This window comes from Segatella copri (assembly GCF_026015465.1).
Lineage (GTDB): Bacteria > Bacteroidota > Bacteroidia > Bacteroidales > Bacteroidaceae > Prevotella > Prevotella copri_E.
The window spans coordinates 901,715-959,385 of the sequence record NZ_JAPDUQ010000002.1 but is presented as its reverse complement, the minus strand read 5'-3'; the positions used below and the strand labels follow the sequence as shown (position 1 = coordinate 959,385).

Sequence of the window (57,671 nt, the reverse complement as noted above, 5' to 3'; positions counted from 1 at the left end):
CTGCGGCGACTCTCATACTTCTACCCATGGTGCCATGGGTGCCGTAGCTTTCGGTATCGGTACTTCTGAGGTCGAGATGGTGATGGCTTCACAATGTATTCTCCAGAGCAAGCCAAAGTCTATGCGTATCAGCATCAACGGCAAGCTCGGCAAGGGTGTTACTGCCAAGGACGTTGCTCTCTATCTGATGAGCCAGCTTACTACTTCAGGTGCTACCGGTTACTTCGTTGAGTACAGTGGCGATGTAGTGAAGGATATGTCTATGGAAGGTCGTCTTACCCTCTGTAACCTCTCTATCGAGATGGGTGCCCGTGGTGGTTTCGTAGCTCCTGATGAGACAACATTCGAGTACATCAAGGGTCGTGAATATGCACCTAAGGGTGAAGAGTGGGACAAGGCTGTGGCTTACTGGAAGACCTTGAAGAGTGGCGATGATGCTGTATTCGACAAAGAGTTGACTTTCGAGGCAAAGGATATCGAACCACGTATCACCTATGGTACCAACCCAGGTATGGGTATCGGCATTACCGGGAATATCCCAACTCTCGATGAGATTCCTGAGGAAGAGCAGGCTGGTTTCAAGAAGAGCCTCAACTACATGGGCTTCCAGCCAGGCGAGAAACTCGAGGGTCATCCTATCGATTATGTATTCTTGGGCGCATGTACCAATGGTCGTATTGAAGACTTCCGTGCTTTCGCTTCTCTTGTTAAAGGAAAAAAGAAGGCAGATGGCGTAACTGCTTGGCTTGTACCAGGTTCATGGTTGGTTGATAAACAAATACGTGAAGAGGGAATTGATAAGATTGTTGAGGCTGCCGGCTTCGAAATCCGTCAGCCTGGATGCTCTGCCTGCCTGGCAATGAACGATGATAAGATTCCTGCAGGCAAGTACTCTGTAAGTACATCCAACCGTAACTTCGAGGGTCGTCAGGGACCAGGTTCCCGCACCATCCTTGCCAGTCCATACGTAGCAGCAGCTGCCGCTATTACAGGTAAGATTACCGACCCAAGAGAGTTTATGTAAATAGTGATTAATGATTAGTGATTAGTGATTAGTTGGGCTTCGCCTTATAACTGTCAGTCACGATCCAATCAAGTAAACACTAAACATTAAAAATTAAACATTACAACAACGATGAAACAGAAATTCAATGTAATTACATCAAGCTGCATTCCTCTTCCTTTGGAGAATGTAGATACAGACCAGATCATCCCAGCCCGTTTCCTCAAGGCCATCGACAAGGAGGGTATGGGCGACAACCTCTTCCGCGACTGGCGTTATAATGCCGACGGAACTCCAAAGCCAGACTTCGTGATGAACGACCCATCTTACAGTGGTGTCATTCTCGTAGCTGGCAAGAACTTCGGCTCCGGTTCTTCCCGTGAGCACGCTGCCTGGGCTATCGCTGGTGCAGGCTTCCGTGTTGTTATCAGCTCTTTCTTTGCTGATATCCACAAGAACAACGAGTTGAACAACCTCGTATTGCCAGTAGTAGTAAGCGAGGAATTCCTGAAGGAACTCTTCGAGAGCATCGACAAGGATCACAAGACAGAGGTGAAGGTAGATCTTCCTAACCAGACCGTGACCAATCTTGCTACCGGCAAGAGCGAGCACTTCGAAATCAACGGCTACAAGAAACACTGTTTGGAGAATGGTTTGGACGATGTAGACTTCCTCGTTCAGAACCGCGACAAGGTTGAGGCTTGGGAAGCTAAAAACAAGTAATTATGAACGTTAACGCAAAGAGAGATAATTCCCGCATCAAGGAGATTGAGATCATGGACTGCACGCTGCGCGACGGCGAGCAGACCAATGGTGTCAGTTTCCTTCCTCACGAGAAGTTGATGATAGCAAGAATGCTGTTGCACGACATCAATGTAGATCGCATTGAGGTGGCTTCAGCGCGTGTGTCAGAAGGTGAAAAGGATGCTGTCGCTCGAATTTGCCGTTATGCTAAGACTATAGGTAAACTGGATTCCGTTGAGGTATTGGGATTCGTGGATAACAACAAGAGTGTGGATTGGATTGCTGAATGCGGCGGTCATGTCATCAACCTCTTGGCTAAGGGTAGCTACAAGCACTGCACCCAGCAACTCAAGATGTCGCCAGAGGAGCATCTCGCTCATATCAAGCAGACTATCGACTATGCTTTGAGCAAGGGATTCACCGTGAATCTCTACTTGGAGGACTGGTCGAGCGGTATGCGTGACAGTCGTGACTATCTCTTCATGATGATGGATGAGTTGGTAAAACTGCCTATCAAGCGCTTCCTTCTTCCTGATACGTTGGGTATTCTGAACCCATTGCAGTGTGTGGAGTATATGCGTCAGATGGTGCGCCGTTATCCGAATTCTCACTTCGATTTCCATGCCCATAACGACTACGATCTGGCTGTGAGCAACTCGCTGGCTGCCGTATTGAGCGGCGCCAAGGGTCTTCACGTTACCGTGAATGGTCTGGGTGAGCGTTGTGGCAATGCACCATTGGCAAGTGTTCAGGTGATTCTGAAAGACATGTTCGAGGCAAAGACCAATATTAAGGAAGACCGTCTGAACGATATTTCCCGATTGGTTGAAGGATATAGTGGCATTGCCGTGGCTCCGAATACTCCGGTAGTAGGAGACAACGTCTTTACCCAGGTAGCTGGTGTGCATGCCGATGGTGACAACAAGGACAAGCTTTATTGCAACGACCTGGTACCTGAGCGTTTCGGCAGACATCGTGAGTATGCGTTGGGTAAGAACTCTGGTAAGGCGAATATCGTTCAGAACCTCAATGAACTGGGATTGGAACTGACGCCTGAGCAGACCAAGGCGGTGACCAAGCGAATCACAGAACTCGGCGACCGCAAGGAACTGGTAACCCAGGACGACCTGCCATACATCGTGAGTGATGTATTGAAGCATGGAGCTCCAGAGGATAAGGTGAAACTAGTAAGTTACATGGTATCAACCTCATACGGTTTGAAGCCTATAGCCAGCGTGAAGGTAGAAATCGATGGCAAGGAGTATGAAGACCAGAGCTCCGGTGATGGTCAGTATGATGCTTTCGTGAAAGCCCTCCGCAATATCTACAAGGTGAAGCTCGGCAAGACCTTCCCTAAGCTCGACAACTATCAGGTAACCATCCCACCTGGTGGTCGTACCGATGCCCTCGTTCAGACCGTCATTACCTGGCGTGAAGGTGACCGTATCTGGCGCACCCGAGGCTTGGATGCTGACCAGACAGAAGCAGCTATCAAGGCAACGCTGAAGATGATTAATATGTATGAGGCAGATAAGAGCGATGATCAGGCTGTATCGCCTCGAAATCTGGATATGGAATAATATCTCCGAAGATTACGAAATTATCTCCGAAGATTATGAAAATATCTCCGAAGGTTACAGAATTATCTCCGAAGGTTATAAACAATAAAACAATTAAAAAATCAAATAAGATGAAATTAAACATTGCAGTTCTCGCCGGTGATGGTATCGGACCAGAGATTATGAAGCAGGGCGTAGCAGTTATGCAGGCCATTGCAGAGAAGTTCAACCACGAGTTTACTTACAATGAGGCTATCTGCGGCGCTCACGCTATTGACGAGGTAGGTGATCCATTCCCAGAGGAGACCTTCAAGACTTGTATGGATGCTGATGCTGTACTCTTCGCAGCCGTTGGTGACCCACGTTTCGACAACAACCCTACAGCCAAGGTTCGTCCTGAGCAGGGCTTGCTCGCTATGCGTAAGAAGTTGGGCCTCTTCGCCAATGTCCGCCCAGTGGCTACATTCGATTGCCTGCTCCACAAGTCACCATTGAAGGATGAACTCCTGAAAGGTGCTGACTTTGTAGTTATCCGCGAGTTGACTGGCGGTATGTACTTCGGTGAGAAGTATCAGGATAACGATAAGGCATACGATACAGATATCTATACCCGTCCTGAGATTGAGCGCATCTTGAAGGTAGCTTTCGAGTTTGCCATGAAGCGCAACAAGCACCTCACCGTGGTAGATAAGGCAAATGTATTGGCATCTTCTCGTCTCTGGCGCCAGATTGCCAAGGAGATGGAGCCACAGTATCCTGAGGTAAACACCGATTATATGTTCATCGACAACGCTTCTATGCGCGTATTGACTGAGCCTACATTCTTCGATGTTATCGTTACAGAGAATACCTTCGGCGATATCCTGACCGATGAGACTTCTTGCATCACCGGTTCTATGGGCTTGCAGCCATCTAGCTCTCTCGGTGAGCACACACCATTGTTCGAGCCTGTTCATGGTTCATGGCCACAGGCAGCTGGCAAGAACCTGGCTAACCCAGTAGCTCAGATTCTTTCTGCAGCTATGTTGTTGGAGCACTTCGGCTTGAACGAGGAGGGTGCCTTGATCCGCAAGGCAGTAGATGCTTCTCTCGATGCCAATGTCCGCACACCTGAAATTCAGGTTGAGGGTGGTGCTCACTATGGCACAACTGAGGTTGGCGCATGGATTGTTAACTGGATTAAGAATGCTTAATCTGTAAATGGATTTTTCGGCGCTGGGTGAATTTTCTATCCAGATGCTTTATAGATAAAAGCCTTAAGAGGAGTGTTTCTTTCTCTTAAGGCTTTTCTTGTTTATTGTCCTGTCTTTCTGAAATTTAGTTCTTTTTGTAAACTCAAATAAGTTTTATAGTTTTTTATTTGGCAGTTTGCAAAAGTCTTCTTAACTTTGCACCATGAAAAGTTTTTATACATTATTATTGGCATCGATCGTTTCTTTGTCTGTATCTGCGCAGAACGTAGATGCCGACAAAGCACGTGCTGCTCAGAATAAAGCCTTGCGCGATTCACTCTCCAAGGCTACAGAAGTGCTTGCATATCATCCCGACAGCATCGATCTGCGACTGAAAAAGGCTGCTTGGAATATACAGCTGGAGCAGTGGCAATATGCCAAGGATGATCTTGATAAGGTACTCTTTCTGAACAATACCAGTATCGCCGGTTTGTTCTATCGTGCCTTTGTCAATGAGAAGTTGCTCCGTTATAACTTTGCACGTCTCGATTATCAGAATCTTCTGGTACTTGTTCCTGGCAATTTCCAGGCGCAACTCGGTCTGGCTTTGCTCAATGAGAAAGATAAGCATTATACCGAGGCATACGACGGCATCAATAGCTTGATAGAGCAATACCCTGATAGTGCGATGGCTTATGCTGCAAGAGGTGGCATGGAGAAGGAGAGGGGAATGCTTGAATTGGCTGAGTTTGATTACGCTAAGGCAATGGAACTGGATGCAGGTAACGAGGATTTTGCTTTCAATCATGTTGACATTCTGATTCAGCTAGGAAGAAAAGACGAAGCCTATCGTGATTTGAAGAAACTGCTCGATGCCGGTTGTCAGCCTGGTCGTTTGCAAGGTTTCTATGCAAGGTTGAAAAAGAAGAAAAAGTAGTATTTAAGAGTTATAAAAAAGAGTTTTTAAAGATAATAAGACAAGAATGCATAAAATTATTCCCTATATCCTGGCTGCCTGTTGTCTCTTTATGGTGGCATCCTGCGATACCGTCTTCGATGTTCATCCGTATGATGTGCAAATCGATGGGGCAAGAAATCTGAATGTTACCAATATTCAGAAGATTGAGGCTGCTGTAAAGTCGAAAGATACCATCCGTTTTGCTATGATCAGCGATTCACACCAGTGGTTGGATGATTTGAAGAGTGAGGTTAATGATATCAATCGCCGCAGTGATTCCCTCGATTTCGTGATTCATTGTGGAGACCTTACCGACTTTGGTGCTACCCGTGAGTTTCAGTGGACCCGTGACCATCTTCAGAAACTGAAGATTCCATACGTGGCTCTGCTGGGTAATCATGACTGTTTGGGAACAGGTAACCAGGCTTATGAGAAAATCTTTGGTAATCCGGATTTCAGTTTCATCGCCGGTAAGGTAAAGTTTGTCTGTCTCAATACCAATGCCATAGAGTTTGACTATTCCCGCCCTGTACCTAATTTCGATTTCATGGAAGAGCAGGTTAAGGCAGATGCAGATGACTTTTCGCGTACCATTGTCTGTATGCATGCTGCCCCTTATTCAGAGCAGTTTAATAATAATGTGGCTAAGGTCTTCAATTTTTATACGCATCAGTTCCCAGGTTTGATGTGCTGTCTTTACGGTCATGGTCATCATACCAAGCAAGAAGATATTTATGGCGATGGCATCATCTATTATCAGGTGGCTAATGCCGCTAAGCATCAATACTATATATTCACCATTACTCCAACAGATTATCGTTATGAAATTATTGAGTTTTAAGCATATATTCATTCTGGGAGCTTTGCTTGCTGCAGGTTCTGTACAGGTTCATGCTGCCGATGAGGTTACCGGGAAAAGTGAGGAGTTGGAACTGAAGGATAGTATCGTTCATGATACTCTGGTGTTGGCGGATGGCAAACTGACCCGATATGACCGCCGCATTATGCGTTACCGTAAGCATTGGGATTTGCTGATACCTACTAGTGGCATCATTCAGACCTGTGGTAATATGGGTATTGTTTCGCTGGGTATCGGATGGGAATATGGTAAGCATCGCCAATGGGAAACGCAGCTCTTGTTTGGCTACGTCCCAAAGTTTAGTTCTAACGATGAAAAGTATACCATGACGCTCAAGGAAAATTTCATTCCTTGGCGTCGTAATATCGGTAAGGGCTGGTGGTTTGAACCGCTGGAGTGCAGCCTGTATTTCAATACGGTGTTCGGACATGATTTCTGGACTAAGCAGCCTACCAAGTATGAAAGCGGCTACTATCCGTTTTCTACCCGCATCCGTCCTAATATAGCCTTGGGTGAGCGGTTTAAGTATGATATTCCGCACAATAAACGTAAGCGTATCAAGAGTATCACGTTTTTCTATGAGTTGGGTACAACAGATATCTACTTTATGTGTTTCTACCGTAATGGCAATGCCAGTTTCTGGGATGTCTTCGGCCTCTCTATCGGTGCCAAGGTGCAGTACCTTTAAACCAAGAACTGGTTGATGAGTTTGCTTACTCTGATGATATCTTCATCGTTGAGCGATGAGTTGCAAGGCAGACTCAGTTCTTCGTCAGCTATTCTCTTGGCTACCGGAAATTCCAGATGATTCATTTCCGGATAACATGGCTGTAGATAGGGTGGGCGGAAGTAATGAATCTTTGTGCCGACCCCATTCTCTGCCAGGAAAGCTTTCAGTTGGTCTCGTTTCCGGGTAAGGAAAGGGAAGACGTGGAAAACATTTTCATGAGCAGGAGAGAGGAGTTTCGCAGCGATGCATCTGTCCTTGATATCGTCATCCAGATGCTCCAGGTATAGCTGTATCTGTCTGTATCTCGCTTTCTGTTCGTTCTCAGGATATTGCAGTTTCACATTCAGTACCGCAGCCTGAATCTCATCCATGCGCGAGTTTACGCCCTGGTATCTGAAGACGCCGTCTTCTATCTTTCCATATTCGTGTAGTGACATGATGGCTTCCGCCAATTCCCTGTTATTGGTAGTTACAGCTCCCGCATCTCCCAATGCTCCCAGATTCTTGCTAGGATAAAAACTGTGGGCGGCAGCATCCGAAAGATTTCCGGTATATCTTCTTTTCGATGGTTTTTCAGAAGAATCAGATAGAGTAGTGGAGCATCCGAATCCCTGCGCATTGTCTTCGAAAAGCAAGAGATGATGCTTCTTGCAGATTTCAGCAATCTTCGGAGTCCATGCCAGTTTGCCATAGAGATGAACAATCATGATGGCTTTGGTCTTCGGTGTGATTCGGGCTTCTATCAGTTGGTCATCTATCTGTAATGTATCGATATTGGCATCCACCAATACAGGTGTCAGTCCTACGCTGCTGATGGCAAGTACGGTAGCGAAATAAGTGTTGGCAGGCACAATCACTTCATCACCTTTCTGCATCTTTCCGATAGCCAGTTCGCCCATCAGCATCAGTTTGAGCGCATCCGTCCCATTAGCGCAGCTGATGCAGTATTCAGTACCGATAAACTGTGCATACGATTTCTCAAACCTTTTTACGGCTTCACCTTGCAGATACCATCCGCTGTTGACCACCTTGTTGATAGCATCCTTTATCTCCTTCTCGTATGGTTTATTGATAGCCTTCAGGTCGAGATAAGATATCTTCTTTACTTCTGTTTCCATTGTTTCTTATGTGATGATTTATACCAAGTGATAAAACTTGTTTCTATAAATAAAAACGGATGTTTTGCGGTATTTATTATATGGGGAGCTATAAAAAAGACAAGAGCAGCTATCTTCTCAGACAACTGCTCTACATTCAATAGGTATTAGTTTTCTTTAAGGTAAAAAGATTGTATTCAGGATAACGTTTGCAAAGGTACTAAAAAAAACTGAAACAAAAAAATAAAATGGCAACAAAATTACCATCAACTTAAAAAAAAGTTTTAAAAACCATTACGGAGTCTTTTCTATTTGTACGAGAAAACAGAGTTTTATATAAATATTGCCAAATAAAAAGCTGTGAAATGGAAAAACTGTCACGAAACCGTCTTTTTCCCTTTCACAGCGTTCGATGTCAAAAATCTTTTGCCAAACAGGATGTTCATCATTGTTTTGATTCGATTTGCTCTCTATACAAATGGTTACCATCAATATATAGTCAATATGCTATGTTGGGTATGATTCTTCCCAACAGTTAGATAAGGTGTCTTCCAACTCCAAATTCTTCTGCAACTTGCGAGAATCGGATATATTTTTCAGTCCTTATCATTTAAAAGATTTTAAAAAGCAGTAATTATCGTTTACGAGTTCCCACTGTGGGAACTCTCATTTATTTTATTTTATGTATCTTTGCACCGTGTGACACAGATTAGAACCTTATTACCTACTTTGGAGGCGTCGCGACAAAAACAGTAATTTGTGGATCTCTACTTCCGAAAGCCAACGGAGGCGGAGACAGGAGAGATTATGCCCATAGCAAGAGAGCTATACAGAGCATTCTTTGCTCAGTGTTCACGGTGACACGGTGACACGAGTTTTTCTACATTTCGCCTCGCACGCGGGCAGGCAGGAAAAATCAGGCCGAAAGTTCCTGCCTGCCCGCGCGAGAGTAAATCTTCAGAATTCCCTGTCACCTCTGTCACCCTGTCACCCAGAAGTCGGTTGTTTCCGAGACGGAAATCAAAGACTTACGATGCAAAAGTCAGTTACTTGCGATATGAAAGTCAGGGACTTATGATGCAAAAGTCAGTAGCTTGCGAAGCGAATTACAGCGATACCTGTAACCACGCTAACATGGTGGTATCATTTGGGTGCTCTAATCACTATATGGCTGTGGTAATTAAGAAAAGTTGAAAATGTTTGGCTGTTTCATATAAAAGGCGTATATTTGCAGAAAAAAGAGACAAGATGACGCAACTGAATAGAAAATTGCCTTTAGGCATACAGGAGTTTGAAGTGATGCGTAGAGATCATTATATCTATGCTGATAAGACCGATATGGTCTGGAAACTGGCTAATGGTACTAAATACAATTACCTGAGCCGTCCACGCCGTTTCGGTAAGTCTCTTTTGTGTTCTACACTTAAGTGTTATTTTGAGGGTAGAAAGGAACTCTTTGAAGGTCTCAAAATGATGGAACTTGAAACGGAGTGGGTTAAACGTCCTGTTATCTATTTCAGTATGAGTTTGGGTGGTTCTTCTGCACAGGCGCTTACAGAATATTTGAACAATGTATTGTCTTCATACGAGAAGATATATGGCAGAAATCCGGATGAGCAGTCTTTAGGTAATCGTTTAAATGGTATCATTCAGAGAGCATACGAACAGGCAGGAGTACAGATAGCCATTATAGTAGATGAGTATGATGCTCCTTTGCTGCATACCTATGAAACCGTTCATCATGATGCGTGTCGTGAGATATACCGCAATTTCTTTACAGGATTGAAGGACTATGGTTACTGCATCAAGTGCGTCTTTATTACTAGCATTACCAAGTTTACCCAAATCAGTATGTTTGGTATGCTTAATACGTTAGTCAATATCAGTTTTCGTAATGAGTACGCTGCGATATGCGGTTTCACCAAAGATGAAGTCATTTGTAATTTCTCAGAACATCTATCAGAATTGGCAGATAACAATGCTATCACGAAGAGTGCCCTTATGGATACAATGAGTTCTATCTATGGTGGCTATCATTTCTCACGTGGTCTTATTGGTGTTTACAATTCTTTTAGTGTATGTAATGCCTTGGCTAATCTGCGTCTAAATTCTTATTGGATAGCTTCTGGTTCCAACGAAATGTTGCTCAAGGTCTTGCGGAAATTCATCAACGAGATTCCTGAACAGGATAATTGTTTGATAGATTCTGACTATTTGGAAATGAGTGATGTCAATATGGATGATCCAAAGCTCTTCCTTTATCAGTCCGGTTACCTTACCATCAAGAAGGTGGTTGGTAGCAGCTATATGTTAGGCTATCCTAACCGAGAAGTACGAAATGCGATGTTTGGTATGATTCTTCCGATAATGTTGCATAAGGAGTCTTCGCAAGTAAGCAATGCTATTCAAGAATTAAAGATATCGATGCTAGCTGCTAATATTGATAGGAGTATGCTTTGTCTTAAGCAGTTGGTTGCTGGTACTCCTTACAGTACCCAAAAGAAGGAAAACTTTGTTTTTGAGGAGCATTTCCGTTTTATTCTGAAAAATATTTTCTATCTCTGTGGCTTTAAGGTCTCAGAGGAACAGCAGATGTCTGCAGGTAGAATAGATTTGGTGGTTGAAACTTCAGAAAATATCTACATTTTAGAGCTTAAGATGTCTGATAATGGTGGTGTAGTTTCTGCCTCACATCAAATCGCTTCTCGTCATTATGCTGATGCCTATGCTGCTTCTTCCAAACCAGTTATCTCACTTGCGCTTGAATTTGAAGAGAGTAGGGTCTGATAGCTTGGAAGAAATCATGATGGAGGATAGGGATTAATATATTGGTTGGGGTACTAGATTTTTTTACTAATTGACATTCATCGCAAGAAAGACGGACTCAGAGTACAGACAGTTTGGCTCTTGGATTTCTTGACAGACTTAAAAACTTGGACAGTGTTACCCCAAAATCGGGTAAAACAGACTCAGTTAAAGAACGGAGAATTGGATACCTTATATAATAATACTCAAAAAGCATTGGGCGCAGTGTGTACTTCCTATGCTTTTTGAGTATATAGTGTTACTTGTTTATAGCCATGTCTGCCATGAGCCAGTCGCTGTCGGGGCGAGTGATTAGTCGAGCATTATTGTACGCCATCTGCAACGTGAAGATAGTACGACCTTCATAGTTGTTTACTCCCTCTTCGGGCTTGTAAACATGATTACAAACCAATGCCACATCAATTCGTTTCTTGTCCTCGAGTGCCAATGGTAAGAGTAACTGCAGCTTTTTTGCTGTAGGATAGTAAACTGGTATGGCAGTTTTGTAGTTCCATGCTACGCGTGCCAGAGCCACTGTTACAGCATTGCGAAAACGAGTAGTAATAAACTGTTTCCAATCATCGTCAGCATAGATGGCATCAGTCATGCTGCGATAGTACTTTTCGCGATTTTGCTTAGGCAGTGCCAAAGGGTTATCTACAAATGAGAAACAGTCTTCATATCCTTTCTTGATGAAACCTATGGGCAGTCGTGATATGTTATCTTTCAAGAAATGCTCCCAATCTAGTGTCGGTTCTGTAGCTCGTGTATCGTAAAGCAGTTCACGAGGATCATTGAAGTACGATGCACGCTCAGGGCGATAAGCAAAGCTAGACATTATCTTCTGCTGAGAAGAGTTGGCAGTATTGAATCCCATGAATATCCAAGGCTGAGTGATAGTGGCCGTACGACCATCGTTGCGCATGAAATAGGCATAGATGGGATCATAAATATTATCTACAAGTCCAGTATTCCAAACAGCATATAGTTGATTTTCAAGAATTTTAAATCGTGGCTGTCTTTTATCTTTAGCAGCCGCCTCTTTCTCCAATTTGTCTTCGTATTGAAGACGCTGAAAGGTAAACGAGAGATAATTCTTTAGGATTGGTCTATTTTGTTTGTCTGCATCGTCATAATACCATCGTTCTTCAAGGGCAAGGTTTACTGCCAGAGAGTTGACTGCAGCATCCCATCCTTTTAATCCTGGTATATCCTTAGGTCGTGGGAAGTAAGCATACGTGTCAAGTTCAGCTCCAAGATAACTGCCTTGCTTGGGTTTGAAGGTGACACGTGTGGCAGTAGGTCTAGTAAGATCCTCTCGCCCTACCATTTTAAGATCGCGTACTTGCACGGGCGCTTCGTGTTTAGAGATATCCCCCTGACGGAACTCAATACGTTCACAAAACAGGCAGCGGACCACTTCACGAATGTTGAGGAACCCCATGGCCTCATATTCTGCACGATTAATTTTCTGACCGAAAATGGCGAACGGAACCCAACCATCTGCATCACATGTTATAGTCTTGAATACACCCTCAATCTTCTTTTTCATCTTGCTAATGTACTTGAGTCTGTTGGGTGCAATACGGAATGCAAGAAACACATCATCGGTGTCTTGGGGTTTGTAGTTAGGTTCATACTTAGCATCGGGATAGTTGACCTTGATGAACTCCTCTACATCAATCGTCTTTTCACTACGTTCAGCAACCAATTCACTGAAGCGATTTACAAATTCACTGAACTTTACAAAGTTGCCAGCGAGAGTTGGAGTCTGAGCGTAAGCACCCTCCAATAGTGCTCTAAAATTTGGATTTTGTTCCATTTTTATATAATTTAAAAAATTATTAAATAAGGCTATTGACTAAAAGTCTTTTAGCCGTATACATATAAATTTGATTTTATCAAAAAGTATACCAGCCATCAGATTGGTTTGATGTTTGTGTTTTTTTTAATTAATGTTTGCTTAAATAATAACATTTTGACATACATATTTAAATATTATCAAAATTGACAACTCTATGTTTCATCATTTTGTCTTACTTTTATCAACTGGTTTTCATGTACCGTTAACAAAACTTGACGATAGCGCTGTATCGGTACCAAGCGTAGCGGTGTAATCGGTACCATGCTATCACTGCAATCGGTACCGCTTGTATCGCTGCAAGCGGTACCAAGATTTCAGTTCTGCTTTTCAATTTGCAAAGGTAATTTATTTTTTCAATTTCTGGCGCATAGAATCGCCTTTTAACTCTATTTTACTTGCATTTGCCACCAAACGGTCCATAATGGCATCTGCCAAGGTAGGATCACCTATGTAATCATACCATTTGGCAATGGGAAGCTGTGAGGCGATAATGACGGACTTTCTTTCGTATCTCTCTTCTAGGATTTGAAGCATTGCGAGTCTGGTCTTGTCATCCATTGGCTGCAACCCGAAGTCATCCCATATGAGCAAGTCATACTTTTCCAGATTGGTTATCATCCTCAGGTACGACCCATCCAGCTTGCTGAGTGCAACTTTCTCCACAAAGCTGTTCATATTGAGATAGAGAGTTCTGTAGCCTAGCATGCAAGCCTGTCTTCCAAGGGCACAGGCAAGGAAGGATTTTCCGCAGCCGCACTTTCCTTGTATGAGCAAGTTCTCATGTCTGCGTATGAAGGCACAGTCGGCAATGGCGGCAAGGTCATCCTTGGTGAAGTTGCGGTCTGTTCCACAGATGACATCCTCTAAGAGTGCCGTATATCTAAGCTTGCTGATTTTTAGATACATGGCGGTCTTTCGATCTCGTCTGTCCTGCACCTCTGCATCCACCATCTTGGAGATGGCGACTTCCAGGGATGGGCGGTTCTGTACAGGAAGGCTGGTCATGGCCTCGAAGGAGGATGACATACCTCTGAGTTTCAACTCGTTGAGTTGTATGATGGTTTCTTGTAAGTTCATGTTACTATATATGTTTAAATGTTCATAAATGCCTCCGCGCCTCTCACATAGTCGTTCTGTGGCACATTTGAGACTGTTTCTTCCCCGTCAACTTGGTCAAGGTTCTTCTCCAATACGTTGCGGATGGTCGTGTAGGTGATGGATGAACAACCTGCCAGACGCTTGCAGGCCTTCTCCAGGCGCTCCTTGCCATACTTGCGCTTGAGAGACAGGACTCCTTGGCAGGACTTGTACGACTGCTCGACATGCTTCGTGCGATTGAGGATGGATTGGACTGCGGAAGTGGTGTTGCTGCCAACCAATGCTGCCTCCTCCAGAAAATAGGCGGCGTTATATCCCTGTCCGTGCTTGTAGGCAAGATGTTTGTCTGGCATATGCTCGTCAAGCGTGCTGTATCCAGATCCTTGGCGACGCTGATGGATGGCTATGCGAGAACTCCCGGAGTAAACCTCCACGGTATCTAAGTCCCACAGTACGCTCACCTTTTGCCCGACATACTGGTATGGCACGCTATAGTTGTGCTTGTCAACCATGACGTGATAGGTACCGGACAGTTTCACCTCCTTGCGATATCTGAAGCGGTATGGAGTCATGGGCAGTTTGCCCAACGTAGGTTGCTCTTCCGCCTCGAAGATGTCACGTCTGCTTCTCCCTGTCGTTCTGGACGGCTTTTCATTGAAGCCGTCCATCAACTCATAGATACGGGCATTCATACTCGGTAGATTGTAAAACACCTCGTCATGTAGCAGAGCGTAGACGGCATTGTAGGTCTTTTGGACGAGTCCCTCGACTGGACCTTTGTCCCTGGGAGTGCGAACCCTGCAGGTTTGGAGGGTTGTATCGTAGTAGGCGGCCCATTCCACGGCTGCATCATTGAACGCTGGCTCGTAGCGGTCGTATTTCTTCACCCACTGCTTCATGTTGTCACTCTTGGCTATGCGAGTTGTTCCGCCGAAGTAAGAGAAGGCATCGGATATACCGCCGAAGAAGTTCTCCATGGAAGCGTTGTACATAGCCTTGGCAAATCCCAAGCCGCTGTATGGCAGGATACAGACCAAGACGACAACCTTGGTTAGCTCACCTGTCTTCGGGTCGGTAAGCCACAGGGTATCGCCGGCGAAGTCAATCTGCATCTCTTCCCCAGGAATATAGGTGTTATGGAAGCTGAGGTTGTGTGAGTACTGATACTTACGGATTGACTTCTTGAACTGGGTGTATCCATATCCGTCGGGATGCTCCTTCTTGTATGACTCGTGCAGGGCTTGAATGGTGAGGTAGCGGTTATGCGACAAGTCTGACACATATTCAGGCAACAGCCCGTCCAGCACCTGACGTTGGGAAGATGGGGCTGCTGTGGGTTTGGACAACTGGAGGAAAGATTCTATTTCCCCGTCACTCATGCGGCCTATCACGCCATAGGACAAACCTTGGGAATCCGCCAAGGTCTTGTAACGGTTCAGTACGCCACGTCCCATGTGTAGTTGCTCGCAAATGGTGCGTTGCGGTATTTTTGCCGCTAGCATTTGAAATGAACGTTTTAATTTGCTCATGTTTACATTACTTTGTGCCATATCTATACAGATTTTAAAAATTCTTCTGCAAAGATAGGCGGTTATTATTATACATGAGCAGAACTTTACATCTTTTTGGTACCGATTGGGGCGCTATGATGGTACCGATTCAAGTGATACGATGGTACCGAATGCAGTGCTATGATGGTACCGATTCATGCGCTATAGTGGTACCGATTCGCCGATACTGTCACAAAACTCAGACAATATCATATTTTATTAAAGTTTGTCAGTAAAAAACTGACATTTCAGAGAGAAAGTAGCATGCAACGCTATAGGTCTTGGTTGAGGATTGCCATAATAAAGAAGAAAAACACATTAAGATAACCTTGTAGCAATGTCTATATGAATACATACTACACAATTAGAATAGGAGATCAATTCATCAGAATATGTTTATAATGAAATAGTAAAACGAGTACACTACTTAGTTGTATTGTACTTCTAATCTATAATTCCTAGGGACAAAAATGAATCTTCCTTCCCAATGGTTAGATAAGATTTTGGTAAGAAATAAGGTACAATAAAGGGGTGAATACATAATATTAAAAGTATTCACCCCTTTATTGCATCAGTAGCTAATCATTAGAATATTTTGCCAAACAGGATGTTCATCATAGTTTTGAACAGAATCTTGGCATCGAACCACCAGGATCTGTGCTCCAGGTAGTAGAGGTCAAGACTTAGTCTTCTCAGCATCTTCGGCATCGTATCCGTATATCCGTTATATAAGGTGGCATAAGAAGTTACTCCTGGACGAATCTGATACAGATAAGTATATCGAGGATCATGCTCCATAATCTGGTCGATATAGAATTTACGTTCAGGTCGAGGACCTACAAATGCCATGTCTCCTTTAAAAACGTTCCAAAGTTGAGGAAGTTCATCGAGGTGATGCATTCTTAAAAAACGTCCAACTTTAGTGAGCCTTGGATCACCTTTTATCTCAAGAAGATCTGGACCATCTTTTTCTGCATCAATCTTCATGGAACGAAATTTATAGATAAAGAATGGCTTGCCATATAGACCTATGCGCTCTTGACGATAGATTACAGGTAGCCCATCCTCTAATCGGATAGCAATAGCACACGCTATGGCTAAAGGAGAGAAGAATATCAGACAACATGCAGCGATGACGAAATCGGCGGAGCGCTTTATAATTTGCTCCGTATTATTCATGTTGTCTTTATATTGTTTATTTTCCATCAGTTTTTTTATTTATTACGAACGTGAAAGTGCTTATTTGTCAAGTTTCTCGTAAATAGAGTTGTTGCTCTTATATTCTGGTACGATTTCTTTCATACATTTAACTGTGAGCATTTCATCGTATAACTTGCTTTTTTCAATTAAGTCATCGATTTGCTTAGATACTTCTGTATAATCGTATTCACGTACTTCTGCGATTCTTATTTTGTCATGGAACGACGGCTTGGTTGATTCCTTCTCATTAAGCACTTCCTCGTAAAGCTTTTCGCCTGCTCTCAGTCCAGTGTATTTGATTTCAACGTTCTTTGCTCCACTGAGGTTGATCATTCTCTGTGCCATGTCGGCAATTTTGACAGGTTTGCCCATGTCGAAAACAAATATTTCCCCGCCATTACCTTTTGTTCCTGCTTCCAGAACTAGTTTGCAAGCCTCTGGAATGAGCATGAAGTAGCGGATGATACGTGGGTCTGTAACAGTGACAGGTCCACCAGCTTTTATTTGTTTCTTGAATAAAGGTATAACAGAACCATTAGAACCCAATACATTGCCAAAACGTGTGGTAACGAATTGGGTTTTTCCATTGATTATACCTTCCTCTATTGCTTTGTTGAGACTCTGTACATAGATTTCACAGATTCGTTTAGAACATCCCATGACATTGGTTGGGTTGACAGCTTTGTCTGTTGAAATCATAACAAATTTCTTAACTCCATATTTGACAGCAAGGTCAGCTAGTATTTTAGTACCATAAACATTGTTTTGAATGCTCTCACATGGATTGTTCTCCATCATAGGAACATGTTTATATGCAGCAGCATGGAAAACATAGTCAGGCAGGTAAGTCTTGAAGATATGTTCCATTCTGGACTTGCTACAGATAGTGGTGACGATGGTTTCAGCTTTAATATCAGGGAATTGCTTCGCCATCATCAATCGTATATCGTGCTGCGGGGTCTCTGCACTATCTATCAGAATTAATTCCGCAGGACTGTACTTGGCTATTTGTCTTACCATTTCGCTTCCGATACTTCCAGCAGAACCTGTAATCAATATGCGTTTGCCATGAAGCATAGAACCCACGCTTTTCATATCGATGCTGATTTCATCTCGTGGTAAAAGATCCTCAATGCTAACTTCTTTGAGTTGTTGCTGTTCATTTCTGTTCCACTCCTGTGTGGTAGGCATATAGATATGTATACCTTCTGCAAGTAATGCATCCTGGAAGTCTTTATTTGCGCGAAAAACGTTGATGGCACCAGGAGAAATTAATAGGGTAGAGATATTGTTATTTCTCATTTTCCTGATGGTATTCAGGTCTGGAGCATACACTTTGGTTCCCATCAGATGATGGTGCTTAATTTCTGCATCATCAGAGATAAAGCCCATGAGTTTGAATTTCATGGGTTTACTGTTTTTGATTTGCTTGGCGAGACCGATGCCACCTTCTTTCACGCCGTAGATAAATGCATGTTTAATGTTGTAATCTGAGAGAGAGACATCAAAGATAGTCTTGGCAATCACTCTGATAGCCCACAATACTAAAGTGGAAATGAGAGCTCCAAGTACAATATTGCGGTATTCTATTTCAACTCCAGGGAAGAAATGAGTGCTAAGCAACATGTCTTTCGTTATAGCAGACAGTACCGCACCAAAAGTAACAGCATAGAATACCCTTTGCAAATCAATAAACGATGAGTATCTGAGGATACCGTCGTATGTGTGGAATATCCTAAAACCGATGGCATGGAACAATGTGAATATAGCAAATAACATAGAGAGTTGTCCTAAGATACTCAATGCCTTTGCTCCACTGTTAATCTGCTGATATATAAATAAGTAAGAAACAAATGTCACAGCACAATCTATCCAAAAAATACACCAGTATGGTAGTGATTTTTTGGAGAAATACCAATTTGATAGTCTATTGAAAAACTTCATGTTCATGAGCTTCTGATACAGGTTGTTTAATTGAACATTATTTGGTTATAATGTTTTCTTTTATCGTGTCAGTGATATAGCGTACATCTTCTTCTGAAACGCATGGCCCACTAGGCAAGCAGAGACCCTTACGGAACAAATCTTCACTGATACCATTTGTGTATGACGTACAGTCTGCATAAACGGGTTGACAATGCATAGGCTTCCATAAAGGGCGTGCCTCAATAGATGCTTGGTCCAGTGCTATTCGTAAAGCTTCAACATTCTTGTTTGGCTCCAATGATGTATGTGCGCTTTTTGCACTGTGTGTAACGCCAGCTGCACCTCCTACAGCGCCCGTAATGACCTGACTATATGCCTTTTCTTCGCCTTTAATCTTAACTCCTTCATCTAACAGAATCGTATTGAGCCAAAAATTTGAGTCAAAATCAGGTGTTGGGTTGCTATGTACGGTGATGCCCTTGACATTTGCCAATAATCTTGTATATAGGTCATGTACGTGTTTGTGATGCGCTATATGGTCGTTTAGTACAGTCATTTGACCTCGTCCTATTCCCGCACAAACGTTGCTAAGACGGTAATTGTAACCAATGTGCTCATGTTGGTAGTATGGATATGACTCTCTTGCTTGGGTTGCATAGAACATAATGCGACTCTGGCTTTCGGTGTCTGGGCATATTAAGGCACCACCACCACTTGTCGTAATCATTTTATTTCCATTGAAACTTAATACGCCATATCTGCCAAATGTTCCACACACTTGTTCTTTATAACGGGAGCCAAGACCTTCTGCTGCATCCTCTATAAGTGGAATGTCGTACTTGTTTGCTATCTGTAAGATTTCGTCAATCTTTGCTGGCATACCATATAGATAAACAACGACAATGGCTTTTGGCTTTTTGCCTGTCTTTTCTATTCTGTCAGCAATAGCTTGGTCTAGAAGCTGAGGATCCATATTCCATGTCTCCTTTTCACTATCCACGAAAACAGGTTTTGCACCCAGATATTTAATAGGGTTGCTTGATGCGCAGAATGTGAAAGACTGTACCATAACTTCATCTCCTGCTTTCACATCACAGTCTAGCAGGGCAAGGTGTACAGCTGCTGTACCTGCACTTAATGCAACAACCTTCTTGTCTTGTCCTACAAAGTTCTCCAAATCATTCTCAAAACCATTGACATTCGGTCCTAGTGGAACAACCCAATTGGTATCGAAAGCATCTTGGATGTATTTCATTTCATTGCCACTCATATGAGCAAGGCATAAGTATATTCTTTTTCTATTCATAATATTTAAAACCTATTTAAATGTTCTGAGCATCATACTTTTTATATGATTTCATTATTATATGATATTCTCTTTCCTGTGACTGTAGCTATTATAATTTTAATGTCCATCATAAAGCTATAGTGTTTAAGATAAAAGAGATTGATTCTCACTTTATCTGGATAGATAACGAAGTCGTTATATTCTTGTGGATTGGCTTGTTTGGCAAGTAATTCTTCTTCGTTACGATATTTCAGACTTGCTGGACCTGTGATTCCTGGGCGCAATTTCAGAATTTCTCTGTCTTCGCCTTCTAGTTTGTCTGCATAGCCTGGTACGTCAGGCCGGGGACCAACAAAACTCATGTTTCCGATGAGGACATTCCAAAGTTCAGGAAGTTCGTCTATTTTATATTTTCTAAGTTTAGCACCAAGAGGTGTTATTCTGCTTTCTCCTGCAACGGATACGGAAGAGCCACTATGGTGCTGTGACATGGAACGGAACTTGTACATAGTAAACAATTTACCATCTTTTCCAACTCTCTTTTGAGTAAAGATAGCAGGTCCATCCGGCATTTTTATATGTATAAGAATCCATGTCAGAAGCAATATTGGACTAAGAAAAACCAGTCCTGCTAAAGCTATTATTCTATCAAATATATATTTTAAAATCATATTGCGTATTAAGTACTCGTTTCTTTATAAACGTTTGATGATAGCGTTTATTGCATATCCGATAAAACATATTGCAGAATATATTGGATTAATATGTTCTATTTCTCTATAAACTTTCCAAACATCTTTTGCTGCTTTCCACTTTCTTGAAGTATTTGACGTAGATACTAATCGATAGCATGCTAATGTATTTTGTAGCCCATAAGCTTTGAAGCCTCTTTTCATAATGAGCAACCATAAAGCCATATCTTGAGAGCTTTTTATGTTAGGCATTATGAAATTTCCGGTCTTTTCTCTATCTATGATAACGGTAAGGCATCCGATGATAGTATTACGTAAATAACCATGGTATCCAATTATTTTTGGTACGTTGATGGTGTTTCCTGTTGGGGTACCATCTTCTTTTATGACGCTATAGCTACTAAAAGAGAATGCTATGTTTTTTTCTATCATGAATTGAATCTGGGTTTCAAGTTTATTTGAAACCCAAATGTCATCACTGTCAAGAAATGCAATATATTTACCTGTCGCATTTTCCAATGATTTGTTTCTTGCGCAAGCAGGACCGCTATTCTTTCCTGTAGAAAACAATTTGATTCTATTGTCTTTTTCAAGAAATTGTTCTACGATTTTTACTGTGTCGTCTTTAGAACAATCGTCTGTTATAAGTAACTCCCAATTGCAGTATGTCTGATCAATTACAGATTGTATTGATGCGGCTATAAATTTTGCTGCATTGTAGGAGGGCATGATGATACTAACTTTATTCATTGTATATAAATTATATTATTCTATGTATCCACATTAAAAGTGGATCAGATTAAAAATTAAAAAGATGTCTTACTTGTCATTTTCTAATGAATTTCATAAGTGTAGCGACAATGCGAGTTGCAATAAAAGGTATATTATAAGGACTTGTGAGCATCTTTATATATCTTTTTTGCAACTTGCATACAATGTGACTTTTTTGTAATATTGTCAGCTTAGTCCTGCTGGCAGACCCAACTCTTAATCTTCTGTAATATATGGCATTCTTGTCCGATAGAATTATATTTCTGACATTTTTACTGATTTCTGCCATGAATACAGAATCTTCTCCAATCTTTAAGTTTGTGTCAAAGCGGGTGTCTTGTATGCTTTTTTGACTTATGATTTTACAACAAGCAGAACTCATAAATTTTCTTCCTTTTAGTACTGATAGCGGTGCATTCTTGTGTGCAAGTTTCTCATATGCTGATGCGATGTAGTCGTTTTCAGTTTTGTTGCTATTGTTATAAAATGCTTTGACATTACTTGCAACAATGTTATTCGGAGTTGCTTTATAGTATAAATTCTCTAAATAAGATGGTGAGATTTTGTCATCATCATCTATGAAACATACGTATTCTCCTTGTGCTCTTATCAATCCAATATTCCTTGCATTTGACACACCAGGAGTTTCTGTGGTTATGACAACAGAATTAAAGTCATACATTTTTGTTAAATTGTAAATGCATTCAATATAGGGTTTAATAACTCCGTTAAGAACAATGATTACTTCAAAGCATTTCTTGTTCATTGTTTGGTTGTTTATGCTTTCAAGGCAGTCCTTAAGATAAGGGCCTGGTTTATATGTTGGAATGATGATGCTGATTTTCATGTTTTACTAATATTTTAACTTCCTTCAATTTTTGGAAATGAAGGAAGCTTATGTCTAATGTTAATCGTTAGAAATACTTGATATTGTTTCAATAATTCTTTTGCAAGCTTGCCCATCACCATACGGGTTGGTAGCTTTGCTCATCTTCTCATATTCGCTAGAATCAGATAGTAAGCATGAAACGCTGTCCATTATAGCCTGGTAATTAGTACCGACTAGCTTCACCGTTCCTGCTTCAACCGCCTCGGGACGTTCAGTTGTGTCTCGCATTACTAATACCGGCTTTCCTAATCCTGGCGCCTCTTCTTGGATGCCGCCACTATCTGTCAAAACGATGTTGGCTTTTTCCATTAGGAAAACGAACATGAGATATTCCAGAGGTTCTATAAAGAAAATATTGCCAAGATTACTTAAGTCTTCACCAAATACATCGTGGATTGGCTTACGTACATTTGGGTTGAGATGCATTGGGTAGACAAAATCAACATCTGGATGTTGGATAGCCAAATCCTTGATAGCATTGCAAATATTGAGGAAACCTTCTCCAAAGTTCTCTCTTCTGTGACCTGTAATTAAGATAAGGCGCTTTCCGTCTTGAAGACGTTTCGAATCATAGCCCTTTTCCTGTAAATCTCTAGTCAGACGAACATCAAGTTTTTTGTCATTTTTGATTTTTGCAGTAACCCAATGAAGGGCATCTATAACCGTATTTCCTGTAACTGTAATCTTGCTGTCAGTAATATTCTCTTTCAGGAGGTTCTTACGGCTCAGTTGGGTAGGGGAGAAATTATAGGTCGCAATGCGCCCTGTAATTTGTCTGTTCATTTCTTCTGGCCATGGACTATATATATCATAAGTTCTCAATCCAGCCTCTATGTGAGCTACAGGGATTTGCTGATAAAATCCTGCAAGTGCAGCAGCGGTACTGGTTGTCGTATCTCCATGCACAAAAAGAATGTCAGGACGACAGACTTTGAAGACATCGCGCATGCCAAGAAGTACTCTAGACGTAATGTCATAGAGATCTTGTCCTTGCTTCATAATGTTGAGGTCATAGTCGGGCTTAATGTCGAAAAGGTGAAGAACTTGATCCAACATTTCTCTATGCTGGCCTGTAACGCAGACTATTGTTTCAAAATCTTCTTTCTTTTCTTGGAATGCTTTTACCAAAGGAGCCATCTTTATAGCTTCAGGGCGAGTTCCAAATACTAACATTATCTTTTTCATATTTTAACTATTTATTTTAAATAACGTACTTAAAAAAAAAATATTGTATTTCGCATTTGCGATTTTTGTTATAACCTTATATCATTTAAAAAATGAGTTATTTATAAATGAAAGTTCATAATAGTTTTTATGCACTTTATAATAGTACCGAGTTCTGAAGAATATATAAATTGTCCAATTCCACCGCCAGTCCATTCTGCTATTCCAATTAACAGCATTATGGAAAATATTTTGAATTTTGTTGGCTTAAAAACAATATCTGTAAATTCTATTATAGAATTCAATTTCTTATCTATTTTATTAGGTATATAACGGACTAATGTATCGTATTTTATGGTTGTGAACATAATTATCGATGTAAATGCAGAGTAGGTGCAAATTCTAGAATAATCAGTGGACAAGCATATAAACATGGGTATTTGGAATATGTATGATAAGCAAAGGTAGAACATGATGCCTTTTCTATCATTTACTTGAAATTTATCTTTATTAAATACATACAGACCATTTGTTAAATAATATGTCATACCGATAACGCTTACAAGGCTAATTGCCAAGCAAGGAACATTATGTTCTATTCGGATAAAATTATTGTAAAAATGAAACTTCATTACCTCCATGCTATTTCTTCCAATAAACTCAATTGTTCCTATCTGGGGCAGAAACGATCTTGTTGATTCCCAAATTTGGTTTTTTGCTATTGGTGTACCTGGATAAAGGCAACAAATGGTGAACGTTAATAGTAAAATAAACAATGCTATAATCGTAGTTCTTACTTTTTGGCACTTTAATTGATTGAGAATTGCAAAATAAGGAAGGCATACAAATAGGAATGGTTCATAACATAAAATAGTAATTATGCAAATAAAGAGTGAAATATATAACCATAATCTTGCAGATAAACGTTTCCATAGAAATGTGATAAGTAAAAATGCTGATAAAATTATATAGTCTCTTCTCATATATCCCAATCCGTAAATCCCTATGCCTCCTAATAGATAACACGGGGTTAAAAAGGCAAAACCATAGTTGTATGGTTTCAGCTTACTTAAGCAATACAAAAAAATAAATGAATAAGCAGCTATAGATAATACTATAGCTAAAGTGATTGGGGATATACCGCTTATTTGGTATATTGATAATAGTAGGGAACCTATAAGCCCTCTGCGTATAAACCCTCCTTGGTAGTTGATAAATAGATCAGCAAAGGCATCCATGTAATTCTTGTGTAAAAGGAGGGCAATTATCTTGTAACTGGCTATTATAACTAGAAGTGAAGCATAGCTATAGATATATGCATTTATGATTTTATTTTTCATTATTTTTATTTTCTTTATTTTTTGACTTATATGGACTGTTATTCGGATTATATGCACTTCTGAAAGAATATGAAGGGAATTCTCCCTTTACAGCATATGTTAAATAATTGGTATATGGAAGATACCGCCATGTGGAAAAAATTTGGTTGCTACCTATTACAGATAAGCCTAGGAGATACGAAATGTATATCTTTTTTGAACGTTCTGTAAAGAAAACAGTCAGATAACTAATTCCTGCTACAAAAAATATCATATAGTAAAGTTGAAATCTCATAAAAACTTCAATTGTTGTAGCTAATCTGTAGAGAATCAAAAAGGTGATAGCTCCATTCCAAATTATTTTTCCATTTTTCATTTTGTAAATTTGGCTTTTATAGAAGCATAGTAGAATGAAAAATGTAAAAAATATGATGAATCCTAATGAAATAACTCTTCCTCCTCCCTCTGTATTCGAAGATTCAATATAGGAGCTAATTTTTCCTGCTACATAAGGGATGGAACCAAAGACATTACTGATAATAAGTGCAAGTAAGGCTCTGTTTGCAAATAAAACATTGATAGCAATATAAAGAATGATAATCTTTTTAGTACTTAAGTCTTTGTTCATATAAAAATATGCTGGTATCATAATGCATGCTGACGTATGAAATGTCATAGCTATTATGACAATAATAAAATAGTGGATTGGCTTCCTTTCCACGAGAAATCTGACAGCATACAAGGCGATACTTACTGCTATTAAGTTACGCATTGGATTGTCTATAAATAAATAGAATCCATAGCATGGTATAAAATACATCAATCCGATGTATTTAAATCTCTCACTGTATGTAATCAGTTTGCAGACGATTGTAATGTAGCATAATACTTTTGTGAATATGAAAAATACAAAAAAATCTATGTTCAAGAACCTAAAAGGAAGCATGTAGATATAATATCCGGGTTCTTGAAAATAGTTGTAAAAGAGATTGTTGAAGTTTATGTGTGTATATATATCTTCATAAACTCTCCAATCTGTTCCTGTCATATAACCGAAGCAGAGAAAAAGACATAGCAAAACAACATATATTCTTAACCAAGCAGGCTTATTTGCCTGTTTGATAAAAATAAATGCGTATGCCGAACAGAATGATAAATAGTAAAGTGCCATAATTAAATGATTTCGTTATATTGTTGGAAAATAGTTCGTGGTGAATATGATTTTTCCAATGAAAATGATTTTATTTTTCCATTTGTAAAGTCTTTGTATATTTGTCTAAGTGTCGAAAGAATATTCTTCTCGTTTTGCACAGATGAAAAGTAACTAATGTGTCCTTGTTTGTACAAGTCATTTAAAACTCCAACAGAAGGACTTATTGTAAATATAGGCTTACCTAACTGCATACTATCACTCACTTTGGTTGGTAGGAATATTCCCTCTTCGCAAGGTGCTTCAACAATGAGTTGGATGTCGTAGTTTTCCAAAATGTGTTGGCTTTCTTTGTATTTTACAGGAGGAAATATTTTTACGTATTTCTCTAGATGATTTGTGTTGACAAAGTCTTTTACACTTTGCGGGGTTTGCCCAATGAATGCGATTTCTAATTTGGCGTCTTTTTTGTTCTTGATGAACTCTGTTAATGCTCTTAGAAATGGCGCAGCATCTCTTGGTGGAAGTAAATTTCCCAAATGCACGATTCTTAAATTCTCATGTGGTGTATCGTGGTGTTCTCTTGGGATTACTACATGTGGGATTATTCTCGTCTTTTCTGGAGGAATGTTAAGGTAGCTTCTCATATAATCTCGAATTCTTTGATTTGGGAAAATATGATAGTCTGCTTTTTCCATCAGATTAAGAAGGGGGCTTTCTAATATGAAAAGTTTGGCAGTTACCCCATTACCATATGGCTTGGGATATTTTTTAGTTGGGTATGGGTCGTTCCATGTAGCAATCCATTTGTAGCCCTTTTTCTTCTTAAAATAGCTGCCTAATAATTCACTTGGACTGTTTTTTGTAATGATGGCATCGTATTGGTTTTCTTTGCATAATTTTTTTGCAGTTTTTAGTGCACAATATGCCCAATGGGCACCCTTGAAAACTGTACCAAAAATGAAGAGGCAACATAAGTGTTGCCAAATTACTTTGAGGCTCATCTTGTTGTCAACTTCTATTATGCTAACAGAATTTAGGCTTAATCCTAATTCTGCTAAATCCGTTTCTGGGTAATGGGTATATTTCATTTTTTTAGAAATTAAGTCTATTTTGTACCCATTTTCAGAAAGTACCTTGAGTAGTTTAACATTGCAAATAGCCTCTGCTCCTGTTACAGGTATGGAGGCTGGAGCTATCATAAGAATATGCTTATTTTTCATTGCTTTCTATTGATTTATTATTTTGATAGGACTTCTTTTTGTTAATAGTAGGACTTGCCATCCAAGAGCAATCGTTGTAATAGCTAGTAAAATACTTGTAGCCCAAATGATTCCTGGTGCTCCTGCAATTTTAGATAGGCTCAGAGCTAGTGGAAAAAATATGAGTAATTGTATGATTGCTGTATATAGCTGTAATCTAATTTTACCAATGCCATTGATAATAGATGCGTATATATTGTTGAGATTGAACATGATGATATACACTGCTACACTAATGCACATACTTATTGGTATGCTAATCTCTTTGCCCAACCAAATGTTATATACCAAATTGGAACAAGTCAATAGAAGAAGGACTAATGCACTTAACCCTCCCCAAATAAGCATTAGTTTTTTTATTGCAAGTTTTATCCAATTCATGTCTTGCTTTGCATAAGCATTTGTGATGGCACCCCAATAGGGATTGATGACAATAGTGAATATTATCATAGCTATTGAGAAGTAGCGATATGAAATGCTGTAGTAAGTTACAGAGGTTGGTGTAAAGTAATGTGCAATAAGTAAACTTGTTGTTGAATATAATATCAAATTTATGATTTGTATTATGAAGAAGTTACCACTTAAACCTACAAGTTCTTTGATGTTTTTTTTGCTAACATATTTGATGCTAGGACTCAGAAATTTAATTTTCTTCGTGAAAACGATGAAGACAGCTATGCCATAAATCAGTATAGGCATGGCGACAAATGTATATACAATGAGTGCAAGATTTCCTTTTGGCATTATTTGCGTATATACATAAATAAATGCAAATGAAAGAAAATTTGCAAAGAAGTTTAGGAACTCATTGATGGATGAATATTGTAAAGCATGAAATATGGCTACAATAAGTTTTAACACGAAACTAAGTCCTGTTAATACAATGACCCCAAGCATAATCTCGTTTAATTGTGGCGAAATATTGTATGAAATATTAAATATTTTATTCCAGTCGATAAAGCCTGAAATTATGATGTATATTACTACAAGTACAAGCATAGCACAACCAAGGACATAGAAAGCAGTGCTTATATATCCTCTTGCTAAATGACCATTGTTTTGTGCAATAGCTTCAGCTAGTTTTGTTCTTAATCCGCTTCCTATTCCGATATCAAAATAGTAAATCCAAACAAGGATAGAACTAATAGTCATCCAAATTCCATAGTTATATTTGTCTATATAATGGAGTGTTAAAGGTACCAGAAGTAAGGATATGATTATAGATAACCCCTTGAAAACAAACGAATAAAATACATTTTTCCTGATTGTCTTCTCTCGAATTATTGCTTTGCTTGAGCTCTTTGTTTGGTACATTTTACATTGCTGTTTTAAATGAATTTTTTATATCCTTTCTGAAAATCCAAATGGTTGTTCCTATAAAACCGAGAACTCCATAGATTATTATTATTAATATTTTTCTTGGAGAATCTGCTTTGTATGGAACTAGACTTGGTTGTAATACTACAAAGTCGGGGGTTCTTTCTTGAACTTTAGCTTGAGCAGCATTTACCCTGTCTGATAATTGGGTATAAGTATTGTATTTCAACTGCATTTGGTTTTCTAAATAATCTCTTTTCTCTTGCAGTGATGGTAAGTTAATATCAAAATTTGAGTCCGAAAATGAAGCATATTCTTTCTGAGCTTTTATGTACTCTTTGTTTGCTTCAGATCGTAACTTAATGTAGTAATTTAAGTCATTGCGAGCTTTTTTTGTTCTGTAGTCTGTAATGTATTGTTGGAGTAATTTTTGCCCTTTGTCAGCAATGATGGCACAGACATTTGGATCCTGTGCCTTGACAGTCAAAGTTATTAGTCCATTTTCTTTATCTATGTCGCAAGAAATTCTATCTTGTATGTTTTCGATAGATTTCCATTCTTCCTTAGATAGATAGTATTTGTTTAAATCAGAAACTATGTGATTTTTATTGATTTCTTTTTTCTTGTCTTTAATCATTTTTGATATGAGTATCGAAGGAAAATTCCACCACGCTGATTTCTCTGTTTTGAGATACTTTTTAAAGGTCATTTCCTTCAATGAATCTTTTGGTAGTACTTTAATTTTCTCTAGTTCCTTGATGAAGGTTGTAGACGAAATGATAGATGGGTAAATCTGTAGGTATAGTGCGCCATCTGCATCGCCCATTTTATTTAAGTCTATGCCAGCCATACTTGCCAATGACGATAGCCCACCTCCGACAGTACTATTGTTGCCCATTTCAGGAGCTAGGACAACTTTAGAATTGTAAACTTTTGGAATACTGAAGGCTACAATAATACCTAGTATTCCTGTGGCGAGACAAACTATTGTATATAGTTTTATATATTTGCCCATCTTTTTGATTAAGTCTATCAAATCGATTTGTTTGATTACTTCTTCTTTTTTTTCCATTACTATTATGTTTTCTATTAATAACTTATCTCTGCTTCCAGCTCTCAACTCCTCTTGTCTTGCTGGAGAAGTTGATGCCTAGCTTGATAACTGTTCGCTTATCCATAGCGAAAGGAGCTGCATAGTTTTTGACTTCTATCTGTTGCAGAGCTTCTTCTGCACTTCCGTCTAATTTGCATTCGATGATGTAAATGTAGTCGGAAGTTTGAATGAGAACGTCCATCCTGCCATCACTTGTCGGTATTTCTACCTGTGTGTGGAATCCCATAATCTTAAAAATGAGATATAGGGCATTTTGGAAGTAAAGCTCTGCTTCGCCTGCTACCTGATAGCTGTTGTCCGCAAAGAAAGCGGTAAGCCGATTCATAAATTGTTCGACATGTCCTGCTTCAACATCCTTCACAAACTCATCAACCATAAAGGCTGAACGGTCACCTGCAGAACAATATAGCGGCAGCAGAAAGTTAAGAAAACCTTCTTCCACCTCCTTGTTCGGGAAGCCTAGCAGATATTTCTTAAACCTTTCGTCATAGCCTTTGATAGTGAGATATCCGCTCTGGTATATTACTGGTATCGGGTTGGTTGATAGCGAATCCACGCTGTTGATTACATCGTCTGATACCCTTTCCTTTGTCATGTCTGGCAAACGATAGTTGTGCATTTTCAGCAAGTCAACTAGAAATGTGGGTGTGCCAGTCTCAAACCAGTAGTCTTTATAGCGAAGTCTTGACAAAGTGTTCAGTACGCTGAATGGGTTATAGATGCCTACTGTATTTTCCTCGAAATGATATCCGTCGTATCTTGCCTTCAGTTTTGCTATTGTGGCTTCTTCTGTATCGCCATTGGCTTCGGCTAATTCGTTGATACCTTCCTTGAAATTCGTAAGCAGTTCTTTCTCTGTCATTCCGCAGATGCTAATATAGCGGTGGTCCATCGAGATATCCGTCAGGTTGTTGAGGTCGCTGAACACGCTAACCTTGCCAAACTTGGTTACACCTGTGAGGAATGCAAACTTGATATACCGGTCTTGTGTCTTCAATACCGAATAGAATGCTTTCAGCTGTGCACGGTGTTCAGCCTGTAACTCAGGGTCGCGCAAGGTCTGAAGTATAGGCTTGTCGTATTCATCTATAAGAATTACAACACCACATCCTTCTTTCTCTGCAGCTCGTGCAATCACACCCTTGAAACGAAGGGCAAGTGTGGCTTCTGACTCACGGGTTCCATATTTGCTTTCCCAAGTTGTGAGGTAGTCATTAAGAACTGTGTACAGACTGTCTTTCTCTCGAAAGTTGGCTGTGTTGAGATCAATATGGAAGATAGGATATTTCTTCCATTCTGTCTCCAAGTCATATATGGCTAAGCCCTCGAAGAGTTCTTTCTTACCCTGGAAGTATGCTTCCAAAGTAGACAGAAAGAGGCTCTTTCCGAATCGGCGTGGACGACTGAGGAAATAGTATTCTCCCTCTGTCGCCAACTTGTACACGAATCGGCTCTTATCTACATACGAATATCCATTTGTACGTAGCTTTTCGAAATCTTGTATTCCTATAGGATATTTCATAAAATGACTCCTCTTTTATAGGTGTTTGATTATTCTTACTTACTCATATTAGCAATCGTAGCAATCATGGCGGCGATGCTGCTCATGCTGCTTCCCATACTCATCATTTCGGCGGTACTCATCTTGCGCTTCAGCTTAGCTGGGACGACAATCTCGCTGCCTGGCTGCACTTTGGCACCATGAGAGAGCTTGGCTACCTTGCCATTCATGTAGATGATGTATGCCTTGCTCTTTAATGCATCTGAGGCAAAACCACCGGCCTGATCGATATAGTAGCTTGCCTTCTTGCCCTTTTCGTAGGCTACTGTATTGGCAAACATTACGGCACCATTGATCTTTACCGTACCATTGTACTGAGGAATGACCAGACGATCGCCCTCGCGCAAGATGATGTCGGCATCGCTGCCTGGATTCGCCAGTGCTTCTGGAAGGTCGATACCTACAGGGTATTCGCTAGGTACGTTGAACTTCTCTATGTTGGTACGCTCTACATCCTTAGAGGTCTGCGAAATGGCACTGGCATTGTTGCTGCTGGAGGCTAGTTGCAGAAGATTTTTCTGTATCTCTTCGCGCTGCATCTTCAATACTGCCTCCATGCGCTGCTTCTCTTGTTCGTTGGCTTTGCGGATGATGCGGGCTCCCTTGAGATATGCCTGGTCGGTAGCTCCACCTGCCTTCTTGAAGAGTTCACTCAGGCGGGCGTTGCGACGGTCTAATGTATAGAGACCGGCAAACATCACTTCACCGGTAATCGATACGTTCTGCTGCTCTACATAAGCCGGACTCTGACGGATCATTACTTCATCAAATGGCATCAGCTTGAAACCTGGAGTGCCGTCGATAACGAAGCCGTCTTTAAGAGATAGGGTGTAGGTCTTGGCGATAACGCTATCTGGACGTAAAGCCTTGGCATCCATTACTCTACGGCTTACCATTACATTAACGGTTGAAGCCTTGTCGGTTAAGCCGCCTGCCTGAAGAACGAAGTCTTCGAGGGTCTCATTGTCGGCATATTGATAGACGCCTGGATACTGCACTTCGCCACGGATGGTGAGGGTGCGCTCTACAATCTTTTCCTGTCGGGTAGGAATGAAGAGGACATCGTTTTCCTTCAATGGGATATCTGGAGTCTTGCCGTTCATAATGCCGGCAATGTCTACACTTACTACTTCGAGTGAGCGGTCTGACTTCATGCGGTGCATTACGGCACGGTTGGTGAAGGCTTCCTCTGTCAATCCTTCGGCATGCTCTACCAGGGTGCGTACGCTGTTGATCTGCTCGCCCAGATTGTACATGCCCGGACGGAATACGGCTCCTTTCACCTCTACGGTGTTGGCGTAGCGTGGCAGGATGCTGTCTACGCTGATTGAGTCGCCGTCATCGATACGGAAACTGGAGAAGTCGAACTCTTCTATATTATATACGGCACGTTCTCTGCCTGTCTTCCGGTTCAGTCTTACTGATTTCTTGTAGGCATCGCCTGTAAAACCGCCGGAATACTTCAGAAGGGAATTGACGCTCTCGTTCTTCTTCATTTCGTAAATCATCGGGCGCTTTACCTTTCCGGCGATGGTTACGAGACAATCGTATGGACCTACTACGATGACATCGTTGTCGGCAAGGCGGACATTACCCGTCAGTTTGCCGTTCAGAATATAGTCGTAGATATCAACAACCGTTACCAGTTTGTTGTGTCTGTATACCTTGATGTTTCGCAATGTGCCCAGATCGTTGGTTCCGCCTGCCATGTAGAGTGCATGGAATACGGTAGCGAAGGCTGAGAGGGTATAGGTGCCCGGAATCTTAACCTCGCCCATTACGTTTACCATGATGGTCTTGGTCTGTCCTACGGTAAGCTTGATGCGGCTTGAACGGTATCTGCTGCCCACGGTATTGCGCAGGCGGGCATTAGCCTGAGCTACGGTCAAGCCTGAAACGCTGACCGGTCCATACCCCTCGATGGTTACCTCACCATCTGGCGAAACGGTGCTCTCGATGGTTTTCTGAGAGGCGCCATAGATATCTATGATGACGGCATCGCCAGGCCCCAGACGATAGTTCTGTGGGGTAGCGATGTTCATATTTGGCTCGAAACTGAGGTCTTTGTTGTTGAAGATGTCACGGCCGAAAACCTTACTGCGCTTCTGGTTGAGCTCAGCCTGCAGCTGTTTTACCATGGTAGCTGTATCGGGTATCAGGGCGTTCATTTCCTTGCTGAAATCGTCATAATCTGGGTTGGTTTCATCATAAGATGAGTAGTAGCTGTCGTTCTGCTTGCTCTGGATGCGATAGTTGCTATAGGTTGAAGCCTGCTTCTCTTTGTCCTTGTCCTGGTAATCTTCTCTATGCTTACCATTGTTGGTCCGCATTCTCTTGTTGCCTGCATTTCCTGCAGCGGTTGTGCTGTAGAGCTCGTTCTGCTGCGACATCTTCTGATACTTATTGCGTACACGTCGAATCTGGGAGATGTCTACGCCCTTCTGCATCAGTTTGGTAACAATCTGAGAATTGGCTGTGCCACGCTCATGTTCTTTCACCACAAAGCTCATGACCTGATCATCGGTCATGTGTGAACTCTGTGCGAAAAGAGGTCCTGAAGACAGGACGAGCGCTAGTACAAGTATGATATGTTTCTTCATTATTGTTCTATTATCTTAGTTATATTTATGTAATAACTCGAAAAAAGTGATTTTGTTGCTATAGAAGGCTGAAAAGATGTTAATAAAAACAAGAAACCCAGGGGTCAACCCTGGGTTACTGATGTTCTGAGCGAGATACGGGAGTCGAACCCGCCTCACAGGCTTGGGAAGCCCGTGCACTACCGATGTGCTAATCTCGCGAAGGAAAATACTAACTCCTTTCACAAGAAAGAGCCACGAGCGGGACTCGAACCCGCGACCCACGCATTACGAATGCGTTGCTCTACCAACTGAGCCATCATGGCTTTTTGCCCTAAAGCAGATGCAAAGGTAATGAATATTTTTTGAAATAAGAAATTATTGCCTAAACTTTTCTTGTGGTTAACTCTTATTAACTAAAGTTCGTTGGTTGCTATACCGGGTTCATAACAAAAGAGGGACTATCGCCAGTGGATAGTCCCTCTTCTGATTATAGTTTCTTGAATGTCAATTCTTCTTTTTTCGAATTTTTGCCTACCGAGATGGTGTCGCCTGGCTTCATTGTGCCATCGAGTAACATCTCGCAAACGGAATCTTCGATGTAGGTCTGGATGGCGCGGCGGAGTGGGCGGGCACCAAACTGCACATCGTATCCCTTCTTGGCTACCATCTCCTTTGCCTTTTCGGTAATCTGGAAATGGAATCCCAGTTCTTCTATTCTCTTGACCAGTCCTTCCAGGTCGAGGTCGATGATGCGCTTGATGGCATTGAGATCCAACTGGTCGAAGGTGATGATGTCATCGAGACGGTTCAGGAACTCTGGAGCAAACTGCTTGCTCAGACTCTTCTGGACGATGCTGCGGGCATACTCCTTGTCTTTCTCATCCATCGCCAATCCGCCTTTTATACCTGCAGAAGTAAAGCCGACGCCTCTGCCGAAATCTTTCAGCTGGCGGGTTCCTGCGTTAGAGGTCATGATGATGATGGTGTTGCGGAAGTCGATGAGTCGGCCGTTGCCATCGGTAAGTCTGCCTTCGTCGAGTACCTGTAAGAGCAGGTTGAATACCTTGCTGTTGGCTTTCTCTATTTCGTCGAGCAATACGATGCTGTATGGTTTGCGGCGTACCTTTTCGGTCAGCTGTCCACCTTCGTTATAGCCTACGTATCCTGGAGGTGCACCTACCAGACGTGAGGTGTTGAAACTCTCGGAGAATTCGCTCATGTCTATTCTGATGAGTGAATCTTTCGAACCAAACATTTCCTCGGCAAGTTTCTGGGCAAGATAGGTCTTACCTACACCTGTAGGACCCAGGAACATGAATACGCCAATAGGATGGTTAGGGTCGCGCAAGCCTACACGGTTCCTCAGAATGGTCTTTACCATCTTGTTGATAGCATTATCCTGAGCAATCACCTTGTGCTTCAGGTTGTGCTCCAGATCTTTCAGACGTTTGCTTTCACCCTCTGCCATACGTTGGGCCGGTACGCCGGTCATCATGCTGATAACGTTGGCAATATCTTCGGCTGTTACCTCAACATATTCGCCAATCTCTCCCTGCTGCCATTGCGCCTTCATGTCCTCAATCTCTTTCTCGATCTTGGTCTGGGCATCTCTGCATGAGGCTGCCATCTCGAAGTTCTGGTTTGCTACAGCCTGCTGCTTCTTGCTGATTATCTTTTTCAGTTCTTTTTCCAGCTTGATATATGGAGCAGGAACACTTGCATTATTAATATGTACGCGCGAGCCGGCTTCATCTATCACGTCGATAGCCTTGTCTGGGAAGTGGCGGTCGGTGATATAGCGCTCTGTCAGTTTGACACATGTCTCGAGAGCCTCGTCTGTATATCTCACACAGTGATGCTTCTCGTAATGTTCCTTGATGTTGTGCAGTATCAGCAGGGTCTCTTCGCGTGTAGTTGGTTCAACGATAACCTTCTGGAAACGGCGCTCCAAGGCTCCGTCCTTCTCAATGCTCTTGCGATACTCATCGAGCGTGGTGGCACCGATACACTGGATGATACCTCTTGCCAGGGCTGGTTTCAGAATGTTGGCTGCATCCATGCTTCCTTCGCCGGAACCGGCGCCTATCATGGTGTGAATCTCATCTATGAAGATGATGATCTCCGGATGGTCTTCCAGTTCCTTGATGACATTCTTGATGCGCTCTTCAAACTGTCCGCGGAATTTGGTTCCTGCAACGATGGCAGTCAGGTCGAGACTTACCAGACGCTTGTTGAAGAACATAGGTGATGTTTCCTGGTTGTTGATGAGCTGTGCCAGTCCTTCTACGATGGCACTCTTTCCTACGCCCGGTTCACCTATTAATACTGGGTTGTTCTTCTTTCTGCGACCCAGAATCTCGAGCACACGCTGAATCTCCTTTTCTCTGCCTACGACAGGATCCAGTTTTCCATCGGCTGCAGCCTTGGTCAGGTCGAAACTGAATTTGTCGATGGTAGGGGTGCTGCTCTTTTTGCGCGGAGTTCCATTTGAACGGGTAGACAGTCTCATCGGATTCTGGTCCTTTTCCATATCGAATGGCTCTTCGTCAGTTTCCATCATGTCGTTCTGCTCGTTGTAGTCATCTTCTGCTTCTATTCCACCTGCCATCTCCAGATTCTCTGCTTCCTCCTGCCTGTCAGCATCAGGGGTTTCTGAATCTGGTGTTTGTGGTTCCATTTTGAAATCCTTCGACTCTTCTGTCTTCTGCTCATCATCCTTGTCAGTAGGATAGAGCATTTCGATGGCACGGTCGTAGCTTAAGCCCAGTTGACTCAGCCAGTTGGCTACAGGGTTCTTGTCATTTCTCAAGATGGCAAGCAGCAGATGTCTTGGCTCTACAATCTTGGAGTGCTCGTAGTTGTTTGCCTCGCGGATAGAGTCTCTGATAATGCTGTCTGTTATCTGGCTGAATGGGATGTGGCTGTTCTCCTTCACGTTATCGGCAGGAGTTTCTTCCACACGCTTTTCCAGTTTGCTGTTAAGGACTCCGCTGAAAGCCATCGGACTGATGTCTGCGCCCTTCAGGAGCTTGTTGACATCGCTGTCGTTCTGGCTGATCAGACTCAGCATCAGATGCTCCACGCTGATTTCTCTTCCCAAGGTGCGTGCTGCTTCTTTGCTACTTCTGTTCAGTATGTCCTGTATATGTGAAAACGGATTTATCATATTTGCTTATATTTTTAAAAAATCTCAGTGCAAAAGTACACATTATTTTTAATAATAGCAAATGATATGCCAACTTTTTTGCATTGTTAAAATACAAATAATGCTAAAATAATGCGATTTTTCGCCTCTAAAGCGTTTTAGTATCATTTTTTTTTGTATCTTTGTCGGGAATTTCAAAAGGGTAAAACGGCTTAGAACGCAAGGAAATGCCCTTAAACGCGATTTCCGGATGGAAAACAGGCGTTTTGAAAGTAACGAATAAACAATAATACATTAATATAAGAAATGGACGAAAATCAGACAATGGATCATGATAGAATCATGAAGATCAACATTGAGGAGGAGATGAAGTCGAGCTACATCGATTATTCGATGTCAGTTATCGTGGCTCGTGCCCTCCCTGATGTACGCGATGGTTTCAAGCCTGTGCACCGCCGTATTCTTTACGGTATGCTCGGCATTGGAAACACCAGTGACAAACCTTATAAGAAATGTGCGCGTGTTGTTGGTGAGGTGCTCGGTAAGTATCACCCTCACGGTGACTCTTCTGTTTATGGCGCTCTGGTGCGTATGGGACAGGAGTGGAACATGCGTTATACCTTGATTGACGGACAGGGTAACTTCGGTTCTGTTGACGGTGACTCTCCTGCTGCCATGCGTTATACAGAGTGCCGCCTCTCCAAGATGGGTGAGCATATCATGGATGACCTTGATAAGGAAACGGTTGATATGACCAACAACTTCGATGATACCCTGCAGGAACCTACCGTGATGCCTACCAAGATTCCTAATCTTCTGGTAAATGGTGGTAACGGTATTGCCGTAGGTATGGCTACCAATATGCCTACCCACAACCTGGGTGAGGTGATTGATGGTTGCTGTGCATACATCGATAATCCTGACATTGATACAGATGGATTGATGCAGTATATCCCTGCTCCTGACTTCCCAACCGGTGCTACCATCTATGGTATACAGGGTGTGAAGGATGCATACGAAACGGGTCGGGGCAGAATCGTGGTTCGTGCCACTGCCGAGATTGAAAGTAGTGAAAACCATGATAAGATTGTTATCACCGAGATTCCTTATGGTGTCAACAAGGAGCAGCTCGTGATGGCTATTGCTGACCTTGCCAAGGAAGGCAGAGTAGATGGCATCGCTAATGTAAACGATGAGTCTGGCCGTCAGGGTATGCGTATCGTTGTTGATGTGAAGCGTGATGCCAATGCTAATGTTCTTTTGAACAAACTCTTTAAGCTGACAGCTCTTCAGAGTTCATTCTCAGTGAATTGCATCGCTCTTGTTAAAGGCCGTCCACGCCTTTTGAGCTTGAAGGAGTGTGTGAAGTATTTCGTAGAGCATCGTCATGATGTTACGATCCGCCGCACCCAGTTCGAACTGAAGAAGGCTCAGGAGCGTGCTCATATTCTCGAGGGCTTGATCATTGCTTGCGACAACATCGACGAGGTGGTACATATTATCAGAGCCAGCAAGACTCCTTCTGATGCCCAGCGCAACTTGGAGAAGCGCTTCGAACTCGATGAACTTCAGAGTAAGGCCATCGTGGATATGCGCCTCAGCCAGTTGACAGGCTTGCGTCTGGAACAGTTGCACAATGAATTCAACGAGTTGATGAAGACCATCGACTACTTGAACCAGATTCTGAACGATCCTGAACTCTGCAAGAAGGTAATGAAGGATGAACTCAACGAGGTGAAGGAGAAGTATGGTGACGCACGTCGTACCATGATTAAGCCAGATGACCATGAGTTCAATCCAGAAGATTTCTATCCAAACGACCCAGTGGTTATCACCGTGAGTCATCTCGGATATATCAAGCGCACCCCATTGTCAGAGTTCCGTGAGCAGGCTCGTGGTGGAGTAGGTTCTAAGGGTGCCCGTACCCGTGATAAGGACTTCACCGAGTATATCTATCCTGCTACCATGCACCAGACCATGCTGTTCTTCACCAAGAAGGGCCGCTGCTACTGGTTGAAGTGTTACGAGATTCCTGAGGGCGACCGCAATTCCAAGGGTCGTGCCATCCAGAACCTCCTCAACATCGAGAGCGATGACCAGGTGAATGCATTCCTCCGCTTGAAGGGATTGAATGATGCAGAGTTCATCAACAACCATTATGTAGTCTTCGCTACCAAGAATGGTACCGTGAAGAAGACCTGTCTGGAGGCATATTCCCGTCCACGTGCCAATGGTGTGATTGCTATCAACATCGTAGAGGGCGATGAGGTGGTAGATGTTCGTCTGACAAATGGTCATAACGAGCTGATTATTGCCAACCGCAATGGTCGTGCTGTCCGTTTCGACGAGAACGAGATCCGTACAATGGGCCGTACGTCTACCGGTGTTCGTGGTATGCGCCTCGATGAGGGTAATGATGCTGTAGTAGGTATGATTGTTGTCAACGATCCTGAGAAGGAAACCGTGATGGTAGTGAGCGAGCAGGGTTATGGTAAGCGTTCTGATGTACTCGATTACCGCGTTACCAAGCGTGGCGGTAAGGGTGTGAAGACACTGAATATTACCGACAAGACCGGTCGACTGGTAGCTATCAAGAACGTAACCGATGATAACGACCTCATGATTATCAACCAGAGTGGTATCGTGATTCGTCTTGCCGTAGCTGATTGTCGTGTCATGGGCCGTGCTACTCAGGGTGTCCGCCTCATCAATCTTGCCAAGAAGAATGATGTCATTGCCAGCGTATGCAAGGTGATGAGTTCTGAGCTCGAGGCTTCTGTAGAAGAGGAGAGCCGTTCTGCCTGGGCTAAGAAGAGCGAGGAGATAGAGAATGATACCGTAGGTGCCAAGACTGCTGAAGAGGCTGCTGAGGCTGGGGCTCATCTCGCTGACGAAGCATCTGAAGCAGAGGATACCGATTCGGGCAACGTAGATTTCGAATAAAGAAAAGACGCGTAAAAAATAAATAACAACAACTTTTAAACTCATTAAGAAAAATGAAAAAGTTTTTAGTAGCTGCAATGATGGTACTAGGTGCCACATCAGCATTCGCAGGCGACAGTGACGCTCTCAAGGCTGTCATGAAGGCTAAGTCTTATGCCGAGGCTGAGGCTTTGGTTAAGCAGAATTTGGGTCAGATGGCTAACGATGCAGAGAAGGCCAAGGCTTACAACAAGCTCGTTGATCTCGCTATGAAGCAGTTCAACGACCAGCAGAGCATCCAGCAGACCAATCAGATCATGAAGAAGAACGACCCGGTTGACGAGGCTGCTATGTCTGAGGGCGCATACAATGCATTGATCAATGCTATTGAGTGCTACAAGTACGACCAGCTTCCTAACGCTAAGGGTAAGGTTGCTCCTAAGTTTAACAACAACGCTAGCCGTGTATGGGGTGCTCGTGTTCAGCTCGTTAATGCGGGTCAGACAGCAGCCCAGAACAATAAGGCTGATGAGGTATTGAAGTATTGGGGTGCATTCCTCGATACAGACAATGAGCCTCTCTTTGCTTCTGTAGACCAGAAGCAGAAGGATAGCGAGAAGGACTATATTGGTCAGGTTGCTCTCTTTGCAGCCCGTTATGCATACCAGGCTAAGGATGCTGCCCGTTGCGAGAAGTATTGCGACATCGCCATGAAGAGTGAGAAGGAGGCTAAGGATGCCCTCAACCTCAAGCTCTATGTAATGAAGGACGGCTTGAAGACTCACGAGGATTCTCTTGCCTATGTTAACAAGCTCAAGGATATCTTTGCAAAGGACGAGACCAATGAGGTTGTTCTCGATGGTTTGAACTCTATGTACTCTTCATTGAAGATGGAGAAGGATCAGACTGAACTTTTGGACAATGCTATCGCAAAGAACCCTAACAACTTCGTAGCTCTTGCCAACAAGGGTATGATGTATATCCAGAAGAACGATGCAGACAACGCTATCAAGTGTTTGAAGCAGGCTCTTGCTGCAAAGGAGGATAACGTAGTTGTTCTTACTTATCTGGGTGCTTGCTACAACAGTAAGGCTGGTAACTTGCAGGATCCTAACGGCCGCAAGGTTGTTTACCAGGAGGCTATCAAGGTTCTTGACAAGGCTAAGCAGCTCGATCCAGAGAAGGCTCAGGCTAACTGGGGTTACACCCGTTACCAGGCTTACTATGGTTACTATGGTCCTAACGCAGCAGAAACCAAGCAGGCTGAGGCTGAGAGCAAGTAAAGTTTAAGCTTCAAATAAGTATTTGATTCTCATAGGGGGATGTCACCTGGTGTGGCATCCCTTTTTTTTGTTTCTTTGACATTGGGTTGTTCCGGTAAGATAACAAATAGGACTGTGTTTTTTGTGGCAAAATGATTGATAAAAACATCAGCGAGTAATGTTGGTTTGCTGTAGGCGCCCATCAGCTGGTCTACGCATGCACAACAGGTGTTGTGCGAGCGCATATCAGCTGTTATGCAAGCGCACAACAGCTGTTGTGCGGCCTACGGAGCTAACTTCTCCGATAACCTATACTATCTTTTCCGATAATTTCATCTGTCTTTTCCGACAACTTCTTCCGTATTCTGCGATTGTATCTTACGCATTGTCCTTTGATATCATACGCTTGCGTGTATTTCTATTCCAAGTAGTTTCTGTTCCTCCACCAGGTTAGTGAGTGAACTGGTTGGGTCTAAAGCTCCAAATACTACATTGTCAGCGATGCTGATGATGAATTTGTTCCTAGCCAAAGCACTTTGCTTGGAGTTGCGGGGAAGATGGGAGAGGGAGATAATAAGGGCTTCGTTGCAGTTGATGGCTGATTGCATTTCGGCAGGCAGCATCTTATACATTCTTCTAGCCAGCACGATGATGACGGGGATGTGGCGCTTCAGAAGAAGTTGCAGTACATCCTTTTCCAGTTTTGTCTGAAAGCCGCTGATGATGCAGGAATCTTTAGGCACACTTGTAGCCCAGTCGAAACTTTTTAGGATGTCTCGGCTTGTTGTCTTGCTGGAACAGAGAAACGCAGTCTTTGGTCGTTCCAGCAACTCCAGGTTTCCCATATGTGATAGTATCTCTGGCATATAAAGAATTTGTATTTATAACGATGCAAAAATACGAATAATCCGCTGAAAATCAAAGGAAATACCAGCTTTTTTGTAGATTTGCCTGAAAATATTTGGTATTTTGAAAGCTTCTGTGTACTTTTGCAGAAAAATAAATATTAAAATAAGATATAAGTAAACAAGAAAGGAGTTAATTATGAAGAAAAAGAAATTAAATGTATTCGCTCTTCCTATTGAGGAGTTTGAAAAGAAATATCCTGTTAGTTGTTTGATTGTTGTACCAGGCATTCCTGAGGGACATGTGGCAAAGGTAGTTTCCGTACGACCTTGCTAGATTTCTATAATTCTGAAGGATAAACAATACAATGAAAATTCCCTGTTGCCGATGCTTGCCAAGTAGCATCAGTAACAGGGATTCTTCGTTTTACTCCTCATCCTTGTTCAGCTCATCTCCCATACGATACTTAATGTCGTAGTTGATGATGAAGTCGAGCTCTTCTTCTGTAAAGCCGTAATGCTTCGCCAGAAGCTTATCGATTTCGTCGATGATGGGCTTGGATTTGCTGATATGATATTCATATATATATCCATTTGCCCTGCTATCATATCTCGTTATTCTATTCTCTTTGTATGACGCAGATATAATATCTTTTTCAAGGTGTTCAACTTCCTTGATAGACACAGGATATTCATTGATGTGCCAGTTTCCAAAGTGCCAACAATCAGATATAGTCGAGTAAAATACATAAAATAGAGATGAATTTAAGATTTGGAAGACTTGATTTGAGTATTTGCCTTCACAATAAACCATCTTATATGATTTTATGGGTGTTAAGTATGGGATAAAATTAAAGGGGAAAATCCAATACGTTTCTCCATAATCCTTATAATATAATTGTACCCCATCACTTGATATAACACTATTGATATCTTTTTTCTTTGAATGAAGCTTTTTCCAAATATTTTTATGTAATCCACTTCCTATTTTAGGTATCAAATGCTCTCTGGCCGTATCAATAATGGCTTGTTCAAATTTTAAAGTTTTGAATAGGGTTTCACTATTATTGGTTCTTAAATACTTGGTTGTAAACACTTTTGTTTTGTTTGAATTCGAAAAGTGACAAATAGAGACACGTTGTGAAACACCTTCAAATAGCGATCTTGGTCTTATCGCACGATTTGTGATGTATATTGTATTATATTGATTGATAACATACATTCTTAATAATTCATAGTCACGTATTGATGTAAGACTCATTGGCACAATGAGACTACATCTTGAAGCTTGTGCATCTAAATTATAGAATCTTTCAATGCAATATGCATATAAGTTAGAATATCTATTTTTATATCCCTCTAAAGAGTAATTAATCTTTTTTGTTTCCACATACGGCGGATTGCCAATGATAACATCAAAGCCACCATTGCTATGCATGATATGATAATACTCCGCCAGCCAATGGAAAGGCTGGTGGCTGGAGAGCCATTCTTCATACGAAATGCTGGCATCTGATACCATTGAAGAAAAAAGCTTATGGTTCAGCAAGTCGTTAAGCCCAGAAAGCTTTGCCTTGAGCTGCATTTTAGACTCCTTAAACTCGCTTGCCTCCTCTTGCGAAGTAAGCTGAAGGTCCTTGAATTGCTCGTAGGCACGAGCCACAACCTCCATCTCCAATTCTACCTTGTCCTTGAACTCCTGCTTGGCAAACATGTCGCCATAATTCAAGTCATCATCCAATTCCTTTTCCGTAGCATATCCCACCAAAGTATTGCCGCAACGAATGTTGAAGTCGATATCCGGCAACGGATCCAGACCAAGATTATCGAGTCTTGGATTTACATCCACTACCGCCACCATTTTCAGGAACAGGCGCAGCTTGGCAATCTCTACAGCCTCTTCCATGATATCAACGCCATAGAGGTTGCGGAGAATGATACTCTTATAGATAAAGTACTGAATGTTACTTCGATACTTCTTGCTAATCTCTTCAAGTTCAGCTACGAATAACTTCTCGTTCTTCTGATGGAACTCCTCCATGCGGGTAATGCAGATTTCATACAATGGTTCCAGGATGTTCATGGCTGCAAACAGAAAGGCGCCACTGCCGCAGGTAGGGTCTAGGATAGAGACGTGCTGCATAGCATGATAGAAATGCTCTACCAAGAGATGGTCTTCCGTATTTAACAATAAATCGTATGTAAACTGACGGATATCGAGATTATAGGTGATGAAATCGTTGATTTCGTGAATCTCGCCAGCAGTAATCTTTTGCAGCAGATCATCGCAGCGCTGGAATCGCTCGATGGTTTCTCGCCATATCTCCGTAGGCAGATTGAATGGCTCCGGTGTGCGCTCGTTCCAATGGCTTCTGCGCTCCAGAAGTTGAGGCTGGGTGGTATCTACACCTTCTGCTATCTCGCCCGGGATGAGCGAGAGCCAATCTGCTGTATATCCGTGCTTCACGGCATCATAGATGTATTTGTCGCCGCTCTGCTGTAGGTTTTGCCAGATGTAACCCTTTTCCTTGAAATCCTTCTCAGAGGTGGTCTTCTTAACGCTGTCGAAAAGGAAGGGCAGGATGCAGTTCTTGCCTATGTATTCCGTAATGTCTTCCTTGGTGTAGTAGGCTCCCATCTGGGCACGGTCGTTGATGTATTGCTCAAAAATGTAGCCCAGCACGTCGGGGTTGATGTCTTTGCCCGATGCTGTGATGCGGGTATCCAGATGCCAGCGCCATTTATCGAAGAAATCGAAAAGGTGAAGGAACGCCTCGTCATCGATGTCAATATCCTTGAACATCTTTTCGATGTCGTGAAAATCGAACATGCCTCCGTTCAGATAGGGTATGCGGCCATATTTGTTAAGGAACGCCTCGTTACGCTGGTGTCCATTCAAGCCTTCATGGAAGAGGTGTATCAGGAAGCCCTTGTAGAATGACTGGAAGAATTCGTTCTCGCCACGCTCTCGTTGTACCATGCTGAGCTTGTCGCGCAGATAGTTCTCGTTCATATCCAGGAAACCTTTCTTCTGGATAAAATAACAGAACATCAGGCGGTTGAGCATCACGGATGCATACCATTGCTTCTCCTTGTTCTTCTTGTCGTCGGTTATCTCGTCGTTGATGCCTGTGATATATTTCACAAACTGGGTATGCTCTTTCTTGAATCCTGCGTAGAAATCCTTGGTTATCTTCTCTGAATTCACCATGAAGGCTCCCTGGATGCGCTGCTTCACATCCATGATGGTGGTGTCTTCGTTAAGATCGAAGCTCAGGTCGGGAATCTTGGTGTAAAGAAACTCTGCCTGGGCTACGCTGGCATACTCGATGGTTACGATGTCGCGCTTTTCCACTTTGTTTACCGGGGCAACCCACTGGTGGTGGAAGCCCTGCTGCTCTATGTAGATGCAGATGTAGTCGTGGGCTTGCTGGCGCAGTTTGATGTCTATTTTCTTACAGGTAGAAGCTGTCGGTATCTTCTCTACCAGGCAGGTAAGTATCTGAAAACCATTGCGCTCGGCAATGACCTCCATCTCGTAGTCAATTTCGTCGATGTGGGGCACGATGAAATCGGTCATACCCTTGGGGTTGTTCCATCCCATTTCTGTGACGAACAGTTCCTGGAAACTGGCTTCCTGTATATATTGGTTGAATTCTTTTCTTGTCATGTCTTGAATTATTATAAATGTGATTCACTCCATCTCAAACCCATCGAACAGATGATTTTAGGCTCTTTGTTGGAGTTGGTATCTTCGTCGATGATGCAGAGTTGGTTATTTTTGTGCATGTCGAGCACATACTCCACCAGGTCGTCGTTGCTCACGTTGTTCTGTCGCATCATTCTTCCCAGATTAAACTTGGCGGTTTCCTGGAGCGGATAGTTGTAGATGTCGTTGATGGCATATTTCAGCTCTTCCTTGTTCTCGTCGGAGAAGAAGAGATCTACAGGCTTTTCGTAATATCGCTCCAATCGCTGGATAATCTTGTAGCGGGTACTGAATCTGCTGCCTAGAATGCCGCCTACATGCGTGTTCTCGTCGCCGATGTTGTCTATGGCTTTCTTCACCAGGTCGTAATGCTGGTCGGCTGGCTCCATATTGGGCTCGTCGGCATCGCATTCCATGGCCTGGAGAATGCGCTTCTGCGACTGGCTCACGATTTCGCCCTTGCTGTTGTGCCAGGAGAGCACATCGAATCCACTTCGGGTCTGTGCATAGGTGATGACGCCATCATTCAGCCTGTCTGTAGTAGCCTTGGTGGCATTGATCATGTTGCTCAGGTGTGGGATGATGCGTTTCAGCTCGGGTTTGGCATCGGTGGCATTCTTCCATATCTGGTATGCCTGTGAAGCCAGGTCCACATCGTTGTCGTCCACATCGTCGAGCGAGCCGCTCTTTTCATTATACATATCTCGCAGGTTTTGCTCGTTGCCCTCGAAGAACACCTCGTCGCTTCCCACCACGTTGGCTGCCTCGTTGATGCGGTCGTTCAGGCGCTTGCGCAGGTTGATTACCTTTTCTACGCCTTCGGCAGGGAAGAAGGAATAGCAGTCGATGTGGTCGCTCTGCTGTCCGATACGGTCCACACGTCCGGCTCGCTGGATGAGTCGGATAATTGCCCATGGCAGGTCGTAGTTGATGATGATATGCGCATCCTGCAGGTTCTGACCTTCGCTCAGTACATCGGTGGCGATGAGGATTCGGCTCTGCTGGTCGGCAGGATAGCTCTTCTCGTTGCTCACAGGTGAGAAATGCTCCACGATGCTGGTGGTGTTCTTGCTGTCGCCCGTGGCGATGTCTATCTGCTCCACATTTTTCTTGCGGAGTTGGCGGCAGAGATACTTGGCGGTGTCGGAATACTGGGTGAAGAGCACGATCTTGTCTTTCGGATAGGTCTCTGTTAGGAGCTTGTAGAGTTCGTTGAGTTTCTGGTCTTCCTTCGTTTTCCATTGTCCGCAGAGCTGAATCATCTTGATGATGCATTGGCAATCCTTCTTGAGATTCTGCTTGAGTGTTCGCTTGAAGTACTTGCTGTTGAGCCAGTTTACATTATGCTTCTGCATCAGCAGTTCATAGTGTTTCTTGGCTTTCTGCTCGTAGTATTCCATTTCAGTAGGGATGATGAGGTCATCGCTGTCCTGGTTGTCATCACCTATATCAAACATTCCGTTGACATCTTCATCTTCCATGAAGTCATCGGGTAGGGAGTTCTCGTCGCCGATGGGCAGATTGAGCTTGTTGTCGATGGCATAGAGGAAGATGGCGTTGCGCAGGATGTGGCGCTTCAGAGTGAGCAGGAAGGCGAAACCGCTGCTGTCCATTCGCTTGAAGAAGGTGCTTTTGCAGAATCCCATGATGCGCTGACCTGCTTTCGAGAGGTTCTCGATGAGCTGTTTTTCGGCTCGGGATGCTTCTTCTGCCTTGGCTTCATTCAGATATTTGGTAAGCCCATAGCGTGGCAGCAGAAGTTCTTCCATCATTGCTACCATTTTTTCAGAATAGAGGCGGCTATACTGGTCGCCCTGTTGAGTCTTGAACTTTAGGGCTTTCGGTATGCGGTCGGGGAAATACGACTTGCTTCCATCCGGGAACTGCAGGTATTTTCTGCCATTGCTTTCGTCCGTTAAGGCAAAGTTATCCTTAATGAAGGTGCGGGTGCGGCGAACCAGGAAGAGTTTCATCAGTTCGCTCCAATCATCTGTCTTGTCGCTTTGTTCAAACGACTTGATGCTGCGGATGTGGATGTCGCTATGCTTGCGCTGAAACTCTCGCTCGCCTCCCAGACTTTGGATGTAAGCTTCCGGGCGGATGCCAAGGTCCTGGTCGTCGCTCAGGAAAAGTTTCAGCTGGTTGGCCAGGTCGGAGAAATCCTTGTTGTATGGAGTAGCGGTAAGCAGCAGGGTTTTGCAATCCAGTTTATGAATCAATTCCTGGATGTTGTGATATCGCTTTCCGCTGCTGTTGCGCAAGTTATGGCTTTCATCTACGATAATCAGTCGGTAGTTCCAGGTGTTCTCCACGTCAATGGGTTTCTGCATCGAGACGATGTCTGCTTTGAGATCGTATTTCTGCTTGTATTTTGCCCACATGTCCTGCAGGTTGGCTGGACAGATGATGAGGGTGCTGCTGGCGTAGGTCATCTCATAGATTTTGGCGATGGCGCAGGCGGTGATGGTCTTTCCCAAACCCACCACATCGCCTATCATGGCTCCGTTTCGCTTGTCGTTATTAAGATGCTTGGCTGCAATCTTCACCGCATTCTGCTGGAAATCGAAAAGGGTGTTGCGGAATTCGGGTGGAAGCGTGAATTCCTTGATGCCCGAACGTGCCTCCTGACTGAGATGATATACCGTCTTGAGATAGATATAATAAGGTGGGATATCTTCTTCGCCAGCCCAACTGTTGTCGATGGCATCAATCAGTTCTTTGGTGATGTCAATGCAGAACTTGTCGTTCCATCTTGCATCAAACCATTCTGAAAGTTTCTCTGCACTGTCGCTATCGGCAAACTCTGCATTCAGCTCTCCCTGTCGGGTTAATCCGGAGTAGGTAAGGTTACTGCTACCCATGATGGCCTGGATGGGGTTGAAGTTGTCGTCTGGCCGATATGCAAGATAAAGCTTGGCATGTAGGGGCTCTCGAAGATAGAGCCTGACGCATACTTTCTCTTCCTTCATCTGTGCGGAGAGTCGGCGGAGTGTCCATTCATCGTTTTTCGATGGGAGTCCCAGCAGGAGCTGCTTTTTGAAGTCTCGGGAAATGGCTATTTTGCATTTCTGCACATACTCGGCATCAGGCAGTTGTTTCTTGCCGGAATAGAGACTTCGCACGAGGTCTTCGTCTGGTCGGTGCATACCGATGAGGAGTCGGCAGGTGCGGAATATGCGGTAGTTCTGTTCATATACAAAATCACCGGATAGCTGGTCAACCTCATTGACAATAAGGTTCCAGCCACGCAGGTTGAAGTAACCCACGCAGAAATCAACGCGCTTTACGCCCACGTTGGAAATAATGCCCTGGAGCCCATCGGTGAACTTGGTTTCCAGGTTGTCATAGATACGAGCCATGTGATTGCTGTTTATAGGGTACAACAATCTCTAGCAGTTTCAATCTTTAGATTTGTTTGCATAATTGGTAGGAGCTTTAAATCTTGTTACTGAAATCTGTAAATTCTCAAAATGTCTTTTCGAGGGAATAAAAAGAGCGTACCCTCCACCTTGTTGTATCTCTAAACAAGGCAGCTCCTACCACAGATGGCCTAAAGTGTGAAATACAAAAGGAGAGGATACGCCATATCTAGGCGCATCCATTCTCACTTTCAGTTCACACTTGTTGAATTTTGCTTTGGTAGGAGCTATTCTGTTTAGAACTTCCAGTCGAATCGATACGAATCTAATCGTTAACCCACGAAAATAGAGCAGGTTTGGCATTTGCCTCGCCATACTTGGGCACAAAGGTACTACAAAATCTTGGATTGACAAAAAAATAATCTCATTTTTCTTTGCGATTTCCAAATAAAAGCGTAACTTTGCAAGCGTATTTACGATTTTAAAAGGGAAATGTATGGGTGCAGTATATGTTATACAAGGTATATTGATTTATATTTATGCTTTTGACCATAATCCCCCACATGTACATGTGAGAAGTGGTGAAGGTGAATTCACAATTACAATTAAGGATAGAATTGTGGAAGGAAGAGCTAAGTCTAAAACCATTCATTTGATAAATGACTTTCTTGATGAACATGTCGAGGAAATCATGGAATTATGGGATAAGGCTCAGCGAGGTGAAACAATCAAGAAAGTACAACGTTAAAAATTGAAGATTATGATACTAACAGTTAAAGATGTAGATTATTTAGGAGATTATACTCTTCTTTGTACATTTAATGATGGAGTGACGAAGAAGGTTGATTTGCAGCCTCTTTTGAAATATCCGGCATTTGCAGAATTGAAGGACAAGAAAAAGTTCGTTCAATTCGGACTAGACCAAACTATCTTCTGGTATAATGGAGCTGATATTGCTCCGGAATATCTCTATGATAATGGTGTTATGGCTTAAAGATTTCTTAGGTTGAAAGACAGTCAGCCTTTCCATAAAAATAGGCTGAGCCATCATGCGATGACTCAGCCTTAATTCTTTTTTATCCATTCAGAACTTTACTGCTGAACAGGAATCTTCTTGACGCGACGCTCGTGACGGCCACCCTCGAATGTTGTGGCAAAGAACTCGTCGAGAATAGCCTCGGCGGTCTTGTTGTCTACGAAACGACCTGGAAGTACCAATACGTTGGCATCGTTGTGCTGACGAACCAAATGAGCAATCTCCTTGCACCATGCCAATCCGGCACGTACACCCTGATGCTTATTCAATGTCATGGCGATACCTTCGCCGCTGCCGCAAATGCCGATACCTGGATATACTTCTCCGCTCTCAATGCCATTAGCAAGAGCATGACCGAAGTCAGGATAGTCTACACTCGCATCGCTGTATGTACCATAATCCTTTACAGGATAACCCTTCTTTTCCAAATATTCCAAAACGAATTGCTTCAATGGAAAACCTGCGTGATCGCATGCAATACCAACTGTCTTTACTTCCATAATACTTAAGTTTTTAAGTGAAGAACGAAGAGCAAACTCTTCATTACATCACAAGGTTAATATAAAAGAGTGATAGGAGTTAGATGCTGTAAACCAGATGATTGCCTGATGACAAAAACTGATACCAAACTTCTAACTCCTAACTTATCAAACTAATTAAGCTTCAGCCAAGAAAGCCTTTACCTGCTTGTAAACGTTCTCGCCTGTGTAACCGAGCTTCTCATCAAGTACCTTGTAAGGAGCTGAGAAACCGAAGCTCTCCATACCCCAAACCTTACCATTAGCGCCTACGAGACCCTCGAGAGTTACAGGAAGACCGGCAGTCATACCGAAAATCTTAGCGTTCTTTGGCAATACGCTCTCCTGATATTCCTTGCTCTGACCACGGAACAAGCCCTCTGATGGAGCACTTACCACGCGAACCTTGATGCCGTCGGCACGCAAAGCATCGCAACCAGCCTCCAATGTAGAAACCTCAGAACCGCTTGCTACCAGGATAACGTCTGGATTCTCGTCGCTGCCTGCTACGATGTAAGCACCCTTAGCAGCCTGCTCGTAATCATTACCCTCTGGCAACTTAGCGATGCCCTGGCGAGAGAAGATCAAAGCTGTAGGAGTCTCAACGTTCTCCATAGCGAGCTTCCAGCAAACTGTAGTCTCGTCAGCATCAGCTGGACGGAATACGCGGACGCTGTCCTTACCTGCGTGGTTCTTTAACTTCTCCATGAGGCGAATCTGTGCCTCCTGCTCAACTGGCTCGTGAGTAGGTCCATCCTCACCAACGCGGAATGCATCGTGAGTCCAGATGAACTTCACTGGAACCTGCATCAGGGCTGCGATACGTACAGCTGGCTTCATATAATCAGAGAATACGAAGAATGTACCCATTGCTGCAACCACACCACCGTGGAGCATCATACCGATACACATATCAGCCATAGTCAACTCTGCAACACCTGCCTGGAAGAATGCACCTGAGAAGTCACCGCGAACGATGCTCTTGGTCTTCTTCAAGAAGCCATCAGTCTTATCAGAGTTAGAAAGGTCAGCAGAAGCACAGATCATGTTAGGAACCTGCTCTGCCAAAACACCGAGACAAGCAGCAGATGCTGCACGTGTAGCTGAACCAGCCTTCTGCTCAACCTTGCTCCAGTCTACCTTAGGAGCCTTGCCGCTGAACCACTCATCCATCTGGGCAGCCTTCTCTGGGTTAGCCTTGCGCCACTCAGCCTCTGCAGCCTTGCGCTCAGCTACGATCTTCTTCAACTCCTCAGCACGCTTAGCGTAGATTTCCTTTACATCGTCGAAGATAACGAATGCATTCTCAGGATCACCACCGAGGTGCTTGATTGTATTTACGTATGCGTCGCCACCGAGAGGAGCACCGTGAGTATTGATGCAAGCCTCGTAACTTGTACCGTCTGCGCGGAGGGCACCCTTACCCATTACTGTCTTACCGATGATGAGGGTAGGGCGGTCCTGCTCCTTCTGGGCAGCATCGAGCGCCTCACGAATCTGAGCTACGTCGTTACCGTTGATCTTGATGACATTCCAGCCCCAAGCCTTGTACTTCATCTCTGTATCCTCGTTCATTACAACGCCACACTCTGTAGAGAGCTGGATGTCGTTAGAATCGTAGAACATGATGAGGTTGTTCAGACCGAGGTTACCGGCGATACGACCAACACCCTGAGAGATTTCCTCCTCTACAGCACCATCAGAGATGTATGCGTAGATCTTGTGCTGCATCATGGTTGAACCCAGACGAGCCTCGAGGAACTTCTCTGCAACAGCTGCACCAGCTGCAAGGGCATGACCCTGACCGAGAGGACCAGATGAGTTCTCGATACCACGCTGAAGGTCGAGCTCTGGGTGACCAGGAGTTACAGAACCCCACTGGCGGAACTGCTTGAGGTCTTCCATAGAGAAGAAACCACGCAAAGCCAAACCAGCATAGAGCATAGGGCTCATGTGACCTGGGTCGAGGAAGAAACGGTCACGACCTGTCCATGTTGGATCTGCTGGATCATAAACCAGGTACTCAGAGAAGAGCACGTTGATGAAGTCAGAACCACCCATAGCACCACCTGGGTGACCGGAATTAGCCTTTTCTACCATTGAAGCAGCCAAGATACGGATGTTATCAGCTGCATGATTCATTACTTTAATGTCGTTCATAATTTTATATTTATTATTGTTGTTATTTCTGCTGAAATATTCTTGTTTTTCTAGCTCTGAAGGCTACTCAAAAGAAGGATACTTCCTTTTTTTGCCTTCAAAGATACTATTTTATTTTCAAAACTACGATAGATTTTGCAGGAATTTTTACCTTAAGGGTGTTTTTCTTTACTTTTGCATCCTTAAAAACTGCAGGCTTCACTACATCCGGGTGTGCGAAGTCGTTGTAATCGCTCACCTTGTTGCAGGAAAGAATCTGTCCTGTTACAGCTTTTGGAGCAGCTGCACCATCCAGATTAAACTCTACCTGCTGAGCCTTGTCAAGACTGACATTGGCAAGAGCAACCACAATGGTTCCATCTGCCTTTTTGGCTGCAGAAGTAGATACCAATGGAATCTTTCTTCCATCTTTTGCGTGATCATCGCCGCGAACATCCATAGAGTCGCACTTTACATCCATTGGGAGATAGGTTGCCTCCTGGAAGTCCTTGTACATGTTGAATACATGATAGGTTGGAGTCAGAACCATGTGACCTGTTCCCTTTGTATCTGTCAGGATCATTGACTGGAGTACGTTGACAATCTGTGCGATATTGGTCATCTTCACACGCTCTGTATGGCGGTGGAATACATTCAGCGAGAGTGCAGCAACGAAGGCATCGCGCATACAGTTCTGCTGATAGAGGTGGCCCTTGATAGTGCCAGGCTCCTCATCCCACCAGGTTCCCCATTCGTCAACGAGGAGGGCAACCTGCTTCTTTGGATCAGCCTTGTCCATGATAGCCTCGTGCTTCTTGATGACATCTTCTATGCCGAGCGCCTTGCCCATAGTCCAGTAGTAATCCTCATTGTTGAACTTGGTGGCAGAACCCTTGCTGCCTGTCCAGCCTGTTACTGTATAATAATGTAGAGAGATGGCGTTGGCACGGTTGCCGATACGGTCCATCAATACCTTAGTCCAGTTATAATCGTAATCGCTCGCTCCAGATGCAATCTTATAGAGCTGGTTCCCGTCATAGTTGCGGCAATAAACAGAGTAGCGGCGGAAGAGATCTGAATAATACTCAGGACGCATGTTGCCACCGCAGCCCCAACTTTCGTTACCAACACCGAGGTATTTTACCTTCCAAGCCTTGTCGCGGCCGTTCTGTCGGCGGAGTTTTGCCATAGGAGTATCTCCATCGCTGGTCATATATTCCACCCACTTTGCCAATTCCTCAACAGTGCCGGAACCCACGTTACCGCTGATGTAAGGCTCGCAACCCAACATCTCGCAGAGATTCAGAAACTCGTGTGTACCGAAAGAGTTGTCCTCAATGGTTCCACCCCAGTTGTTGTTCTGCATCTTTGGTCGCTTCTCACGTGGACCGATACCATCCATCCAGTGATACTCGTCAGCGAAGCATCCTCCAGGCCATCTTAATACAGGCACTTTCAGGTCCTTGAGGGCTTGGAGCACGTCGTTGCGGTAACCCTGAGTGTTAGGAATCTTAGAATCAGGACCTACCCAAAGTCCGCCATAGATACAGCTTCCGAGATGCTCGGCAAACTGGCCGTAAATCTCCTTATTGATTTTCTGTGTTCCTTGGTTGGCATGGATTGTTCCTGTAACATCCTGAGCTTGAGCTGAGAATGCAACTGCTGTTGAAAGCAATGTGGTAGCGAAAAGTTTCTTCATCATTGTTCTTATTATTTGTTGTTGATTTTTAGTATAATACGTTTGTGGAGGTATAATCCCCACAAACGTATTTATCGTTTAGTTACTTTTTGTTCTCAACTGCTGCCTTTTCGATAGCAAGACCAGCCTTGTAAGTTTCGATGTACTTATCGAAACCAGCAACATCTTCTGCAGTTGGTGCAATCTCTACACCAGTATTGCCTGCGAATACTTTCTTGTCGAGATAATCTGCCAGGCTCAACTTCTCATCGTTGTTAACGAGATAACCTGCGAGCAGGGCGATACCCCATGCACCACCTTCGCCTGCTGTCTCCATGACAGAGATAGGGGAGTTAATGGCTGCAGCGAGGATGCGCTGACCTACACCCTTGGTCTTGAACAAACCGCCATGACCTGTGATGCGATCTACCTGTACCTTCTCGTCCTTGAACAATACATCGTTACCAATCTTCAATACAGCTACTGAAGCATAGAGGTTGGCACGCATGAAGTTGGCAAGGTTGAAGTGGTCGTTGGCAGAACGTACGAACATAGGGCGACCTTCTGCAAGACCTGTTACAGGCTCACCAGAGATATAGTTGTAAGCAATCAAGCCACCGCAATCTGCATCGCCTTCAAGAGCGTGGTTGTAGAGCTTGCCGAATACCTCGTTCATATCTACTGGAACACCGAGCAACTCCTGATATTGCTTGAACAAACCTACCCATGCATTGAGGTCTGAAGTACAGTTGTTGCAGTGAACCATTGCTACAGGGCTGCCGTCTGGAGTAGTCACCATATCAATGACTTCGTAAGGTTGGCTCAAGGCTTTCTCCAATACAATCATAGAGAAAGAAGAAGTACCTGCACTGACGTTACCTGTGCGCTGACGTACAGCGTTGGTAGCTACCATACCAGTACCTGCATCACCTTCTGGAGGACAGAGTGGGGTGCCTGCCTGAAGTGTGCCTGATGGGTCGAGCTTCTTTGCACCTTCCTCGGTCAATACGCCAGCATCTTCGCCTGCGTTCAGTACCTCAGGGAGAATGTCGAGAATCTTCCAGCCCAGGTTCTTAGGCTCGATGAGCTTATCGAACTTAGCTACCATCTCTGCATCGTAGTTGTTGGTGTTAGAGTCGATAGGGAGCATACCTGATGCATCGCCTACGCCCAAAACCTTCTTGCCTGTGAGCTGCCAGTGGATATAACCGGCGAGAGTGGTAAGGAAGTCAATCTTGTTGATGTGGTCCTCACCATTCAGGATAGCCTGATATACGTGAGAGATACTCCAACGCAATGGGATGTTGAAGTGGAAGAGCTCTGAAAGTTCAGCTGCAGCCTTGGCTGTATTGGTGTTACGCCATGTGCGGAAAGGAACGAGAATGTTCTCATCCTTACCGAAAGCCATGTAGCCGTGCATCATCGCAGAAATACCGATGGCAGCCAACTGCTTGATTTCGCAGTCGTACTCAGCCTTCACGTTCTTGCGGAGGTCGGCATAACAATCCTGCAAACCTTTCCAGATTGTGTCGATGCTGTAAGTCCAGAGACCATCAACCAACTGGTTTTCCCACTCAAAGCTACCCTGTGCGATAGGGTTGTTGTCGGTGTCGATCAAGACAGCCTTGATTCTGGTAGAGCCAAACTCGATACCGAGAATGGCCTTACCTGATTCTATAATAGTTTTTGCGCTCATTATTGATTCTTTCTTTAATGTAAGGAACAAAGAGAAAAGCATAGGAATTCTTCACTCTTCGTTCTTCACTCTTCACTTAAATTATCTCAACGCCTTGTTGAGCATGTAGTAAATCTCGTTGTTGCGGAGCTGCTGCTTGAAGCTGCTGATAGTTGTGTTCTTGTCGATGTTGACGAACTCAATACCGAGAATCTCGCAGAAGTCTTCCCAGTACTCAGCAGTGATATCGTAAGAGAATGCACTGTGGTGAGTACCACCAGCGAGGATCCAAGCACCTGCACCAATCTCGAAGGTTGGCTGTGGAACCCAGAGAGCTGAAGCTACAGGGAGCTTAGGCATTGCCTTTGGCTCGATGCACTCTACCTCACTTGCGATGAGACGGAAACGGTTGCCGAGGTCAACTACAGTTGCCTTAACACCCTTACCTGTTTTAGATGTGAATACCAAACGGGCAGTCTGCTGCTTGCGGATACCGATGCCGAGGAAGTGAACCTCGAGCTTTGGCTTGTCTGTTGCGATAAATGGGCAAACCTCGAGCATGTGGCTCTGGAGGCTAGATGTGCGGTCGGCAGCGAAGTTGAGTGTGTAGTCCTCGAGGAATGAGCAACCCTTCTCCAAGCCCTGGTTCATTACCCAGAGTGTGCGGTAGAGGCAAGCTGTCTTCCAGTCACCCTCAGCACCGAAACCATAACCCTCTGCCATCAGGCGCTGTGAAGCCAATCCAGGAATCTGGTCGAAACCGCAGAAGTTTGGATCGTCGATATCAGCATCGCCGAGGTCATCGAAGTTGGTTGTGAATGCTACTGCGTTCTCATCCTTCAATACGCGACGGAGAGCGATCTCAGCCTTAGCTGCGTTCTTCACCTTCTCCCAATATACTTCCTCGCCAGACTCATCAATCTTGATGGTATACTCCTTCTTGTACTCCTCAACGAGAGCATCAGCTTCTGCATCAGTTACCTTCTTGTAGTACTCCATGAGTGAAGATACTGGGTAGTAATCTACATGGTAACCCAAGCGCTGCTCGAATTCTACACGGTCGCCATCTGTTACGGCAACGTTGTTCATGTTCATACCGAACATCAGGCAGCGTACGTTGTGAGCATCAGCAACACCTGCAGCTACGCGAGCCCATGTTGCAATCTGCTTCTGAGCCTCTTCGCTCTTCCAGTAACCTACAACTACCTTTCTAGGGATGCGCATACGGGTGCAGATATGACCGAACTCGATGTCGCCGTGGGCTGACTGGTTGAGGTTCATGAAATCCATATCGATAGAATCCCAAGGGAGTTCTGCATTGTACTGAGTGTGGAAGTGGAGGAGAGGCTTCTCGAGAGCCTGCAAGCCCTTGATCCACATCTTAGCTGGAGAGAAGGTGTGCATCCATGTGATGATACCTACACACTTCTCGTCGTTGTTGGCAGCCTTCATGACAGCCTCTACCTCTGCAGAAGAGTTAGCTGTACCCTTGTAAACTACCTTGATTGGAATGATGCCACTATTGTTCAGACCATCTACCATGTCTTTTGAGTGACCATCTACTATCTTAACTGTTTCGCCTCCGTAAAGAAGCTGTGCACCAGTTACAAACCATACCTCTAAATTTTCAAATGCTTTAATCATGATTGTTTGTTGTATTAATTGTTATTGTTAATGTGATTTAATATCTTTATTTGAAACACCCTTTA

At 43.2% G+C, this 57,671-nt stretch carries 40 protein-coding genes and 2 tRNA genes (1 of these 42 cut by a window edge); 13 read left to right on the top strand and 29 right to left on the bottom strand.

What is annotated here, in order from left to right; all coding sequences use genetic code 11:
* From leuC to ONT08_RS11095, 7 genes are all read left to right on the top strand, one after another.
* A protein-coding gene (gene leuC / locus ONT08_RS11125) for a 3-isopropylmalate dehydratase large subunit (protein ID WP_119235914.1) crosses the window boundary here: on the top strand, positions 1–1,024 show its 3' portion. The gene continues 371 nt to the left of window position 1, outside the view; the window shows 1,024 of its 1,395 coding nt (coding positions 372–1,395); its start codon lies beyond the left edge, outside the window; it ends in the stop codon at positions 1,022–1,024.
* Between the two features lie 111 nt (positions 1,025–1,135).
* Positions 1,136–1,726 (top strand): 3-isopropylmalate dehydratase small subunit, encoded by a 591-nt coding sequence (leuD, locus tag ONT08_RS11120; protein ID WP_006846819.1) that lies wholly within the window; start codon positions 1,136–1,138, stop codon positions 1,724–1,726.
* 2 nt (positions 1,727–1,728) lie between these two features.
* Positions 1,729–3,327 carry an alpha-isopropylmalate synthase regulatory domain-containing protein gene (locus ONT08_RS11115; RefSeq protein ID WP_117586617.1) on the top strand — a complete coding sequence of 533 codons (1,599 nt, stop codon included), beginning with the start codon at positions 1,729–1,731 and terminating at the stop codon, positions 3,325–3,327.
* Positions 3,328–3,437: 110 nt separating this feature from the next.
* Positions 3,438–4,499, top strand: a complete 1,062-nt coding sequence (gene leuB / locus ONT08_RS11110; protein WP_117693074.1) for a 3-isopropylmalate dehydrogenase — start codon at positions 3,438–3,440, stop codon at positions 4,497–4,499.
* A gap of 202 nt (positions 4,500–4,701) precedes the next feature.
* A complete protein-coding gene (locus tag ONT08_RS11105; protein ID WP_117586616.1) occupies positions 4,702–5,415 on the top strand; it encodes a hypothetical protein in 714 nt (237 codons plus the stop codon).
* A 46-nt stretch (positions 5,416–5,461) separates the two neighbouring features.
* The gene (locus ONT08_RS11100) at positions 5,462–6,277 is read left to right on the top strand and encodes a metallophosphoesterase family protein (protein ID WP_264959936.1); all 816 of its coding nucleotides are present in this window, start codon (positions 5,462–5,464) and stop codon (positions 6,275–6,277) included.
* A complete protein-coding gene (locus ONT08_RS11095; protein ID WP_118200611.1) occupies positions 6,258–6,983 on the top strand; it encodes a hypothetical protein in 726 nt (241 codons plus the stop codon). Before ONT08_RS11100 ends, ONT08_RS11095 begins: the two co-directional genes overlap by 20 nt.
* Here ONT08_RS11095 and ONT08_RS11090 read toward each other — a convergent pair.
* Positions 6,980–8,143: a DegT/DnrJ/EryC1/StrS family aminotransferase gene (locus ONT08_RS11090; protein WP_264959935.1), complete on the bottom strand. Its 1,164-nt coding sequence runs from the start codon at positions 8,141–8,143 to the stop codon at positions 6,980–6,982. The two genes, ONT08_RS11095 and ONT08_RS11090, sit on opposite strands and share 4 nt — an antisense overlap.
* A gap of 1,227 nt (positions 8,144–9,370) precedes the next feature.
* On the opposite strand from ONT08_RS11090, the gene ONT08_RS11085 reads away from it, so the two are divergent.
* Positions 9,371–10,909 (top strand): ATP-binding protein, encoded by a 1,539-nt coding sequence (locus ONT08_RS11085; RefSeq protein WP_264959934.1) that lies wholly within the window; start codon positions 9,371–9,373, stop codon positions 10,907–10,909.
* 277 nt (positions 10,910–11,186) lie between these two features.
* On the opposite strand, the gene ONT08_RS11080 is transcribed toward ONT08_RS11085, so the two are convergent.
* From ONT08_RS11080 to ONT08_RS10985, 20 genes are all read right to left on the bottom strand, one after another.
* The gene (locus ONT08_RS11080) at positions 11,187–12,749 is read right to left on the bottom strand and encodes a DUF3825 domain-containing protein (protein ID WP_264959933.1); all 1,563 of its coding nucleotides are present in this window, start codon (positions 12,747–12,749) and stop codon (positions 11,187–11,189) included.
* Between the two features lie 387 nt (positions 12,750–13,136).
* The gene (gene istB / locus ONT08_RS11075; RefSeq protein WP_118201903.1) at positions 13,137–13,868 is read right to left on the bottom strand and encodes an IS21-like element helper ATPase IstB; all 732 of its coding nucleotides are present in this window, start codon (positions 13,866–13,868) and stop codon (positions 13,137–13,139) included.
* Positions 13,869–13,882: 14 nt separating this feature from the next.
* Positions 13,883–15,439 carry an IS21 family transposase gene (gene istA, locus ONT08_RS11070; protein ID WP_264959393.1) on the bottom strand — a complete coding sequence of 519 codons (1,557 nt, stop codon included), beginning with the start codon at positions 15,437–15,439 and terminating at the stop codon, positions 13,883–13,885.
* 585 nt (positions 15,440–16,024) lie between these two features.
* Positions 16,025–16,645: a sugar transferase gene (locus ONT08_RS11065; protein ID WP_264959932.1), complete on the bottom strand. Its 621-nt coding sequence runs from the start codon at positions 16,643–16,645 to the stop codon at positions 16,025–16,027.
* Between the two features lie 33 nt (positions 16,646–16,678).
* The gene (locus ONT08_RS11060; RefSeq protein ID WP_264959948.1) at positions 16,679–18,583 is read right to left on the bottom strand and encodes a polysaccharide biosynthesis protein; all 1,905 of its coding nucleotides are present in this window, start codon (positions 18,581–18,583) and stop codon (positions 16,679–16,681) included.
* 37 nt (positions 18,584–18,620) lie between these two features.
* Entirely contained in the window at positions 18,621–19,871 is a 1,251-nt protein-coding gene (locus tag ONT08_RS11055; RefSeq protein ID WP_264959931.1) for an aminotransferase class I/II-fold pyridoxal phosphate-dependent enzyme, read from the bottom strand.
* Positions 19,872–19,912: 41 nt separating this feature from the next.
* Positions 19,913–20,524: a sugar transferase gene (locus ONT08_RS11050; protein ID WP_264959930.1), complete on the bottom strand. Its 612-nt coding sequence runs from the start codon at positions 20,522–20,524 to the stop codon at positions 19,913–19,915.
* Positions 20,525–20,548: 24 nt separating this feature from the next.
* Positions 20,549–21,295 (bottom strand): glycosyltransferase family 2 protein, encoded by a 747-nt coding sequence (locus tag ONT08_RS11045; RefSeq protein WP_264959929.1) that lies wholly within the window; start codon positions 21,293–21,295, stop codon positions 20,549–20,551.
* A 76-nt stretch (positions 21,296–21,371) separates the two neighbouring features.
* Positions 21,372–22,163: a glycosyltransferase family A protein gene (locus tag ONT08_RS11040; protein ID WP_264959928.1), complete on the bottom strand. Its 792-nt coding sequence runs from the start codon at positions 22,161–22,163 to the stop codon at positions 21,372–21,374.
* 60 nt (positions 22,164–22,223) lie between these two features.
* Positions 22,224–23,390, bottom strand: coding sequence for a non-hydrolyzing UDP-N-acetylglucosamine 2-epimerase (gene wecB / locus ONT08_RS11035; RefSeq protein WP_264959927.1), 1,167 nt, complete (start codon positions 23,388–23,390; stop codon positions 22,224–22,226).
* Positions 23,391–23,491: 101 nt separating this feature from the next.
* Positions 23,492–24,709 carry a hypothetical protein gene (locus ONT08_RS11030; RefSeq protein ID WP_264959926.1) on the bottom strand — a complete coding sequence of 406 codons (1,218 nt, stop codon included), beginning with the start codon at positions 24,707–24,709 and terminating at the stop codon, positions 23,492–23,494.
* A complete protein-coding gene (locus ONT08_RS11025; protein WP_264959925.1) occupies positions 24,699–25,859 on the bottom strand; it encodes an EpsG family protein in 1,161 nt (386 codons plus the stop codon). The genes ONT08_RS11030 and ONT08_RS11025 overlap by 11 nt, the downstream gene beginning before the upstream one ends.
* Before the next feature lie 2 nt (positions 25,860–25,861).
* Entirely contained in the window at positions 25,862–27,061 is a 1,200-nt protein-coding gene (locus ONT08_RS11020; protein ID WP_264959924.1) for a glycosyltransferase, read from the bottom strand.
* 6 nt (positions 27,062–27,067) lie between these two features.
* Positions 27,068–28,252 carry an oligosaccharide flippase family protein gene (locus ONT08_RS11015; RefSeq protein ID WP_264959923.1) on the bottom strand — a complete coding sequence of 395 codons (1,185 nt, stop codon included), beginning with the start codon at positions 28,250–28,252 and terminating at the stop codon, positions 27,068–27,070.
* 163 nt (positions 28,253–28,415) lie between these two features.
* Positions 28,416–29,489 carry a Wzz/FepE/Etk N-terminal domain-containing protein gene (locus ONT08_RS11010; RefSeq protein ID WP_264959922.1) on the bottom strand — a complete coding sequence of 358 codons (1,074 nt, stop codon included), beginning with the start codon at positions 29,487–29,489 and terminating at the stop codon, positions 28,416–28,418.
* 25 nt (positions 29,490–29,514) lie between these two features.
* Positions 29,515–31,053 carry an ATP-binding protein gene (locus ONT08_RS11005; RefSeq protein ID WP_264959921.1) on the bottom strand — a complete coding sequence of 513 codons (1,539 nt, stop codon included), beginning with the start codon at positions 31,051–31,053 and terminating at the stop codon, positions 29,515–29,517.
* 35 nt (positions 31,054–31,088) lie between these two features.
* Positions 31,089–33,692 (bottom strand): SLBB domain-containing protein, encoded by a 2,604-nt coding sequence (locus tag ONT08_RS11000; RefSeq protein ID WP_264959920.1) that lies wholly within the window; start codon positions 33,690–33,692, stop codon positions 31,089–31,091.
* A 129-nt stretch (positions 33,693–33,821) separates the two neighbouring features.
* Positions 33,822–33,892: transfer RNA gene (locus ONT08_RS10995), tRNA-Gly, on the bottom strand.
* A 32-nt stretch (positions 33,893–33,924) separates the two neighbouring features.
* Positions 33,925–33,997 (bottom strand) — tRNA-Thr (locus ONT08_RS10990).
* A 164-nt stretch (positions 33,998–34,161) separates the two neighbouring features.
* A complete protein-coding gene (locus ONT08_RS10985; protein WP_264959919.1) occupies positions 34,162–36,840 on the bottom strand; it encodes an ATP-dependent Clp protease ATP-binding subunit in 2,679 nt (892 codons plus the stop codon).
* Between the two features lie 285 nt (positions 36,841–37,125).
* On the opposite strand from ONT08_RS10985, the gene gyrA reads away from it, so the two are divergent.
* Positions 37,126–39,762 (top strand): DNA gyrase subunit A, encoded by a 2,637-nt coding sequence (gyrA, locus tag ONT08_RS10980; protein ID WP_264959918.1) that lies wholly within the window; start codon positions 37,126–37,128, stop codon positions 39,760–39,762.
* A gap of 53 nt (positions 39,763–39,815) precedes the next feature.
* On the top strand, positions 39,816–41,024 hold the full coding sequence (locus ONT08_RS10975; RefSeq protein WP_264959917.1) for a hypothetical protein: 1,209 nt from the start codon (positions 39,816–39,818) through the stop codon (positions 41,022–41,024).
* A 377-nt stretch (positions 41,025–41,401) separates the two neighbouring features.
* Here ONT08_RS10975 and ONT08_RS10970 read toward each other — a convergent pair whose 3' ends face one another.
* A complete protein-coding gene (locus tag ONT08_RS10970; RefSeq protein WP_264959916.1) occupies positions 41,402–41,869 on the bottom strand; it encodes a hypothetical protein in 468 nt (155 codons plus the stop codon).
* A 178-nt stretch (positions 41,870–42,047) separates the two neighbouring features.
* Between ONT08_RS10970 and ONT08_RS10965 the strand changes: the two genes are divergently transcribed.
* Positions 42,048–42,185, top strand: a complete 138-nt coding sequence (locus tag ONT08_RS10965; protein WP_181985876.1) for a hypothetical protein — start codon at positions 42,048–42,050, stop codon at positions 42,183–42,185.
* 90 nt (positions 42,186–42,275) lie between these two features.
* Here ONT08_RS10965 and ONT08_RS10960 read toward each other — a convergent pair whose 3' ends face one another.
* Both ONT08_RS10960 and ONT08_RS10955 read right to left on the bottom strand, forming a co-directional pair.
* The gene (locus ONT08_RS10960; protein ID WP_264959915.1) at positions 42,276–45,518 is read right to left on the bottom strand and encodes a BREX-1 system adenine-specific DNA-methyltransferase PglX; all 3,243 of its coding nucleotides are present in this window, start codon (positions 45,516–45,518) and stop codon (positions 42,276–42,278) included.
* Positions 45,519–45,529: 11 nt separating this feature from the next.
* Complete coding sequence (locus ONT08_RS10955) at positions 45,530–48,916, bottom strand: helicase-related protein (protein ID WP_264959914.1); 3,387 nt, start codon at positions 48,914–48,916, stop codon at positions 45,530–45,532.
* A gap of 496 nt (positions 48,917–49,412) precedes the next feature.
* On the opposite strand from ONT08_RS10955, the gene ONT08_RS10950 reads away from it, so the two are divergent.
* Positions 49,413–49,664 (top strand): DUF4160 domain-containing protein, encoded by a 252-nt coding sequence (locus ONT08_RS10950; protein ID WP_117586867.1) that lies wholly within the window; start codon positions 49,413–49,415, stop codon positions 49,662–49,664.
* A 12-nt stretch (positions 49,665–49,676) separates the two neighbouring features.
* On the top strand, positions 49,677–49,910 hold the full coding sequence (locus ONT08_RS10945; protein WP_006846784.1) for a DUF2442 domain-containing protein: 234 nt from the start codon (positions 49,677–49,679) through the stop codon (positions 49,908–49,910).
* Positions 49,911–50,008: 98 nt separating this feature from the next.
* Here ONT08_RS10945 and rpiB read toward each other — a convergent pair whose 3' ends face one another.
* The 5 genes from rpiB to araA all read right to left on the bottom strand — a co-directional run bounded on the left by rpiB (position 50,009) and on the right by araA (position 57,606).
* On the bottom strand, positions 50,009–50,452 hold the full coding sequence (rpiB, locus tag ONT08_RS10940) for a ribose 5-phosphate isomerase B (RefSeq protein WP_118078814.1): 444 nt from the start codon (positions 50,450–50,452) through the stop codon (positions 50,009–50,011).
* 156 nt (positions 50,453–50,608) lie between these two features.
* Positions 50,609–52,630 (bottom strand): transketolase family protein, encoded by a 2,022-nt coding sequence (locus ONT08_RS10935; protein ID WP_254974450.1) that lies wholly within the window; start codon positions 52,628–52,630, stop codon positions 50,609–50,611.
* A gap of 106 nt (positions 52,631–52,736) precedes the next feature.
* On the bottom strand, positions 52,737–54,311 hold the full coding sequence (locus ONT08_RS10930) for an alpha-N-arabinofuranosidase (RefSeq protein ID WP_118200311.1): 1,575 nt from the start codon (positions 54,309–54,311) through the stop codon (positions 52,737–52,739).
* A 79-nt stretch (positions 54,312–54,390) separates the two neighbouring features.
* Positions 54,391–55,983: a xylulokinase gene (locus ONT08_RS10925; RefSeq protein ID WP_119227430.1), complete on the bottom strand. Its 1,593-nt coding sequence runs from the start codon at positions 55,981–55,983 to the stop codon at positions 54,391–54,393.
* An 81-nt stretch (positions 55,984–56,064) separates the two neighbouring features.
* Positions 56,065–57,606 carry an L-arabinose isomerase gene (araA, locus tag ONT08_RS10920; RefSeq protein ID WP_264959913.1) on the bottom strand — a complete coding sequence of 514 codons (1,542 nt, stop codon included), beginning with the start codon at positions 57,604–57,606 and terminating at the stop codon, positions 56,065–56,067.
* Positions 57,607–57,671: the final 65 nt, after the last annotated feature.

Bases quoted from the DNA above. Each gene is read 5' to 3' on its own strand.
- ONT08_RS11080 (WP_264959933.1), bottom strand. From the start codon at position 12,749: ATGGAACAAAATCCAAATTTTAGAGCACTATTGGAGGGTGCTTACGCT.
- ONT08_RS11065 (WP_264959932.1), bottom strand. From the start codon at position 16,645: ATGGAAAATAAACAATATAAAGACAACATGAATAATACGGAGCAAATT.
- leuB (WP_117693074.1), top strand. From the start codon at position 3,438: ATGAAATTAAACATTGCAGTTCTCGCCGGTGATGGTATCGGACCAGAG.
- ONT08_RS11025 (WP_264959925.1), bottom strand. From the start codon at position 25,859: ATGGCACTTTACTATTTATCATTCTGTTCGGCATACGCATTTATTTTT.
- ONT08_RS10950 (WP_117586867.1), top strand. From the start codon at position 49,413: ATGGGTGCAGTATATGTTATACAAGGTATATTGATTTATATTTATGCT.
- ONT08_RS11045 (WP_264959929.1), bottom strand. From the start codon at position 21,295: ATGAATAAAGTTAGTATCATCATGCCCTCCTACAATGCAGCAAAATTT.
- ONT08_RS10935 (WP_254974450.1), bottom strand. From the start codon at position 52,630: ATGAACGACATTAAAGTAATGAATCATGCAGCTGATAACATCCGTATC.
- ONT08_RS11095 (WP_118200611.1), top strand. From the start codon at position 6,258: ATGAAATTATTGAGTTTTAAGCATATATTCATTCTGGGAGCTTTGCTT.
- ONT08_RS10970 (WP_264959916.1), bottom strand. From the start codon at position 41,869: ATGCCAGAGATACTATCACATATGGGAAACCTGGAGTTGCTGGAACGA.
- gyrA (WP_264959918.1), top strand. From the start codon at position 37,126: ATGGACGAAAATCAGACAATGGATCATGATAGAATCATGAAGATCAAC.
- ONT08_RS11090 (WP_264959935.1), bottom strand. From the start codon at position 8,143: ATGGAAACAGAAGTAAAGAAGATATCTTATCTCGACCTGAAGGCTATC.
- ONT08_RS10925 (WP_119227430.1), bottom strand. From the start codon at position 55,983: ATGAGCGCAAAAACTATTATAGAATCAGGTAAGGCCATTCTCGGTATC.
- ONT08_RS10945 (WP_006846784.1), top strand. From the start codon at position 49,677: ATGATACTAACAGTTAAAGATGTAGATTATTTAGGAGATTATACTCTT.
- ONT08_RS11015 (WP_264959923.1), bottom strand. From the start codon at position 28,252: ATGACTATTAGTTCTATCCTTGTTTGGATTTACTATTTTGATATCGGA.
- ONT08_RS10960 (WP_264959915.1), bottom strand. From the start codon at position 45,518: ATGACAAGAAAAGAATTCAACCAATATATACAGGAAGCCAGTTTCCAG.
- ONT08_RS10975 (WP_264959917.1), top strand. From the start codon at position 39,816: ATGAAAAAGTTTTTAGTAGCTGCAATGATGGTACTAGGTGCCACATCA.
- ONT08_RS11030 (WP_264959926.1), bottom strand. From the start codon at position 24,709: ATGAAAAATAAAATCATAAATGCATATATCTATAGCTATGCTTCACTT.
- ONT08_RS11100 (WP_264959936.1), top strand. From the start codon at position 5,462: ATGCATAAAATTATTCCCTATATCCTGGCTGCCTGTTGTCTCTTTATG.
- ONT08_RS10955 (WP_264959914.1), bottom strand. From the start codon at position 48,916: ATGGCTCGTATCTATGACAACCTGGAAACCAAGTTCACCGATGGGCTC.
- araA (WP_264959913.1), bottom strand. From the start codon at position 57,606: ATGATTAAAGCATTTGAAAATTTAGAGGTATGGTTTGTAACTGGTGCA.
- ONT08_RS11000 (WP_264959920.1), bottom strand. From the start codon at position 33,692: ATGAAGAAACATATCATACTTGTACTAGCGCTCGTCCTGTCTTCAGGA.
- ONT08_RS11060 (WP_264959948.1), bottom strand. From the start codon at position 18,583: ATGAAGTTTTTCAATAGACTATCAAATTGGTATTTCTCCAAAAAATCA.
- ONT08_RS11085 (WP_264959934.1), top strand. From the start codon at position 9,371: ATGACGCAACTGAATAGAAAATTGCCTTTAGGCATACAGGAGTTTGAA.
- ONT08_RS11055 (WP_264959931.1), bottom strand. From the start codon at position 19,871: ATGAATAGAAAAAGAATATACTTATGCCTTGCTCATATGAGTGGCAAT.
- ONT08_RS11010 (WP_264959922.1), bottom strand. From the start codon at position 29,489: ATGGAAAAAAAAGAAGAAGTAATCAAACAAATCGATTTGATAGACTTA.
- ONT08_RS10985 (WP_264959919.1), bottom strand. From the start codon at position 36,840: ATGATAAATCCGTTTTCACATATACAGGACATACTGAACAGAAGTAGC.
- istB (WP_118201903.1), bottom strand. From the start codon at position 13,868: ATGAACTTACAAGAAACCATCATACAACTCAACGAGTTGAAACTCAGA.
- ONT08_RS11040 (WP_264959928.1), bottom strand. From the start codon at position 22,163: ATGAAAATCAGCATCATCATTCCAACATATAAACCAGGCCCTTATCTT.
- istA (WP_264959393.1), bottom strand. From the start codon at position 15,439: ATGGCACAAAGTAATGTAAACATGAGCAAATTAAAACGTTCATTTCAA.
- ONT08_RS11005 (WP_264959921.1), bottom strand. From the start codon at position 31,053: ATGAAATATCCTATAGGAATACAAGATTTCGAAAAGCTACGTACAAAT.
- ONT08_RS11115 (WP_117586617.1), top strand. From the start codon at position 1,729: ATGAACGTTAACGCAAAGAGAGATAATTCCCGCATCAAGGAGATTGAG.
- ONT08_RS10965 (WP_181985876.1), top strand. From the start codon at position 42,048: ATGAAGAAAAAGAAATTAAATGTATTCGCTCTTCCTATTGAGGAGTTT.
- ONT08_RS11020 (WP_264959924.1), bottom strand. From the start codon at position 27,061: ATGAAAAATAAGCATATTCTTATGATAGCTCCAGCCTCCATACCTGTA.
- ONT08_RS11050 (WP_264959930.1), bottom strand. From the start codon at position 20,524: ATGATTTTAAAATATATATTTGATAGAATAATAGCTTTAGCAGGACTG.
- ONT08_RS11105 (WP_117586616.1), top strand. From the start codon at position 4,702: ATGAAAAGTTTTTATACATTATTATTGGCATCGATCGTTTCTTTGTCT.
- ONT08_RS10930 (WP_118200311.1), bottom strand. From the start codon at position 54,311: ATGATGAAGAAACTTTTCGCTACCACATTGCTTTCAACAGCAGTTGCA.
- leuD (WP_006846819.1), top strand. From the start codon at position 1,136: ATGAAACAGAAATTCAATGTAATTACATCAAGCTGCATTCCTCTTCCT.
- wecB (WP_264959927.1), bottom strand. From the start codon at position 23,390: ATGAAAAAGATAATGTTAGTATTTGGAACTCGCCCTGAAGCTATAAAG.
- rpiB (WP_118078814.1), bottom strand. From the start codon at position 50,452: ATGGAAGTAAAGACAGTTGGTATTGCATGCGATCACGCAGGTTTTCCA.